Genomic DNA, 55063 nt, shown 5'->3' with positions numbered 1-55063 from the left:
CGATCTCGGGGTCGAGGAAGACGAGGGCCGCGCCCGGGTTGGTGGTGGTGAAGGTGGCGATGCCGACGATCTCGACCTTGAAGGTGCCGGGCTGGGCCATCACGGTGAGCGTGTCGCCGATCTTCACATGCTTCTTTTCGGCGGTGTCCGCGTCGAGGAGGGCCTCGCCGGCGCCGCGCGGGGCGTGGCCGGAGGTCAGCTTCACCGGGCTGCGATCGGTGAGGTACCAGTCACCGGCGATGGTGGGGGCGCCCGTGGTCGGTCCGACCGACTCGTTCTTGCTGTCGACGACCGTGATGTTCTCGACGCCCACGTCGGGGTGGGCCGACGCGACGCCGTCGACCCCGGCCACCTGGCCCGCGAGCGCGGCGGGCAGCGTCTGGACCGCGCCGGTCGGTACGGACGACTTGAGGTCCTGCTTCGGCTCGATCGTCACGTCGGCGGAGGTGGACGCGAACAGCCGGTCGAAGGTGCGGGTGACCGTGTCGGAGAAGATCAGGCTGCCCGCGACGAACGCGACGGACAGCATGACCGCCAGTGCGGACAGCAGCAGCCGCCCCTTGTGCGCGAGGAAGCTCCGCAGCGTCGCCTTGAGCACCGGCTCAGTCCTCCTTGCCGGAGGTCTGCGGGGTTCCTCCGGTGAAGAGGCGCATGCGTTCGAGTACGGCCTCCGCCGTCGGCCGCTCCATCTCGTCCACGATCCGTCCATCCGCGAGGAACAGCACCAGGTCGGAGTGGGCGGCGGCGCCGGGGTCGTGGGTGACCATGACGACCGTCTGGCCGAGGTCGTCGACGGCCTCGCGCAGGAAGCCGAGCACCTCGAGACCCGCGCGCGAGTCGAGGTTGCCGGTCGGCTCGTCGGCGAAGATCAGCTCGGGGCGGGAGGCGAGCGCGCGGGCACACGCCACGCGCTGCTGCTGGCCGCCGGAGAGCTGGGACGGCCGGTGCCCCAGCCGGTCGCGCAGCCCGAGCGTGTCGATGACCTGGTCCAGCCACACCTGATCGGGCTTCTGACCCGCGATGTCCATGGGCAGGGTGATGTTCTCGGCCGCGTTCAGAGTCGGGATGAGGTTGAACGACTGGAACATGAAGCCGATCCGGTCCCGGCGCAGCCGGGTCAGCTCGCGGTCCTTGAGCCCCGTGATCTGGGTGTCGCCGAGCCACACCTCTCCGGCCGAAACGGTGTCGAGCCCCGCCAGGCAGTGCATCATCGTGGACTTCCCCGAACCCGAGGGCCCCATGACCGCGGTGAAGCGGCCGCGCGCGATGTCCACGTCGACCGAGTCCAGGGCGAGCACCGTCGTCTCGCCCGAGCCGTATGCCTTGGTCAGACCGCGGGCGCGAGCCGCGATCCCGTCGGCCGGGGCCCGGTCCGGGGCGTACTCCGCAGCAGGTGTGGACAAGGCTGCCTCCTCGCTTGCGTGGACGTGTCGACTCCCTCGTCCCGGCCGAGGGTAGTGTGACCGGGCCCACACCCGGTATCCCCCCTGGGGCCGAGGCCGTCTCCGCCCCAGGTCGGGCCCCTGATACCGGTGTAAGGGGCATGCTCCACCCGGGGGAGGAGGCTCAGGGACTCCGGTGAGGGGGCTCTTGCCGGTGCTAGCACTCCGGCGCTAGCGTCGAGGTATGGCGAAGACCCAGCTGAACGTACGCGTCGACGAGGGCACCGCCCGCGCGGCCCGCGAACGCGCCCTGGCCCGCGGCATGAGCGTCAACCGCTACATCGAGGAACTGGTCAGACAGGACACCGGCGAGGCGGGCCACACGTTCGTGGAGGCCGCCGCCGACTTCATGAAGCAGTACGAGACCGTCTTCGCCGAGGAGTTCGGTACGGACGGCGAGAGCCCGCGCGAAGGTCGCCGCTGATCCGTTGAGCAATCTCAGGATCGACCTGGCCTGGCTCCTCATGCTCGCCGAACAGAAGACACCTGGAGACCCCCAGGTCACCGACTGGGGAGCCCTCGTCGCCGCCGTCGCACGCCACGAGGCCGACATATTCGACGTCCCTGTCTACGACACTCCGCATGCGCGGGCGGCCGCACTGCTCCAACTCCTGATCCACGTCCCGGCGTTGGAGCGCACCAACGCGCTGTTCGCGTCCGCGGTCGCCTACGGCTACCTCGTCGCCAGCGGCCTCAAGGTCGTCACCTCGCCCGAGCAGGTGCGCGATCTGGCCCGCCTGGTGAAGAGCGGCGCGGCCTCGGTCGACGACATCGCGCGTGAGCTGCGGCAATGGACGCTATGAAGCCCGCGTCTCGCTGACCGCCTCGGGGCGCCACGCCGTGCCCAGCACACAGTACGAGGTGGGCAGGCTGGGCCCCTTCTCCGGTATCGACAGGCTCCGGTAGGGGCCGAGTTCGAACCCGGCGTCGCGCAACGCGGCGACCGGATCCCGGGCCAGGTGGCAGCCGCCGTTCAGGTACGGCCACACCGTACGGTCCAGCGCGCGCTGGGTGAGGGCCATCGCCCGCCCGCCGCCCCTGCCGTGCTCGAAGAACCGCACCTCCCCGCCTCGCCGCAGCACCCGCCGCACCTCGGCGAGGGCCCGCGGCACATCGCGCACGCTGCACAGCACCAGGGAGAGCACGACCGCGTCGAAGGCCTCGCTCTTGACCGGCAGCGCCTCCGCCGCCCCCGGGACGACATCCACGGGAACCTCGCAGCGCAGCGCCGCCTCGACCGCCGACTGCCGCAGCAGACGCTCGGGTTCGATCGCGACGACCTCGGCGACCGTACGCGGATAGCGGGCGAAGTTCAGGCCGTTGCCCGCGCCGATCTCGATCACCCGCCCCGACAGCCCGGCGAGCAACCGGTCGCGTACGCCGCCCATGCCGAACCTGGTCTCGGCGGCGACGCTCACCCGGGCGTAGTAGCGGGCGAACAGTGGATGGTGGACGGGATCCCGAGCCGTCTGGCCGGAGCGGATGAAGGACCGTGCGGACATGGCGACCTCCTGGACAGGACGGGGCCTACGGTGATTGTCCCCCGTAAGGCCCCGCCGCACCCGCGCCTGCGTCCCTCGGCGCCCGGACGCCTACGCGATGAAGTCCCGCACCTGCTCGAGATCGCCGGCCGTCTGGCGCTCAGCCCGCGCACGATCGACCACCATTTGCGGGGCGTCTTCACCCGCCTGGGCATCCGCTCCCGCATCGAACTGGTACGGCTTCTCGGCCCTGTAGTCCCGGCTCGGGCACCAGGGAGCAAGTAACCGGCCGGTAGCTTTCAGGGCTTCGTGGCGGCGGTCTTCTTCGGCCGGCGGGGGACCGTGCTCGACGGGTCGAGACCCGCGCGTAGCCGATGAGCATGTGTGCCGGAATCCACCGGCCGTACCGTTCACCGACGTTGATTTCCGATGCGAGTTGTCGACACTGCCCACCTGCGGGTTCCTGGGTGCGGGGACGCGTGTCGGCAGACGGCAGCGCGCCCGGCGAAGTACTGCGTGCGAGGGGCTCGTTGCGGCCTGCCCAGCCGCGGCTGACAGACTAGGGCCTGTGGATGCGATAACGCGGTTCCGTCTGGCGGTCATGGAGTGGGCAGCCGGCGGTGCGGGGGCTCCAGCAGCCGCCGCGGCCGCACACGAACTGGCTGCCGGCAACGCTTTGCGCACGGCCGTACTCGTGGAAGGGGTCAGCGACCAGGTCGCGCTCGAAGCGCTGGCTGCCCGTCACCGCCGTGCCCTCGGTGCGGAGGGCATCGCCGTCATCCCGCTCGGAGGTGCGACCAACATCGGCAGATTCCTGAATCTGCTGGGCCCTCAGGGGCTCGACATCGGACTGGCGGGCCTGTGTGACGCCGGAGAGGAAGGCCACTTTTCGCGCGCCCTGGAGCGAGCAGGCCTCGGCTGCGACCTCGCTCGCGCCGACATGGAGCCGCTCGGTTTCTACGTGTGCGTCGCCGACCTGGAAGAGGAGCTGATCCGCTCTCTCGGGGCCGCCTCCGTGCAACAGGTCGTCGACGCCCAAGGCGACCTGCGGGCATTCCGTATCTTCCAGAAACAGCCCGCCCAGCGGGAGCGGAACGTCGAGCAGCAGCTGCGGCGCTTCATGGGTACCATCAGCGGCCGGAAGAGCCAGTACGCACGATCGCTCATCGATGACCTGGACCTCACTCAGGTACCACGGCCGCTGGACCGCCTCCTCGCGCATGTATCCGTGAGCTGACCCGCTGTCGCCGGGAACGCTGCACCGCGGTGTCTTCCTGTCGTGCTCCGGCCGCACCCCGTGTTTCCGTGCTGCACAGCTTCGGTGGCGAGAAAATGAGCCGCGCCCCGTGAGGTGAGTCGTCAGCTTCCCGCTGAACGCAGCGAGTACGAGCCGCGACGGCGACGCAAGACAGGCATGGACACCGAGGGTGTGCGGACCGACCGTTGGGGCCGGGCGAGTGGGTGCTCGATCAGGGCGAACCGCTGATCCCGGCAAACGAGTACGCCGAGGTCGCCCGGCAGGCCGCCGGCGGCATGACAGTCGCCAAGACCGCCGACGACTGGAGCGTGAGCGTCGAGCGGGTCGAGCAGATCCTCGACCACACCGGCCCGCCGGAGCCCGACCGGTCGCCGGTCACCACCATCGCGTGGCGGCTGGGGCACCTGCACTCCTGCTTCGCGACCTCTGGCGGGCCCGCTTCACCACTCCCGGGTAGGCCCGGGCGTGCCGCGACGGTGTTCGACGGCGCTCTTCGATCCACATGCCGGCCAGGGAGCCTCCCGCACCCGGAACGCCTCCGCGTCCCACGTCCCGTCCAGCCGTGGCGCCAGCCAACCCGGCGCCATGGAACGGAAGTCGGCGGGAGCGAGCGACCCGGCGCCGGTGGGCAGTGCCCCGAGCAGCGGCGCACCGGCCACGAGCGGCAGATCCGCCAGGTTGCAACGCGACGCCAGATCGGGGGAGTCCGGCCAGCTGCCGATCACCACGCCCAGCAACTCGACCTCGCGTGATTGCAGTTCACGTGCCGTCAGCTCCGTCGTGTTCAGCGTGCCCAGGCCCGCCGAGGCCACCACCAGTACCGGCGCCCGAAGCAGCCGGGCCGCGTCCGCCAGGGTTCCGCCCGCCGCGTCGAACCGCACGAGCAGCCCGCCCGCACCCTCGACCAGCACCAGGTCGTGCTCCGTGGCCAGCTTCTGCGCCGCCTCCGCCACGTCGTGCGGATGCACCGGCGTCCGTCCGGCCCGCCGCGCCGCCGTCGCCGGCGCCAACGGGTCGGGATACCGGGCGAGTTCGGTCGCCGTCACCGCACCGGCCAGCCGCGCCACCTCATCGGCGTCGCCCGGCTCGTCCGGCCGTACGCCCGTCTGCGCGGCCTTCAGCACGGCCACCGAGCGGCCGGCCGCGACCGCCGCGGCGGCGATCGCCGCCGTCGCGACGGTCTTGCCGACCTCCGTGCCCGTGCCCGTGATCACCAGTACCGGCATGTCATCCCTCCCGCGCCGCGGCGCACACCGCGCGCGCGATCCGTGCCACGTCCGCGTCGCCCGTGACGTACGGCGGCATCGTGTAGACAAGGTCGCGGAACGGCCGCAGCCACACGCCCTCGCGCACCGCGGCCCGGGTGGCCGCCGCCATGTCCACCGGGTGGTCGAGCTGGACGACGCCGATGGCGCCGAGGACGCGGACGTCCTTCACCCCGGGCAGCGCGGAAGCCGGCTCCAGCCCCTCCCGCAGCCCCGCCTCGATCCGCTCGACCTCCGCCCGCCAGTCCTGGCCGAGCAGCAGTTCGATCGAGGCGCAGGCCACGGCCGCCGCCAGCGGGTTGCCCATGAACGTGGGACCGTGCGCGAGCACCGGCACCTCGCCCCGCGAGATCCCGTCGGCCACCCGCGCGGTGCACAACGTCGCCGCCATGGTCATATAACCGCCGGTCAGCGCCTTGCCCACGCACATCACATCCGGCGTCACCGCCGCGTGCTCCGCCGCGAACAACGCGCCCGTCCGACCGAAACCGGTCGCGATCTCGTCGAACACCAGCAGCACGTCGTGCGCGTCGCACGCCTCGCGCAGCACCCTCAGATAGGCGGGGGAGTGGAACCGCATCCCACCCGCGCCCTGCACCACCGGCTCGACGACCACCGCGGCCAGTTCGCCCGCGTGCTGCTCGATCGCCGCGCGCAACCGGTCGGCGTAGGCCTCGTCGTACTCCGCCGGCGGCGCGTCCGTGAACACCTGGCGCGGCAGCACCCCGGCCCACAGCTCGTGCATCCCGCCCTCGGGGTCGCACACCGACATCGGCTGCCAGGTGTCGCCGTGGTAGCCGCCGCGCCAGGTCAGCAGCCGTTGTTTCTCGGGGCGGCCCAGCGAACGCCAGTACTGCAGGCACATCTTGACCGCGACCTCGACCGACACCGACCCGGAGTCGGCGAGGAAGACGTGCTCCAGGCCGGCCGGCGTGATGTCGACGAGGAGTTTCGCCAGCCGCACGGCGGGCTCGTGCGTGAGCCCGCCGAACATCACGTGGCTCATGCGCGACAGCTGCTCGTGCGCTGCCTCGTTCAGCACCGGGTGGTTGTAGCCGTGGATCGCGGACCACCAGGACGACATACCGTCCACCAGCTCGCCCGAGCCGTCCGCCAGGGTCAGCCGCACCCCGCTCGCCGACTTCACGACCAGCGGCTCCTGACGGCCCGGCATCGGGCCGTACGGATGCCAGACATGCCGCCGGTCGAGGTCCAGCAGCTCGGGCACGCTCAGAGCAGGCATCGGATCAGGCCTCAGGGCAGGCTTCGGGTCAGGCATTGGGCGCGAGATCAGTACCGGCGCCTCGGCGGCGTACCGCGACGAGGTCCGTACGGGCCTCGTTGACCTGCGGGGCGGAGGCGGAACCGCAGACACTGTCGCCCCCGTGGCAGCCGCCCGCCCGGTGCTCGGGCAGCGTCACCTGGTCGGCGCCCTCCACCTCGAAACCGGCGTCCGCGATCATCTCCAGGTCGGCCTTGCCCGCCTGGCCCTCGCTGGTGAGGTAGTCCCCGAGGAAGATCGAGTTGGCCAGGTGCAGGGCGAGCGGCTGCATCGTACGGAGATGGACCTCGCGGCCGCCCGCGATGCGCACCTCGACGTCCGGGCAGACGAACCGCACCATCGCCAGGATCCGCAGACAGCGCTGCGGGGTGAGGTTCCACTCCTTGGCCAGCGGCGTGCCCTCGAACGGGATCAGGAAGTTCACCGGAACGGAGTCCGGGTCCAGCTCGCGCAGTGAGAAGACCACGTCCACCAGGTCCTCGTCGCTCTCGCCCATGCCGGCGATCAGCCCCGAGCAGGCCGACAGGCCCGCCGCGTGCGCCTTCTGCACGGTGTCGACGCGGTCGGCGTAGGTGTGCGTGGTCGTGATGTCCGCGTACGTCCCCTCGGAGGTGTTGAGGTTGTGGTTGTACGCGTCCGCGCCCGCCTCGCGCAGCCGTTCCGCCTGGCCGTCGGAGAGCAGGCCGAGGCAGGCACACACCTCGACGCCCTCGTTCTGGTCCTTGATCGCCTTGATGGTGTCCGAGACCCGGTCCACGTCCCGGTCGGTCGGACCGCGGCCACTGGCCACCAGACAGACCCGCTTGGCACCCCCGGCGAGACCGGCCGCAGCGGCCTGGGACGCCTCGTCCGGCTTGAGCCAGGTGTACTTCAGGATCCCGGCCTCGGAGCCGAGCCGCTGAGAGCAGTAGGAGCAGTCCTCGGGGCACAGTCCGGACTTCAAGTTGACGAGATAGTTGAGTTTCACCCGTCGGCCGAACCACTGCCGGCGCACCTTGCCGGCCGCGGCCACCACATCGAGCAGATCGTCGTCGGAGGTGGCGAGTACGGCGAGTGCTTCCTCGCGGCTCGGCAGCTCGCGCCGAAGCCCCTTGTCCACCAGCGTGTTCAGCAGGTCCATGAGAGCCGATCCTGTCCTAAGGACGTGCCCCGGGCCAAGGAGAGTTCGTACAACAGAGGCACTTCGTGGTGTGTGGATTGCCACATCCTGGCCCACTGGTCATCCCGCTAGGGTCTGTCCACTGCCTACAAATTCCCCGGAGGATCCATGGCGTTCGGTTGGATCGACGAGCAGGCGGAACTGCGCCGCCACGCCGGGCTCGTACGGACGCTGCGCCCGCGCCCCGCCGACTCGCCGCTCCTCGACCTCGCGAGCAACGACTACCTGGGCCTGGCCCGCCACCCCGAGGTCGCCGAGGGCGCGGCCCGGGCGGCGCGGACCTGGGGCGGCGGCGCGACCGGCTCCCGGCTCGTCACCGGCACCACCGAGCTGCACGCCGAGCTCGAACGGGAGCTGGCCGCCTTCTGCGGCTTCGAGGCGGCCCTGGTCTTCTCCTCCGGCTACGCGGCCAACCTCGCGGCGGTCACCGCGCTGGCCCCGCACGGCTCGCTGATCGTCTCCGACGCGGGCAACCACGCCTCGCTGATCGACGGCTGCCGGCTGGCCCGCGGCACCACACAGGTCGTCGCACACGCCGAACCGGACGCCGTGCGCAAGGCGCTCCAGGCACACGACGGGCCCGCCGTCGCCGTCTCCGACACGGTCTTCTCGGTCGACGGCGACGCCGCCCCGCTGACCGGACTCGCGCGGGCATGCCGGGAGCGCGGCGCCGGGCTGGTCCTCGACGATGCCCACGGCCTTGGCGTGCTGGGCGACGGCGGCCGTGGCGCCCCCCACACGGCGGGGCTCGCGGGCGCCGACGACGTCGTCGTGACGGTCACCCTGTCCAAGTCGCTGGGCAGCCAGGGCGGGGCGGTGCTCGGTCCCGTCCGGGTGATCGACCACCTGGTCAACGCGGCCCGGACGTTCATCTTCGACACGGGCCTCGCCCCCGCGGCGGCGGGCGCGGCCCTGTCGGCCCTGCGGCTGCTGCGCCGCGAGCCGGAGCGGGCGGCGCGGGCCCGCACGGTGGCGGGCGAGCTGCACGCACGCCTGACCGCCGCGGGTCTGGAGGCGGTACGTCCGGACGCCGCGGTCGTCTCCGTGCGGGCGCCGTCCCCGGAGGGGGCCGTGCGGTGGGCGGCCGACTGCCGGGCGGCGGGTGTGGCCGTGGGCTGCTTCCGTCCTCCTTCCGTGCCCGACGGCATCTCCCGGCTGCGACTGACCGCCCGCGCGGACCTCTCCGAGGCCCAGGTCGAACGAGCGGTACGGGTGATCGGCGAGACACGACCATGAGCCGGCGTGACACGACCATGAGTCGGCGTGACACGGCCGTGTGTCGCACGATTCGTCATCGATCAGAGCTGATCACTTCTGATTGGAACTGATCAGGGTGGGCCGGTCATGACCGAAATCAGTGGAAAGCGGTCGTGAATTCCGCCCAGCTCTCGGGGGAGAAGAGCAGCGCGGGTCCGGCCGGGTCCTTGGAGTCACGTACGGCGAGCAGTCCGGCCCATGGCCCTGAGGCCGGCCGGGCCGTCTCCACGCAGTTGTTCGCTCCTGTGCTGTAGCTGCTGCGCAGCCATCGCACATCGTGCAGATGAGTAGTGGAAGGTACGTTCCGAGGCAGTGCAGTCATGGTGCCTCCTTACGCGCCGTCACCTATCCCGGCGATGAAATCCAACGAGTCCTCGGGTGAAAGGGCGTGGATCTGAAGGGTGTTGAAGGCCTCCGAGTAGGCCTGGAGGTCTTCTTTCCGCTCGAGGTAGAGGCTACTCGTCATGTGGTCAAGAACAACCACATCCAGATCAGAAGTGCTCGGAAATGACAAGATAACGAAAGGCCCGGTGATGCCGATGTGCGCCCCCGCGCTGAACGGCAGTACCTGGAGCCGCACTTGGGGCAGGCGCCCCGCATCCACCAGCCGCCGCAGCTGCCGCGCCATCACATCGGGCCCGCCGACCTCCCGCCGTAGCACCGCCTCGTCCAGGACCGCGGTCAACTCCAGCGGCGACTGCGCGCGCAGCACGTCCTGCCTGGCCAGCCGCACCTCCACCAGCGCGTCCAGCCGTTCCTCCTCCAGCCCCTCCACGGCGGCCCGCGTCACCGCACGGGCGTACTCGGGCGTCTGCAACAGCCCCGGGACCACCGACGTCTCCAGCGTGCGCATCGCGCTCGCCTGCGACTCCAGACTGATGAAATCCCGGTAGGTGGGCGGCAGTACACCACGGTACGCGTGCCACCAATGGTCCCGGCCGCCGTCGTGGGAGCCCGCCAGCACCAGCAGCAACTCCCGTAGCTGGGCCTCGGCGACACCGTAGGCGTCCAGGAGTAACCGCACATCGGCCGGTTTCACCCCGCTGGCGCCGGTCTCGATCCGGCTCACCTTCGACTGGTGCCAGCCCACCAGCCGGGCCGCCTCACCACTGGTGAGCCCCGTGCGGGCGCGCAGCGCGCGCAGTTCGGCGCCCAGCTTCCGGCGGCGTACCGCGGGACCGTACTGCATGGGAAACTCCTTACTCCTTCCGAGCCGCCCAAATACGGTCTGCCGTCGCAGAGTTCACCGCTTCGAGCGACAGATATATGCACATCTTGGTGGATCGCCACCGTGACCGACCCGGTAATGGCAGTCTGGCGAAGAAGCACCAGTCCGGGACCGTACTCGAATCCGCTCCTTGTCGGACTGCGGTCCCGCGGGAAGGGACGACGTCGCCATGGCAGACCATCTGGAAGCATCCGTCACTCTGCCGAGCGATCCCGCCTCGGTCTCCGCTGCCCGCACCTTCGTGGCGAGCGCTCTCGCGGAGTGGGGCCTGCCGGCCGACACGGATGCGGCCGACACCATCCGGCTGATCGTCTCCGAACTCGCCACCAATGCCGTACAGCACACTCTGGGGCAGTCGCCCACCTTCACGGTGGACCTCACCCTCGACCGTGACGAGCACCTGCGCATCGGCGTCACCGACAGCCACCCACGCTTCCCCAAACGACTGCCGGCCGCCGTCCAGCAGGACAACGGCCGGGGAATGGTGATCATCCGCTGGCTGACCGCGGAGTGCGGCGGCAGGCTGCGCGTCCGCCCGACCCGCGAGGGGGGCAAGACGGTCTTCATCGAACTCCCGTGGACGGTCCCGGCCGAGCCGGTGCCGACCGCGGGGCAGCAGGATCCTTGAGGACCCGGTCCTGGTTCAGGGGAGCGGTCCCGGCACGGCGGCGACGCGTCAGGACGCCGCCACCGCACCGGGCGGGTCAACTGACCCTGCCGTACCAGACGCTCGTCGTCCAGAGCTTCTGCAGCCTCACCACATCTCCGGTCTTCGGGGCGTGCCAGATCTTTCCCTTCCCGGCATAGATGCCGACGTGGTACACGCTGGAGCCCGAGTGGAAGAACACGAGGTCGCCGGGCTTGCGGCTCCTGGCCGAGATGTGGCGGGTCTTGTTGTACTGCTGGGCCGCCGTGCGGGGCAGCTTCTTGCCCGCCTTCTTGAACGAGTACAGCGTGAGCCCGGAGCAGTCGAACCTGCGCGGCCCCGTGGCGCCGTACTGGTACGGGGAGCCCTTCTTGGAGGCCGCGATCTGGAGCGCCTTCGTCGCGGTTGTGGCGGCCGCCGCCTCGGAGGCGAAGCCCGGGGCCACGATCGAGCCGCCGACGGCGGCAATGGTGAGCGCCGAGGCCGTACCGGCCCGGGCCATCAGCGACGGAACACGATTGAGCGCAGTCATGCGCAACCCTTCGTCAGCCGCCTGTGAAGGATGACCTGTCGGATTCGGGCTGGCGAAGTTGCCCGGCCGCGTTGCGCGGCTTCACCCCAAGGGCTGCTCGGCCCGGCCATGGCTTGGCCGTTCCGGCGAACCCGTCGTGCTTGGGTCCTCCACTCCTGCCGATGCACTTCCGTCGACCGGTCGTCCGGGACAGCGGCAGGACTCGGCGTCCGCCCGGACCGCCCCGCCGCTGTGGCGGGGGCTTGTCGTCAGATTGGGATCTTCACTCACGTGTGTCCGAAAATCCCAACGGAACCGGGAGTTTGTGTTGTTGCTCACCACTCGCCCGTTCGGGTGGACACCCCAATGTTCGATCGACTGTCCAGAGGGCCGACGAGCCCCGGACCAGCACCGGAGCACCTCATCCCACTCCGGAGCCACGCGCGTTGCGCAACCGCGACGGCCCGAGAAAAGGATGCATGTCTACGCCAACAGGGGGTACACCATTTGGTCCGTTTCAACTCCGCCCCGGACGCTCCGCACCCGGGGTCGAACGCCCGGACCGGCTCCGCATGCGTCAACTGTCGGGGCGCGACGGCACGATGACGCGAGCCGTGCGCCGCTCCCCGTCCAGGACGCGCAGCGCCCGCGCGAGAGTGGGCGCGTGCAGTTCGGCCTCGCCCCGCTGGTGCATCAGGGCCAGCGCGTCGCGCAGTGCGGCCGCCTTCCCCACCAGTGCCTGGGCGGCGCGCAGTCCGCGGTACGTGTCCCCGTGATGCGCGGGGTTGATGCGGCCGAGCAGGTCGACCACCTCCAGGTAACGGTCGATCAACTCGCCTTCGGCCCGCGTCAGGGCGGGCAGCGGCGGGAGCTCCGGTGGCAGCATCCGCGGCTCACCTCGCGCCTGGCGTGGTGCGCGAGCCGTTGCGGCCGTCGATGATGCGGTCCACCAGGCCGTACTCCAGCGCGCCCGGCGCGTCCAGGACCTTGTCCCGCTCGATGTCGGCACTCACCTGCTGCGGACTGCGCCCCGTGTGCCGTACCAGCATCTCCTCCAGCAAGGCCCGGGTGCGCGCCAGCTCCTCCGCCTGGATGGCAAGGTCGCCGGCCTGCCCCTCGACCGGTTCGGGCAGCGCCGGCTGACGGATCACCACGCGCGCGCCCGGCAGCGCGTACCGCCTGCCCGGCGCACCCGCGGCCAGCAGCACCGCGGCGGACGATCCGGCCTGACCCATGCAGAACGTCTCCACGTCGCAGCTGACGTACCGCATCGTGTCGTAGATCGCGGTCATGGCGCTGAACGAGCCGCCGGGGGAGTTGATGTACAGCGAGATCTCCCGGTCCGGCTGCTGGTGCTCCAGGTGCATGAACTGTGCGATCACGTCGTTCGCCGAGGCGTCGTCGATCGGGGTCCCCAGGAAGACGATCCGTCCTTCCAGCAGCTTCGAGTACGGATCCAGCGTCCGGTGCCCGAAGCTCGTGCGCTCGGTGAACTCGGGCAGGACGTGGCGGGCGGACGGTCGGATCATGGCGAACCCCTCCTCGCGGCAGAGCTGTCTCTGCAGAGCTGTCTCTGTAAAAAATGTACAGGACGTACATGACGTTATGATGGGGGTATGGCCTACGAGATTCCGGTGACGCAAGCCAGGGCTGAGCTCGCCGACCTGATCAACCGGGTGGTGTACGGCGGTGAGCGCGTCGTCGTGACACGTCACGGCAAGCCCCTCGTCGCCCTCGTCTCCGCCGCCGACCTGGAGCGACTCGACGAGCTGGACAAGCCCGACGAGGAACAGGTGATCAGCGCGGTCTCCGCCGTCCGCGAGGTCGCGTCCGCTCCCCGCGAACGTCAGCGCTTCGGGATCGCGGCGGAGCATAGGGGGACCGGGCCCTCCTGACGTCCCGGCAGGCGGCCGGTCGGGCGACGGGTGCGAGCGACCTCTCGGGGACGGGCTCCTTCCTTCGCCTGCTCCTTCACCGGCTCGGGCCGCATGCGTGGCGCGGAGGTCGCGCGGACGGTCTGCGGGCGTCGATGCGCATGCGGGATCCGCGCGCGGGAGTCTGACGGATCACAGTTCGGATCACAGCTCGGTTAACTTGCCCGAAACCCGCTCCAACTAGCCTGCCGCTCTACGCCACCAGGGACTTTGCCCGGGGGCCGCGGCAACCGGACCCCGCACGGTCCGGAGCGAGGACTGTGAGGTGGGACGTGCAACTGACCCCGCACGAGCAAGAGAGGCTGCTGATCCACGTGGCGGCCGACGTGGCCGAGAAGCGCCGGGCCCGCGGGCTCAAGCTGAACCACCCCGAGGCCGTCGCCCTCATCACGTCGCACATCCTCGAGGGTGCGCGTGACGGCCGTACCGTCGCGGAACTCATGTCCTCCGGACGCAAGCTGCTCACCCGGGACGACGTCATGGAGGGCATCCCCGAGATGATCCACGACGTCCAGGTCGAGGCGACCTTCCCGGACGGCACCAAGCTCGTCACCGTCCACGACCCGATCGTCTGACGGGGAGGCCGCCATGATTCCCGGAGAGATCCTGTTCACGGACGACCCGATCGTCTACAACGAGGGCCGTGAGGTCACCCGGGTGACCGTCCTCAACGCCGCCGACCGGCCCGTCCAGGTCGGCTCCCACTACCACTTCGCCGAGGCCAACCCCGGACTGGAGTTCGATCGCACCGCCGCACGGGGCAAGCGGCTGAATGTCGCCGCCGGCACCGCCGTGCGCTTCGAGCCCGGGATCCCCGTCGACGTCGAACTCGTTCCGCTCACCGGTGCCCGTATCGTGCCCGGTCTGCGCGGGGAGACCGGAGGTGCCCTCGATGCCTGAGATCTCGCGTGCCGCGTACGCCGACCTGTTCGGCCCGACGACCGGCGACCGCATCCGGCTCGCCGACACCGATCTGCTGATCGAGATCGAGGAGGATCGTTCCGGCGGTCCCGGGCTCGCCGGTGACGAGGCCGTCTTCGGCGGTGGCAAGGTCATCCGTGAATCCATGGGCCAGGCGCGTGCTACGCGCGCAGACGGCACCCCGGACACCGTCATCACCGGTGCGGTGATCGTCGACCACTGGGGGATCGTCAAGGCCGACATCGGCATCCGCGACGGGCGGATCACCGGCATCGGCAAGGCGGGCAACCCGGACACCATGGACGGGGTGCACCCGGACCTCGTCATCGGTCCCGAGACCGAGGTGATCGCGGGCAACGGGCGGATCCTCACCGCCGGAGCCGTCGACGCGCACGTCCACTTCATCTGTCCGCAGATCGCCGACGAGGCGCTCTCCGCGGGCATCACCACGCTGGTCGGCGGCGGCACCGGACCGGCCGAGGGCTCCAAGGCGACCACCGTGACGCCCGGGCCCTGGCACCTGGCCCGGATGCTGGAGGCGATGGAGCAGTACCCGCTCAACATCGGCTTCCTCGGCAAGGGCAACACCGTCTCGCACGAGGCGATGCTGTCCCAGATCCGCGGGGGAGCCCTGGGACTGAAGCTGCACGAGGACTGGGGCTCCACCCCGGCCGTCATCGACGCCTCGCTGACCGTCGCCGACCGGACCGGCATCCAGGTCGCGATCCACACGGACACCCTGAACGAGGCCGGCTTCGTGGGCGACACGCTCGCCGCGATCGCCGGGCGCGGGATCCACGCGTACCACACCGAAGGCGCGGGCGGTGGGCACGCGCCGGACATCATGACCGTGGTGTCCGAGCCGCACGTGCTGCCGAGTTCGACGAACCCGACACGGCCGTTCACCGTCAACACCGCCGAGGAACACCTCGACATGCTGATGGTGTGCCACCACCTCAACCCGGCGGTGCCGGAGGACCTGGCGTTCGCCGAGTCCCGGATCCGGCCGTCGACCATCGGGGCGGAGGACATCCTCCACGACCTCGGCGCGATCTCGATCATCTCGTCCGACGCCCAGGCCATGGGGCGCGTCGGCGAGGTCGTCATGCGGACCTGGCAGACGGCCCATGTCATGAAGCGGCGGCGGGGGGCGCTCCCCGGGGACGGGCGGGCGGACAACCGCCGAGTACGTCGCTACGTCGCCAAGTACACGATCAACCCGGCGCTCGCCCAGGGCCTCGCCCGCGAGATCGGGTCCGTGGAGACCGGCAAGCTCGCCGACCTGGTGCTGTGGGAGCCGGCGTTCTTCGGCGTCAAGCCGCACCTCGTGATCAAGGGCGGGCAGATCGCGTACGCGCAGATGGGCGACGCGAACGCCTCGATTCCGACTCCGCAGCCGATCCTCCCGCGTCCGATGTACGGGGCGATCGGGCGGGCGCCCGCGTCCAACTCGTTCAACTTCGTGGCGCCGCTCGCCATCGAGGACGGGCTGCCGGAGCGGCTCCAGCTCGGGAAGCGGTTCGTGGCGATCGAGTCGACGCGCGGGGTGACCAAGGCGGACATGCGCGAGAACGACGCGCGGCCGCGGGTCCAGGTCGATCCCGACAGCTTCGCCGTGCACATCGACGGCGAGCTGGTCGAGGCGACTCCCGCCGCGGAACTGCCCATGGCCCAGCGGTACTTCCTCTTCTGATGTCCAGGGCAGCACTTCTCGTCCTGGCCGACGGCCGCTTCCCCGCCGGAGGGCACGCGCACTCCGGCGGGGCCGAGGCGGCCGTCAAGGCCGGTCGGATCACGGGAGCGGCGAGTCTGGAGGACTTCTGCCGGGGGAGGTTGCACACGGCGGGGCTGGTGTCCGCGGGTCTCGCCGCGGCGGCCGCGCTCGGAGTGGATCCGGTGGAGCTGGACGCGGCGGCGGACGCGCGTACGCCGTCTCCCGCGCTGCGTGTCGCCGCGCGGAAACTGGGCCGGCAGCTGATGCGGGCCGCCCGGGCGACCTGGCCGTCCGCGGAACTCGAGGCCGTGGCACGGGAGTTCCCCAAGGGGGCGCACCAGCCGGTGGTGCTGGGGCTCGTGGCTCGGGCGGCCGGGCTGGGGGCCGTCGATGCCGCGTACTGCGCGGCGTACGAGAGTGTCGGCGGGCCGGCCACGGCGACGGTGCGGCTGCTGAGTCTGGACCCGTTCGATGCCACGGCGGTGCTGGCCCGGCTGGCGCCCGAGCTGGACCGGGTGGCCGACCAGGCCGTCGAGGCGGCTCGGCGTGTGCTCGACGACGGGGCCGACGCGCTGCCCGCGGCGTCGGCTCCGCTGCTGGAGATCGGCGCGGAGGCGCATGCCGCATGGCCTGTACGTCTGTTCGCGTCATAGGAGCCCGCGGCGGAGTCGCCGATGGACGCAGTCGCCCCCCGAGGCAAGCTGAAAAACACACCGCGGAAAGAAAGTAGGAGCCGCCCCATGCACCTCGACCACTCCCACGACGGCCCCTCCGCCGTCAGCGCCGACGCTCATCGTCCGGACGGCCGCCGCCGGGCCCTGCGTATCGGGCTCGGTGGGCCCGTCGGGTCCGGGAAGACCGCCACCGTCGCGGCGCTCTGTCGTGCCCTGCGGGAAGAGCTGTCCCTGGCGGTCGTCACCAATGACATCTACACGCGGGAGGACGCCGAGTTCCTGCTGAGGGAGGCCGTGCTGCCGCCCGAGCGGATCACCGCCGTGGAGACCGGCGCGTGTCCGCACACCGCGATCCGGGACGACATCTCCGCCAACCTCGAGGCGGTGGAGGATCTGGAGGACGAGGTGGGGCCGCTGGACCTGATCCTCGTCGAGTCCGGTGGGGACAACCTCACCGCCACCTTCTCCAAGGGGCTCGTCGACGCGCAGATCTTCGTGATCGATGTCGCCGGGGGTGACGACATCCCGCGAAAGGGCGGCCCGGGCGTGACCACCGCCGACCTGCTCGTCGTCAACAAGACCGACCTCGCGCCGTACGTGGGGTCGGACCTCGGGCGGATGGCGGCCGACGCCAAGGCGCAGCGGGACGAGTTGCCGGTCGTCTTCCAGTCGCTTCGCGGCGAGGACGGGGTGCGGGACGTCGCCGGCTGGGTGCGGGCGCAGCTCGTCGCGTGGACGGCCTGATCGTGAACGGGGTACGGGCCACGGCGCGGATCGTCGCCCGGGACGACGGCCGGGGCGGTACTTCCCTTCCCGTGCTGGAGAGCGACGGGCCGCTCGCGCTGCGCCGGACCCGGGGGAGCGGTTCCGAGGCGCGTGTCATGCTCGTCGGGGCGATGAGCGGGCCGCTGGGAGGTGACCGTTTCGCTGTCCATGCCGAGGTGGAGGACGGGGCCCGGCTGCGGATCGGTTCGGCCGCCGCCACCATCGCGCTGCCGGGGCAGGCCAAGGGCGACGCCCGGTACGACGTACGGCTCGACGTCGCCGACGGCGGCGAACTCCACTGGTTGCCCGAGCAGTTGATCTCGGCCGGTGGCAGCGATCTGCATGTCACCACCCGTGCCGACCTCGCCGGCTCCGCTCGGCTCGTGCTGCGTGAGGAGCAGGTGCTCGGACGGGTCGGTGAGGAACCCGGGCGGCTCACCAGTCGTCTCACCGTCCGGGTCGCCGGGCGGGTCCTGCTCGACCAGGAGCTCGCCTGCGGGCCGGGTGCGCCGGGAGGCTGGGACGGGCCCGCCGTATTGGCGGGGCATCGGGCCGTGGGCCAACTGGTCCTCGTACGGCCGGAGTTCTCGGCCGACCCGGTGGCGGCCCGGGTTCTGGGCGAGGGAGCGACCCTGGTTCCGCTCGCCGGGCCGGGCGCGTTGGTGACCGCGGTCGCCCCGGATGCGCTGTTGCTGCGCAGGGTGCTGGACGAAGCGCTCGCGGCCCTCGGCTGATCATCCGATCAGCGGGACACGATTCTCCGGTTATCGGATTGGCAAAGAAGGTCAACGCCCCCTGTTCTCAGGGACCTCACAGCCGCAAGGATCCCCTTACCTTTCGAACCAGGTAGGGGGAGGGCCCACTTGAGGGACATCAGACCGAGGAAGCGGACGGCCGCGCTCGGATCGGCTGGAGCGCTCGTCGCGGCGACCCTGATAGCCGGCGCCTTCGCGGCGCCCACGGCGAGTGCGGAGAGCCGGCACGGGCAGGACCGTGAAGCCCGCGGCGCGGCGATCGCCGCGGCCAGGGCCGCGAAGGCGGGCATCGACTGGCAGGACTGTCCCGCGGACTGGGGCCTGGAGAAGCCGATCCAGTGCGGCTACGTCACCGTTCCGCTCAACTACGCCAAGCCCGACGGCAAGCAGATCAAGCTCGCCGTCGACCGCATCGGCAGTACCGGGACCAAGAGCGAGCGTCAGGGCGCGCTCATCTACAACCCGGGCGGGCCGGGCGGCTCGGGTCTCCGGTTCCCGCGCCGCGTCACCACCAAGAGCGCCATATGGGTCAACACGGCCAAGGCGTACGACTTCGTGGGCTTCGACCCGCGCGGCGTCGGCCACTCCGCGCCCATCTCCTGCATCGACCCGCAGGAGTACGTCAAGGCGCCCAAGGCCGACCCGGTGCCGGACACCGAGGCCGACAAGCTCGCCCAGCGCAAGCTCGCCGCCGAGTACGCGGACGGCTGCTACGAGCGCAGCGGCGAGATGCTGCCGTACATGACCACGCCGAACACCGCCCGCGACCTGGACGTCATCCGCGCCGCGCTCGGCGAGAAGAAGCTCAACTACCTCGGCGTCTCCTACGGCACCTACCTCGGCGCCGTCTACGGCACGCTGTTCCCGGGCCACATCCGCCGCATGATCGTGGACAGCGTCGTCAACCCGTCGCGCGAGAACATCTGGTACCAGGCCAACCTGGAGCAGGACATCGCCTTCGAGGGCCGCTGGAAGGACTGGGAGGACTGGGTCGCCGCCAACGACGCCACCTTCCACCTCGGCACCACCCGCGACGCCGTTCAGGCGAAGTGGCTGGAGCTGCGCGCGACCGCGAAGAAGAGCCCCCTCGGCGGGGTCGTCGGCCCGGCCGAGCTGATCGGCTTCTTCCAGAGCGCCCCGTACTACGACTCCTCGTGGGTGCCGGTCGCCACCGTGTTCAGCCAGTACGTCGCCGGCGACACCCAGGCGCTCGTCGACGCGGCCGCTCCCGACCTGTCCGACACCGCGGGCAACATCGCCTCGGAGAACGGCAACGCCGTCTACACGGCCGTCGAGTGCGCCGACGCCAAGTGGCCCACCAGCTGGCAGAGGTGGGACCGCGACAACACGCGGCTGAACAAGGACTACCCGTTCATGACGTGGGCCAACGCGTGGATGAACCTGCCCTGCGCCACCTGGCCCGCCAAGCAGCAGACCCCGGTGAACGTCAAGACCGGCAAGGGCCTGCCGCCGGTGCTGATCGTGCAGTCCGAGCGTGACGCGGCCACACCGTACGAAGGCGCCGTCGAACTGCACCAGCGGTTCAAGGGCTCCCGTCTGATCACCGAGAAGGACGCCGGCTCGCACGGTGTGACCGGCCTGGTCAACACCTGCATCAACAGCCGGGTGGACGCCTACCTGCTGACCGGCAAGCTGGACACCGCGGACGTGACCTGCGCGCCGCACGCCACGCCGAAGCCGTAAGCGGCGGTTGTACGAAGGTGAGGGGCGGCGGGGACAACCCGCCGCCCCCTGCTCATGTCCGGGCGTCCAGCCAGGCGTCCTCCGCCGCGTAGTCGAACAACTCGGGGTAGTACCCGGCGAGTCCGGCGAACGCCTCCCGCCAGTCCCGTCCGGCCAGCCGTCGTTCGAGCCACTCGACGGTTTCCGGCAGGCTCTCGGCGTACCTCACCGCCGGCCGGTAGCCCAGCTCTCGCCGGGCGGCCGTCATGTCGCACACGACCGGGAGCACCGCCGACCACGGTGTCCTGCCCACCGACGGGGACGGCGCGGGCCCGTCCACCAGGACCGTCTCCGTCTCCACCCCCATCACCGCGTCGATCGCCGCACCGATCCCGGCGACCGTCGGCGGCTCGGGATCGCAGGCGTTGAGTACCCGGGAACCGGGCCGCGCCGCCGCCAGCCGCACCAGCTCGGCGATGTTGCGGGCGGCGGCCACGTGAAAGAGGCTCTCGCCGCGGAAGGCGAGCACGCGCCGGCGCCGGCCGTCGAGGTTGCGTTTGACGAAGTACAGCTCACGGGGGATGGGGCTGTGCGGCCCGTGGATCGCGCCGGCGCGCAACAGCGTGGCCGGCAACCGGTCCGCTGCCGACAGGAGTTCGGCCTCCAGCGCCGCCTTGCCGGAGGCGTACGTGGCGTCGCCGGGCGCTACGGTCGGCTGGGTCTCCGGGATGGGCACCGGGTACTCGGGGAAGTCGCCCGTGTCGCGCATGGTGTCGAAGCCCTGGCCGTTGCCGTCTTCGTAGACCTCCACGCTGGAGATCACCACCGCCGAGCCGATCCGGTCCGCGCGGGAGGTCAACTGGCGTGCGTGCCGGGCCCCGTAGGCCACGACGTCCACCACCAGGTCGCAGCCGTCGCCGAGCACCGCGGCCAGTGCCTCGTCGTCCTCCCGGTCGAGCCGGACCGACTCGACCTCCTCGGGCCACCTCTCGTCCCGGCCGCCCCCGCGCGAGGCGGCCGTCACCGCCCAGCCGTCCCGGACCAGGGTGTCCACCGTCGGACGCCCGATCTGGCCCGTCGCTCCGATCACCACAGCTCGTCTCATGGGACGACCGTAGGTCCGCAGCGCGTGCCGTTCCAGGAGATCGGCCGACAGCAGAAGGCGCGAGGACCGGCAGAGGACACGAGCACGGGCTCAGCTCAGCGGCATCCGCGGGAACCTGCGCTCCTTCTCGGCCAGTTCGGCCTTGACCACGGCCGCGTACTGGTCGACGTACTCCTGCTCGGACAGCGACAGGATCGCGTACATGAGCTCGTCGGTGACGGCGCGCAGGATCGCCTTCTCGTTCTCCATGCCCGCGTAGCGGGAGAAGTCGAGGGGCTTGCCGAAGCGGATCACCACGGGGTGGATGCGCGGGACGACCCGGCCCGGCGGCTGCGCCTCGAAGGTGCCGATCATCGCGCACGGGATGATCGGCACACCGGCCCTGAGGGCCATCACCGCCACTCCGACCTTGCCCTTGTAGAGCCGCCCGTCGTGCGAGCGGGTGCCCTCCGGGTAGATGCCCAGCAGCTCGCCCTTGCGCAGCACGCCGAGCCCCTCGCGGATCGCGGCCTGTCCCGCGTCCTTGCCGGAACGGTCCACCGGAATCTGCCCGGCGCTGCGGAAGAAGGCCGCGATCAACCGGCCCTTGATGCCCGGTCCGGTGAAGTACTCGGCCTTCGCGAGGAAGGTGATGCGCCGCTTGAGGATCGCGGGCATCAGGAAGTGGTCCGCGAACGAGAGGTGGTTGCCCGCGACGATGGCGGCGCCCGACGCCGGTACGTGCTCGAGGCCTTCGATGCGGGGCCGGAAGAGCACTCTCAGCAGGGGTCCCAGCACCACGTACTTGAGCAGGTAGTAGAACAAGGGGGCGCTCCTCCATCCGGCGGATCGCGATGACCGCCGCGTTCCAGCAGGTCAACCGGGGCGTCGTGGGGTGCAAGTGTAGGTGCAGGCGCAGTCCCGGGGAACCGCTTCCGGCCTTGCCGGCGTGGCCCGTTGACGGACCGTCATCGTGTACTCCGGTCTCCCTTCACAGCCGCACGATGACCAGCGCGGTGTCGTCGGTCGCGCCCCCGGGCGGCAGCAGTTCCAGCAGGACGGCGTCGGCGAGGAACTCGGGGTCCTGCGTGCAGTGGCGGCGGAGGGAGTCGGCGAGGCGGGCCAGGCCGGTGTCGATGTCCTCGCGGCGGCGCTCGACCAGACCATCGGTGTACAGCGCCAGCGTGGCGCCGTCGGTGTACGTGGTGACGGCCTGCGGCCGGGGGACCGGGGCCAGGCGGGCGTCGAGGGGCGGATCGGTCGCCTGGTCGAGGAACTCCACCCGGCCGTCGGCATGGACCAGGACGGGCGGGGGATGCCCGGCGCTGCTGTAGGTGATGGTGCGGTGGTCGAAGTCGATGAACGTCGCGACCACCGTGGCCGACTCGGCGCCGTCGACGACGTGGGCGTAGCGACCCAGGACGTTCAGCGCCTCGGCGGGGCCCGCCGCGACCCGGGAGACCGCGGTGAGTGCGCTGCGCAACTGGCCCATGACACCGGCGGCCGCCAGACCGTGGCCGACCACGTCCCCGACCGAGACGCCGATGCGGTTGCCGCCCACCAGGTCGACCACGTCGTACCAGTCCCCGCACACGTTCAGCGCGCCCACCGCGGGCCGGTAGCGCACGGCGGTCCGGTGGTGTCCCACCTGCCTGCGGGCCGACAGCATCGCCTCCTGGAGGGCGAGCGCCACCTCACGCTCACGGGCGTGGGCCTGGCGCAGCCGCTCGTTGAGTTCCTGCAGTTCGCGGGCGCGCGTGTACAGCTCGGCCTCCAGCACCCGGGTCCGGCCGCCGGGGTTACCGCGGGCCCGGATCAGTTCGGTGACGTCCTCGACGCGGTGCACCAGCAGCACCACCTTTCCGTCGGTGTCGAACACCGGCGCGTTGACCGGGCTCCAGTAGCGCTCCTCCCACTCCCCGGGCCGGTCGGGGCAGGCCACGTCGTATCGCTGCAAGGCCATGGTGTCCCGCTTGCCCGTGGCGATCACGCGGTTGAGCGAGGCCTCGAGGTTGCGCATGCCCGTCGCGGTGGGGTCGTTCGGGTTGTCCGGGAAGACGTCGAAGAGATGGCGGCCGATCATCTGTTCGCGAGTGCGCCCGGCCACCCGCAGGAACTCCTCGTTGGCGTCCGCGTACCTGAGATCGGGCGTGAGCAGCGCGACCATGCCGGGCAGGGCCTGGAACACTCCCGCGTAGTCGATCGCCGTATCGTTCATGGCGCACGCCCCATCTGCCCGCATTTGCGCTATTTTCTCACGCCATGAGATACGCGGGACGCCCTCCGGCACCCGGGTGGTCACACCGGAAGGTCCGTCAGTGACTGCTCGGCCCAGATGATCTTCCCTTCGGGGAGGAAGCGCGTGCCCCACCGCTGGGTGACCTGGGAGACCAGCAGCAGTCCGCGCCCGCCCTCGTCCGTGGTACGCGGATGGCGCAGATGGGGCGCGGTGGCAGCGCCGTCGAAGACCTCGCAGATCAGGGCGCGCTCCCGGATCAGCCGCAGCCGGATCGGACCGGCGGCGTGCCGGATCGCGTTGGTGACCAGCTCACTGACGACCAGTTCCGTGGTGAACGCCAGTTCGTCGAGCTCCCACTCCGACAGCTGCCGGTTCGCCGCCTTGCGGGCGTCGGCGACGACCGCAGGGTCGGCGGGGAGGTCCCAGGCCGCGAACTGACGGGCGTCCAGCCGCCGGGTGCGGGCCATCAGCAGGGCCACGTCGTCGCGCGGGCGGGCCGGGGTCAGCGCGTCGACCAGGGTCCGGCAGCGCAGGTCCAGCGAGGGCGAGGGGCGCTCCAGTGCCTTGCGCAACCGGTCGCGGTCCGCGTCGACGGCCCACCCCTGCGCCCCGCGCGCCAGCAGACCGTCGGTGTGCAGCGCGAGCGTGCTGCCCTCGGCCAGGGTCAGCTCGACCGACTCGAAGGGCGGCCCGCCCACGCCCAACGGCGGCCCCTGCGGAAGCTCCACGAAGGTGATACTCCCGTCGGGCTCGATCACGGCCGGCGCGGGATGGCCGGCGGCTGCCATGAGGCATCGGCCCTCCACCGGGTCGTAGACGACGTACAGGCAGCCGGCGCCGAGGGTCCGGGCGCTGTCGGCCTCTTCGTAGTCCGTTTCGACGCCCTCTTCGTAGACCGACCGCGCGACCAGGTCGTCCAGATGGGCGAGCACCTCCTCGGGCGGCAGGTCCAGCGCCGCGAGGGTCCGTACGGCCGTCCGGAGCCGGCCCATGGCGGCGGCGGCGTGGATGCCGTGCCCAGGAACCTCACCCACCACGAGGGCCACGCGCGCGCCGGACAGCGTGATCAGGTCGTACCAGTCGCCGCCGAGCCCCGTCAGCTCGTCGGCGGGCCGGTAGCAGGCCGCCACCTCCACCGCGTCCTGTTCGGGCAGCCGGTGCGGCAGCAGGGTGCGCTGGAGGACCAGCGCGGCCTCGCGCTCGCGCGTGTAGCGGCGGGCGTTGTCGACGCACACGGCCGCCCGCGACACGATGTCCTCGGCCAGGACCAGGTCGTCCTCGTCGAAGGGTTCCTGGCGGCGCCGGAAGAACGTGGTGATGCCCAGAGTGACGCCCCGCGCGCGCAGCGGCACGATCAGTACGCTGCGCAGCCCCAGCTCCGTGAAGGTGGCCTTTCGGCCGCCCGGTGTGTTCGTCGCCCACTCCCTGGCCAGCGGGTTGAGGCGCTCCTCGCGCCACGACGTGCCCGTGGACAGACAGCGGACCGGGGGCGATCCGGCCAGATAGGCGGCAATGTGCCCGATACCTACGACGGTCTCGGGCACATTGCCGGGCACCGACTGATGCGCAGCCCGCCGAAGCCGCAGCGGATCCGCGTCGCCCAGCGGCCCGGGTGCGATCTCCGCGCCCCGCAGCACCGGCTCCAGCAGGTCCACGGCGACGAAGTCGGCGAACCCCGGTACCACCACGTCGGCCAGCTCCTGCGCGGTGCGCATGATGTCCAGGCTGCGGCCGATGCGCTCGCCGGCCCGGTCCAGCAGCGCCAGGCGCTGCCGCGCCCGGTGCCGCTCGGTCATGTCCACCACCGTGTAGTACACGCCCATCGGGTGGCCGTGCTCGTCGTCGAGCCGGGTGAACGACAGCATGTGCGCGATCTCCCGGTGCGGCGCGGACCGCACGTGGCCGATGTGCTCGTAGCCGAGCACCGATTCGCCGGTCTGAAGCACGTGCCGCATCCGGGCCTCGACGGGCTCGGCGTCGAAGCCCGGCTGGACGTCCGCCAGCCTGAGCCCCAGCCGCCGGTTCGGCGCCCCGCCGCCGAACCGGGCCAGGGCGGCGTTCGACCACACGTAGCGCAGGTCCCTGTCCACGATCGCGATGCCGATCGGCGACCGGTCGACCAGCTGCTCCAGCATGGTGCGGCTCATGTCCCAGCCGGGGGACCCGGCGAGGTCGGACAGCAGCACCAGCAGCCGTGCGGGGCCCGCGCTCTCCTCGGCGGGGGTGATCCGGGCCATGACCCGCACCGGCTGCCCGTCCTTGCGCCGGGCCATGAGCAGCCCTGCCCAGCCGCCGTCCACGCGGCACCGCTCGAGCAGCTCCGGCACCCGCACCGCGTCCTGGGGGGTCAGCAGGTCGGCCAGTTTCCTGCCCACCGCCTCCGACGCCGGGTAGGCCAGCAGCCGCTGCGCGTTGCCGGTCCAGCTCGTCACCACGCCCCGTGCGTCGAGCAGCAGCGGTGCGGCGTCGGCAACGTCGAAGCGCCGGCGAGCGACGTCGTGCTCCTCGTATGCGCCCACGGCCGACCTCTCTGTCGTGACAGTGGTCTACCACCTCTTGACTCAATCTTCACCCTTCGGAGCCGGAGGGCGCCCGCCGCCGTGCGCACACAGCGGCCCGCCCGCCCGAGCCGGGAAGACTCGGACGGGCGGGCCGCCGGAGGCGGCGTCAGGCTGTCCGCGTCGGCACGCTTTCCCGCGCCGCGAGCACCCGTGCGATCTCGGGGTCGGCGCCGGCCGCGCAGCACCGCCGGCAGGGTGTCGCCGACTCCGTCAGGCCGCTTGCGTCAGCACCTTCTCCAGTGCCCCGAAAGCCCCCGCCAGCTCCTCGCCGGTGATCGTCAGTGGCGGTGCCAGGCGGATCGTGGAGCCGTGGGTGTCCTTGACGAGGATGCCCTCGTGCATCAGGCGTTCGCTGATCTCGCGGCCGGTGCCGATGGCGGGGTCGATGTCGACGCCCGCCCACAGCCCGCGGGCGCGGAAGCCGACCACGCCCTTGCCGACCAGCCCGGTCAGACCGTCGCGCAGGACCGTGCCCAGCTCGGCGGCGCGGCGCTGGAAGTCGCCCGACTCCAGCAGCTCCACGACGGCCGTGCCGACCGCGGCGGCCAGCGGGTTGCCGCCGAACGTCGAACCGTGTTCGCCCGGCCGCAGCACGCCCAGGACCTCCCGGCGGGCCACCACCGCCGACACCGGCACGATGCCGCCGCCCAGCGCCTTGCCCAGGAGCAGAACGTCCGGGAGGACCCCCTCGTGCTCGACGGCGAGGGTGCGGCCGGTGCGGCCCAGGCCCGACTGGATCTCGTCCGCGATGAACAGGCAGTTCTCCCGGCTGGTCAGGGCGCGGACGCCGGCCAGGTAGCCGTCGTCCGGGACGACGACGCCCGCCTCGCCCTGGATCGGCTCGAGCAGCACCGCGGCCGTCGTCTCGTCGACCGCCGCCTCCAGCGCCGCGAGGTCGTTGTACGGCACCACCCGGAACCCGGGCGTGAAGGGCCCGAAGCCGCCGCGGGCCGTCTCGTCCGTGGAGAAGCTGACGATGGTCGTCGTACGGCCGTGGAAGTTGTCCGCCGCGACCACGATCGTGGCCTGGTCGGCGGGCACGCCCTTCACCTCGTACGCCCACTTGCGGGCCACCTTGATGCCGCTCTCGACCGCCTCCGCGCCCGTGTTCATGGGCAGCACCATGTCCAGGCCGGTCAGCGCCGCGAGCCGCTCGGCGAACTCGGCGAGCCGGTCGTTGTGGAACGCGCGCGAGGTGAGAGTCAGCTGGTCGAGTTGGCGGTGGGCCGCTTCGATCAGCGCCGGGTGGCGGTGGCCGAAGTTGAGCGCCGAGTAGCCGGCCAGCATGTCGAGGTACCGACGGCCCTCGACGTCCTCCACCCAGGTGCCCTCGGCACGGGCGACGACCACGGGCAGCGGATGGTAGTTGTGCGCGAGGACGGGCTTCTCCGCGCGGATCAGTTCGGCGGAGGTGCGGCTTTCCGGAAGCGTGCGTGCGGGTGCGGTCATCAGCGGATCTCCTGGGTGCAGCACTTGATGCCACCGCCGGCCTTGTGGAACTCGGACAGGTCGACGGGGACGGGGACGTAGCCGTGGTCGTCGAGCCGGGCGGCCAGCGCCTCGGCCTGCGGCGCGATGAAGACGTGGCGACCGTCGGACACGGAGTTCAGACCCCATGCCATCGCGTCCTCGCGGGTCGCCAGGACGGCGTCCGGGTACAGCCGCGCGAGCACCTCGCGGCTGCCGGGCGAGAACGCCTCCGGGTAGTACACGATGTTGTCCTCGCCGAGGACGAACAGCGCCGTGTCCAGGTGGTAGAAGTACGGGTCCACCAGCGTCAGGCTGATCACCGGGTGGCCGAAGAACTCCTGCACCTCGCGGTGCGCCTCCCGGGTCGTACGGAATCCGGTGCCGGCCAGGACGTACCGGCCCGTCCAGACCAGATCGCCCTCGCCCTCACAGACGGACTCGGGCCGGTGGACGTCGAAGCCCGCCGTCTTGAACCACGTGTCGTAGTGGACGGACTCGGGGCGCCGCTCGGGCGCGTGGAAGAGGGAGCCGAAGACGCGGCCGTCGACGACGACCGCCGAGTTCGCGGCGAAGACCATGTCCGGGAGACCCGCGACCGGCTCCACCGCGTCGACGGTGTGGCCGTGGGCCCGGTAGGCGCGGATCAGCGCCTGCCACTGCTCCTGGGCCAGATCGACGTCGACATGGGTGTCGGGTTGCATCCAGGGATTGATCGCGTACTGCACGGCGAAGTGTCTGGGTTCGCAGACGAGAAAGCGCCGGGAGCGCGGCACACGGCTGTCGGGCACAGAGGGGTCCCTCCGTTTCCTGCGGTGTCGACTGAGGGTTGACACCAAGGTAGGAAATGACGGAGCCGGACAACAAGGAACGAAGACTGCGTGTTCACGCAGCATCGCTGCGTCTTCAGGCCCGTCACCGCACGTCTGATGCGCCCCGCACGGTCTCCTCCGGCGCGGGCTGGCTCGCACCCGCCTCCGGGCTTTCCGGGAGGAGGTGGGACAACACCATCACACTGATCGTCTTCCGGATGAACGGCTCGACGCGGATGCGCTCCAGCACCTCCTCGAAGTGCTCCACGTCCCTGGCCCGCACATGCAGCAGCGCGTCCGCACCGCCGGTCACCGTCATCGCCGCCGTGATCTCCGGATGGTTGCGCACGACCTCCGCGAGCCGCCGCGGCGGGGCCGCGCCCTCGCAGTACACCTCGACGTACGCCTCCGTGCGCCAGCCCAGCGCCGACGGCTGCACCGTGGCCGTGAACCCGGTGATCACCCCCGTGTCGCGCAGCCGGTCAACGCGGCGCTTCACCGCCGTCGAGGACAGGCCGATCGCCGCGCCGATCTCGGCGAAACTCGTCCTGGCGTTCGCCATCAGAGCGGTGAGGATCTTCCGGTCGAGCTCGTCGAACGGCGTGGGCCTGCTGTTCATGTCGGCACTGTATCCAGCGCGAACGTCCACGCAGGGCACATGTCCAGGCGTACGGATTGCTCCTACACTCCACGTTCATGCTGCGCGCCCTCGCCGTCGACGACGAACGCCCCTCGCTCGAGGAACTGCTCTATCTGCTGAACGCGGATCCCAGGATCGGCACCGTGGAGGGCGCCGGTGACGCGACCGAGGCGCTGCGCCGCATCAACCGCGCCCTGGAGTCAGGCCCGCACGGCCCCGAAGCGATCGACGTCGTCTTCCTCGACATCCACATGCCCGGCCTCGACGGACTCGACCTGGCCCGGCTGCTGACCGGCTTCGCCCGGCCCCCGCTGGTCGTGTTCGTCACCGCCCACGAGGACTTCGCCGTCCAGGCCTTCGACCTCAAGGCCGTCGACTACGTGCTCAAACCGGTCCGCAAGGAACGCCTGGCCGAGGCGGTCCGCCGCGTCGTCGAACTCCGCGCCGCCGAACCGCGCGGCAGCGCAGCGCGGATACCCGTGCACGAACCCGACCCCGACCACATACCCGTCGAGCTCGGCGGCGTGACCCGCTTCGTCGCCGTCGACGACATCACCCACGTCGAGGCCCACGGTGACTACGCCCGCCTGCACACCGGCCGCGGCAGCCACCTCGTGCGCATCCCGCTGTCCACCCTCGAGGAACGCTGGCGTTCGCGCGGCTTCGTCCGCATCCACCGTCGCCACCTCGTCGCCCTGCGCCACATCGGCGAACTCCGCCTGGACGCGGGTACGGTGAGCGTCCGGGTCGGCGCCGAGGAGCTCCAGGTCAGCCGCCGCCACGCACGCGAACTGCGGGACCTGCTGATGCGCCGGACGACGAGCTAGGGAGGACCTCATGCCCCAGGACCCCGCCGAGCGCCGCGTCGTCGTCACCGGCCCGCCCCGCCGCACCCTCCCCCACGCCCGGCTTCGCTCGCGCGGGCGGTACCCGCATGCCTCCGGCTACTATCGCCCCCGCACCGAGATCGACGAGCAGACCACTCTCGGCCACACCTACGTCCGCTCCCTGATGCGCACCCAACTGCGCGCCGCCCTCGCCGTGTTCGCGGTCCTCGTCCTGCTCGTCGGCCCGCTGCCGCTGCTCTTCGCGGCCATGCCGGACGCCCGGCGCCTCGAATGGGCGGTCCTCGGCTTCTGCCTGTACGCGCCGCTCGTCCTGCTGGCCCGCTGGTACGTGCGCCGGGCGGAACGCAACGAACGGGACTTCGTGCTCCTCGTAGAGGACCGCTGACCGCCGTGAACTCCAGCTACGCCGTCCCCGCTGTCGCCCTCGTCGTCGTCGCGACCGTCCTCGTCGGCGCCTTCGGCCTGCGCATCTCCCGCACGACCTCCGACTTCTACGTCGCCTCCCGCACCGTCGGCCCCCGCCTCAACGCGGCCGCCATCAGCGGCGAATACCTCTCCGCGGCCTCCTTCCTCGGCATCGCGGGACTGGTGCTCGTCCAGGGCCCCGACATGCTCTGGTATCCCGTCGGCTACACGGCCGGCTACCTGGTCCTCCTCCTCTTCGTCGCCGCCCCGCTGCGGCGCTCCGGCGCCTACACCCTCCCCGACTTCGCCGAGGCACGGCTCGCCTCCCAGGCCGTGCGACGGCTCGCGGGCGCCTTCGTCGTCGGCGTCGGCTGGCTGTACCTGCTGCCCCAACTCCAAGGTGCCGGGCTGACGTTGACGGTGCTGACCGGGGCGCCCGACCTGCTCGGCGGAGTGATCGTGGCGGTCGTGGTGGTCGCCACCGTCGCCGCCGGCGGCATGCGCAGCATCACCTTCGTGCAGGCCTTCCAGTACTGGCTGAAGCTCACCGCCCTCCTCGTCCCGGCCCTGTTCCTGGTCCTCGCCTGGCAGGGCGACGGAGCACCCTCGCACGCCTTCGAGGAACCGGCCGCCTTCCGCGAACAGCGGTCCGTCCGCGTCGACTCCACCCTCGACCTGAAGCTGGACCGGCCGCTCACCGTGACCGTCAGCGGCACGGTCGACGGACGCCGGCACGACCAAGCACCGCTGACCCTCCCGGCCGGCACCCACCGCGTCCAGCAGGGCACCCGCCTGACCTTCGCCCAGGGCACCCAGGTACCCACGGCCCACCGCGGCAGCAGCGGCGGCATGTCGACCTCGCTGGCCGCGGGCCGCGAGGAACGCCCGCTGTACGCCACGTACGGACTGATCCTCGCCACCTTCCTCGGCACCATGGGACTGCCGCACGTCGTCGTCCGCTTCTACACCAGCCCGCACGGAGTCGCCGCCCGCCGCACGACGGTGGCGGTGCTCGCCCTGATCGGCGCCTTCTACCTCCTACCGCCGGTCTACGGCGCACTGGGCCGCCTGTACGCCCCCGAACTCACCCTCACCGGCGACGCGGACGCCGCCGTCCTGCTGCTGCCCGGCCGGATGATCGGCGGCCTCGGCGGCGACCTGCTCGGCGCGCTGATCGCCGGGGGAGCCTTCGCCGCGTTCCTGTCCACGGCGTCGGGGCTGACCATGGCCGTGGCCGGCGTGCTCACCCAGGACGTCCTCCCGACGCGCGGGGTACGGCACTTCAGGCTCGGCACGGTGCTCGCCATGGCCGTACCGCTCGCGGCGAGCGTCCTGGTCGGCGGCCTGCCCGTCGCCGACGCGGTCGGGCTCGCCTTCGCCGTGTCCGCGTCGTCGTTCTGCCCGCTGCTCGTCCTCGGCATCTGGTGGCGGCGGCTGACCCCGCCCGGCGCGGCGGCCGGGATGCTGGTGGGCGGCGGATCGGCGTTCGTGGCCGTCGCCGCGACCATGGCGGGCTTCCCGGGCACGGGCGGACTGCACGCCCTGCTCGCCTGGCCCGCCCTGTGGTCGGTGCCACTGGGCTTCCTCACCATGGTGCTGGTGTCCCTGGCGACCCCGGGCCGGGTGCCGGCCGGGACGGCGGCGATCCTGGCGCGGTTCCACCTGCCGGAGGAACTCCGCACGGAGGAACTGCGGGCGGAGGCGAAGGCGTGAGCGGATTCCTGGCGGGCCTGTGCGTGGCCGTACTGCCGCTGCTGGCCGCGGGTTTCTGGCTGGGGCGACGCACGGCACGCCCGGAGAGCCAGGGCGGCCTCGGCACCCCCGTCGAGCACGCCACCTTCCAGACCCTGCACACCGCCTCCCTCGCCGCACCCCCGCTCCGGGAGGGTCTCACCGAGGAGACGGCCCGCAGATCGGCGCGCACCCTGCGTTCGCTGCTCGGCACGGACGCGCTGTGCCTCACCGACGACAAGGACGTCCTCGTCTGGGACGGGGTGGGCGGCCACCACCGTGCCGAGGTCATGGAGCGGCTGGCCGGCCCGCTGGAGACCGGCCGCGGCGAGGCGTTCCGACTGGACTGCGACGCGCCCGACTGCCCGGTGCGCTGGGCCGTCGTCGCCCCGCTCACCGTCGACGACCGGGTGCACGGCGCGCTCGTCGCCTGCGCGCCCCGCGAGTCGGCGGTCCTGGTCCGGGCGGCCGGCGAGGTCGCCCGCTGGGTCTCCGTGCAGCTGGAGCTGGCCGACCTCGACCAGTCCCGCACCCGCCTGATCGAGGCCGAGATCAAGGCCCTGCGCGCCCAGATCTCTCCGCACTTCATCTTCAACTCGCTCGCGGTGATCGCCTCGTTCGTGCGCACCGACCCCGAGCGGGCCCGCGAACTGCTGCTGGAGTTCGCCGACTTCACTCGTTACTCGTTTCGCAGGCACGGCGACTTCACCACCCTCGCCGACGAACTCCACGCCATCGACCACTACTTGGCGCTGGTACGGGCCCGCTTCGGTGACCGGCTCTCCGTCACCCTCCAGATAGCCCCCGAGGTCCTGCCGGTCACCCTGCCCTTCCTCTGTCTCCAGCCCCTCGTCGAGAATGCCGTCAAGCACGGACTGGAGGGCAAGGCCGGCACGTGCCGCATCCAGATCACCGCACAGGACGCGGGCGCCGAGGCCCTGGTGGTCATCGAGGACGACGGCGCCGGCATGGACCCTGGTCTGCTGCGCCGCATCCTCGCCGGCGAGGTCAGCCCGTCCGGCGGCATCGGGCTGTCGAACGTCGACGACCGGCTCCGGCAGGTGTACGGCGACGACTACGGGCTCGTCATCGAGACAGCAGTGGGCGCGGGCATGAAGATCACCGCCCGGCTGCCGAAATACCAGCCGGGCGTGCACTCGGCGGGCCGGCTCACCGAGGTGTGACCGCTGTGGCCGCACCCGGCGGGCCGGCCGCCGAGGCGTGCCGCTCAGGTGCTGCGGGTGACGATCATGCCCAGGGTGAGCAGGCCCAGCACGACCCAGCCGAACCACAGCCAGCCGTTGCTGCCGAGCGCCACCGTGTAGGCCGTCACCATGACGAGTCCGCCGAGGGTGAGCACCCCCATCGTTCTCGTGGAACCGTCCGTAGAACCGGGCATCGCGACACCCTCCTCAGGACACCCTCCTCAGGGTGCGTCCCCCTCCATGGTGCCCCCGTTCTGCTTCCGCACGGTGCACACGACGGCATGCGTTTTCGATTTCCATGGCCCGGCGCCGGTCCAGGAGCCGGCCTCGTACACCGACGGGTCGAAACCGTAGTCGCCCGGCGGCACGTCCCGCGCGCACGCCGCGTCGGACTCGGTCCGGGCTTCGGTGAGCGTGACGTCGGCCGGCAGACGGGTGAAACCGACGACCATCTCGTCGTGCGGCCCGGAGCAGGACACCAGCCGGGCGTCCCGGTTGGAGCGGGTGTCGAGACAGTCCCGCTTCTGCATGTTCGAGGTGTCGGTGAAGGCCGAGCCGAGCTTGCGGTGGCCGGCCAGCGGCCCGTACACCGGCCCGTGCGCGCCCAGCACGAGACAGGCCGTGCGCCGCCCGGCGGCCTCGAACCCGGCCCCCGTCGGCACGACCGCGTACCCGCGCACGTCCGCGAGCCGCTCGCGGACCTCCCGGGTCCGCTCCTCGCACCGGGCCGGTCCCAGCCTGCGGGCCTCGTCCGCGGAGGTGGCCGCGACGAACGCCATCACCTGCCCGTCGGGCGCCTTGTCCCGGCAGCTGGGGTCCAGGGCGAGGCGGGGCGTGCCCGCGAAGGGGGTGCCGGGCCAGTCGGCCAGCACGCAGTCGCCGTCCCGCAGCGGCTCGGCGAGCCCGACCGTGTCGCCGTACGGCGCCGCCTTCCGGCCGGTTGTCCCGGGTGCGGGGGCGAGGGCGTACCAGACGCCGGCCAGGGCGAGGACCAGCCCTAGGAGCCCGGCGACGACGGCGTGCCGGACGGGGCGGCGGGTGGGCGGGGGTGGGGGCGGCGCCACGGGTACCGGCGACTCCTGCGCACCGCTCCAGTGCGGCTGCGAGCCCAGGTCGGTCTGGGTGCGGGCATACGCGTCCGCCTGCGGCGTGACGATCCGCGACAGCGCGGCCTCTGCCTCCGCCGCCGTCATCCGCCGAGCCGGGTCCTTCTCGAGGAACGCCCGCAGTACGGGACCCAGCGCGCCCGCGCGCACGGGCGGCCCCGGCTCCTCCATGACCACGGCGGTGACCTCGGCGAGGTGCGACTCGCGCTCGAAGGGACCGTGCCCCTCGACCGTGTGGTAGAGCGTGCAGCCCAGCGAGAACAGGTCGGCGGCCGAGGTGGGCGGCCCGCCGGTCGCCCGCTCGGGCGCCAGATAACCGGCCGTGCCCACGAGCACCGACGCCAGCGTGTACCGCGTCTCCCCGGTGTCGGGCTGTACGGAGATGCCGTAGTCGGTGAGCAGGACCCGGCCGTACGGGGATCCGCCGCGGTCGGGCGCCAGCAGGATGTTCGCCGGTTTCACGTCCCGGTGCATGATGCCCAGCTCGTGCCCGGCGGTCAGCGCGTCCAGCACGGCCAGCCCGATGCGCGCGCACTCGGCCGGGGCGAGCGGCCCGCGCCGGTCCACCAGCTCCCGCAGGTCGACGGCGTCCGCCACGTACTCCATGACGATCCACGGCAGCCCCTCGTGCTCCAGGGCGTCGTGCACGGTCACCACGTGCGGATGCCCGCGCAGACCCGCCGCGTGCCGGGCCTCGGCCCGCGCCCGGGCGACCCGGGCCTCCCGCTCGTCGGCCTCGGCCGGGTCGCGGAAGACGATCTCCTTGAGCGCGACCTCGCAGGCCAGTCTCCGGTCGTGGGCGAGCCACACATGGCCCATGCCGCCGCTGCCGAGTCGGTTCAGCAGCAGATAGCGGCCGGCGATGACCCGGCCCACTCCCGACGTCGGTGATCCTGAAGGCATCCGGTGACTCCCGGTTTCTGCGGGGGCGCTACGGCTACGTGGTCGCGGTGGGGGACGTGCTCGCGGGCTCGGTCGTGACCGGGGTGGTGGTGGCCGGCTCGGTCGTGACCGGGGCCGGGGCGCTGGTGGCGGGTGCGCTGCTGGTGGCGGGCGCGCTGCTCGGCTCCGGCGGCGGTGGCGGCGGGCTCGGCGGGGGCGAGCTGCTGACCTCCGGGGCGGAACTGGTGGCAGGCGGCGCGGAGCTGGTGGCAGGCGGCGCGGAGCTCGTCGCGGCGGGCGGCGTCGAGGCGGCCGGCGGGCTCGACGAGGGTGCCCCGGACGATCCGGAGGGCCCGGCGGACGAGGGCGGCGGTGCCGACGTCGACGGCGACTGCCCCGGCGAGGCCGGCTGCGACGACGCCGGATCCGGGGGAGGGGTCGTGGGGACAGGCGCAGAGGTGGCCGGAGTGGTCGCCCCACCGCTCGTCCCACCCGCCACGCTGAGCGTGACGTACGTACCGAACCGCAGCTCGGTCCCCGCCGGCGGGTCCGACGCCATGACCTCCGCGTCGTCCGGCGGCAGCCCCGGTCCGTCGTACGCGGCGGCCAGCCCCCGGTCGGTCAGCCGCCGGCTCGCCTGCCCGAAGGTCGTCCCGGCCAGGTTCGGCACCGCGCGCCGCTCCCGCGTGTCGAACGTGGAGTCGTCCTTGCCCGTCGTGCCGACCGGCCGTTCGATGCCCCGGTCGGGCTCGCCCACGTCCACGAGCGCGAGCTGCTCCAGGGGCCGGGCCGCGGGGCGCACGGCGACCACGGAGGAACGGTCGTATCCCCGCCACTTCTTGTTCCCGTCCTCGAACTTGACGGAAATCCGGCTCGTGTCACCCTCGAAGGGACGCAGCGGATTTCCGCATGAGCACTTGACGGCGGGAAGTCCCTGCTCGTCGACGAGAATCGCGATTCCGGCCTGGAGCAGAGAGTTGAAGGGGACGGCCTTTTCTTTCTTGTAGTCGTGGTTCCGTACGAGAGTGTCGTGACGCAGCAGAACGGGTGTGAGCCGGTCGAGATAGTCCGGAATCCGGTCGGTGGTGATACCCAGCGCACTGGCCCACGCCCGGGCTTTCGGGTGGTTCGCGGGATCGGTGAGGAAGCGCCTCAGTTTCTCGACGTCACATATCGTCGGCTGCCGCGTGCCCCCGTACAGCCCGGGAGCGTCCCCCTGCTGCAAGCTGCCGGGCGCGGACTGCGAGCGGATGTCCGCGTCGTGGCCCAGCCCGCTGCCCTCGTCGAAGAACGGTGCGAGCGAGGGCACACCCGCGGCGACCGCCTTCACTGCGAACAAGGGTGCGCCCCGATCGCACCCGGTCAACACCAGAGCGAACAACAGGAGGACGATCATCCGTCGAATCGCCCATTTCCCGGTCATTAGCATGAACGCGCGAATTGTCATCACCGCTCCCCCCGGCGGTTCCCCCAATGCGCTTCATGCTACTGAATGAGAGGGCCTTTCCAAGGTTTTCAGCGTCCCCGTGCGTTCAGTGAGGCCAAATAGGCGTTGTATGCCTCAAGTTCCTTGTCCCCGTCGCGGTCCGCGGCCCGGTCCGAGCGCTTGGCCTGCCGCTGCTCGGAGCCGTACCACTGGAACAGCAGCGCGATCAGCACCAGTACGGAGGGGACCTCGCTGAACGCCCAGGCGATGCCCCCGGCCGCGTTCTGGTCGGAGAGCGCGTCGATGCCGAGGGAGGCCGGCGGATTCTTGAAGCTCTCGACCATCGGCGTCGACGCCATCATCAGCGCGATACCGAAGAACGCGTGGAACGGCATGCCCGCGAACAGCTCCAGCATCCGCATCAGATAGCCGGGCCGGTGCGGCCCGGGATCCACGCCGATGATCGGCCAGAAGAACACCACACCGACGGCGAGGAAGTGCACCATCATCGCGAGGTGCCCCGCCTTGGAGCCCATCAGGAAGTCGAACAGCGGAGAGAAGTACAGGGCGTACAGGCTCGCGATGAACAGCGGGATCGTGAAAGCCGGATGCGTGATGATCCGCATGTAGCGGCTGTGCAGCAGTGCCAGCAGCAGTTCGCGCGGCCCCTTGCGGCCCCTGCCCGCGACCGGCAGGGCGCGCAGCGCCAGGGTGACCGGGGCGCCCAGCAGGATCAGGATCGGCGACAGCATGCTGATCACCATGTGCTGCACCATGTGCACGCTGAACATGACCATTCCGTAGTCGTTCAGCTTGGTGCACATCACCGCCATGATGGTCAGCACGCCGACGACGTACGAGATGGTCCGGCCGACCGACCACGCGTCACCGCGCCGCCGCAGCCGGACGACACCCCAGCCGTACAGGGCCAGTCCCAGCAGGCAGGCGACGAGAAAAAAGGGGTCCGCGGACCACTGAAGACCTCGTCCCAGCGTGAACGGCGGCAGATCCATGGTCATGCCGTGCCCGCTGTGATCCATCCGCCGGCTCCTGGTTCGTGGGGGTTGTGCGCTGTCTGTCCACAGCTGTCTGTCCGCACCCAGATTAGAACCGCCCCCGGCCGCTGCTGCGACCGGGGGCGGCTGAAGCTCACAGGTGCCTTACAGGACACACTCCGCCTCGGCGTACCGCTCCTGCGGAACGGTCTTCAGCGTCTCCACCGCCTCCGCCAGCGACACCGTCACGATGTCCGTGCCGCGCAGCGCGGTCATCCTGCCGAACTCGCCGCGGTGCACGGCCTCCACGGCGTGCCAGCCGAAGCGGGTGGCCAGCACGCGGTCGTACGCGGTCGGCGTGCCACCGCGCTGGACGTGCCCGAGTATGACCGGCCGGGCCTCCTTGCCGAGGCGCTCCTCCAGCTCGACGGAGAGCTGGCGGGCGATACCGGCGAAGCGCTCGTGGCCGTAGACGTCCTTGCCGCCCTCGTCGAAGTCCATCGAGCCCGCCCTCGGCTTGGCGCCCTCCGCGGCCACGACGATCGCGAACCGCTTGCCCGCCTCGAAGCGCTCGCCGACCCGCCGCGCCAACTCGTCGATGTCGAACGGGCGCTCCGGTACGACGATGGCGTGGGCACCGGCCGCCATGCCGGAGTGCAGCGCGATCCAGCCGGTGTGGCGGCCCATGACCTCCACGATCAGCACGCGCTGGTGGGACTCGGCGGTGGTCTTCAGCCGGTCCAGGGCCTCGGTCGCGACACCGACGGCCGTGTCGAAGCCGAAGGTGACGTCGGTGACCGCGATGTCGTTGTCGATGGTCTTGGGCACGCCGACGATGGGCAGACCGTTGTCCGACAGCAGACGGGCCGCCTTCAGCGTGCCCTCACCGCCGATCGGGATGATCGCGTCGAGACCGAGCTCCTCGACATGCCCCTTGGCCCGCTCCACGCCGTCCCGCAGATGCTCGGGCCGGACCCGGGAGGAGCCGAGGATGGTGCCACCGCGGGCCAGGATGCCGCCCACCGCGTCGAGGTCGAGCTTGACGTAGTCGCACTCCAGGAGGCCCTTCCAGCCATCCCGGAAGCCGATGACCTCGTCGCCGTGGTCGGCGACGGCACGGTGCACGACGGACCGGATGACGGCGTTCAGGCCGGGGCAGTCGCCGCCGGACGTGAGGACACCAATGCGCATAGCCCGAACAACCTTCTCCACGTGGGCCGGGGACCGGACCACGCTGTCCGGCTCGAACCCCGCCACCCTAGCGTCAGGAGGGGGCGGGGCCGAAGCGTGCGTCCGCCTGCTGGACGGGCCCGCTCACCTGTGCGGACGGGTCGTCAGACGGGCTGCCGCAGGGACGTTCACGCAGGCTGCTGCGCGGCCGTGATCCGTTCGTTGCGCAGCGCCTCGTACCAGCGGTCGTCGGTCGGCGGCAGCGCGTTCACGTCGAGCGCCAGCTTCAGCAGCAGGTCCGCGATCAGCGGGTTGCGGGCGAGCACAGGCCCGTGCATGTACGTGCCGAAGACGGTGTCGTTGTACGCGCCCTCCGTGCCGTCTCCCGTGCCGTTGCCCCTGCCGAGCCGTACCTGGGCGAGGGGGCGGGCGGTGGGGCCGAGCTGGGTGACGCCCTGGTGGTTCTCGAAGCCGGTCAGCGGGGGCAGCCCCAGGCGCGGGTCGATGTCCGCGAGCACGTCGCCGACGCACCGCTCGCCGGTACCGCGCACCGTGGTCACGTCCAGCAGGCCGAGACCCGGCTCACGCTGTCCCAGGTCGTTGATGAACTCGTGGCCGAGGATCTGGTAGCCGGCGCACACCGAGAACACGATCGCGCCGTTCTCCACGGCCCGGTACAGGTGCCCGTCGCGGCGCAGCCGCTCGGCCGCGAGCCGCTGTGGCCGGTCCTCGCCGCCGCCGATCAGGTAGATGTCGCCGGAGGTGGGGATCGGCTGGTCGCTGCGCACGTCCAGCCGGGCCACGTCGAGGCCGCGCTGCCGGGCCCGGCGCTCCACGACGAGGACGTTGCCCTGGTCGCCGTACGTGCTGAGCAGGTCCGGGTAGACCCAGACGACCCGCAGTTGGTTGTCGCTCATGAGATGACCGTCCTTGGTGGTCAGTTGCCGACGCGGCGGCGCAGGTCCTGGAACGCGGTGTAGTTCGCGATGACCTCGATCCGTCCCGGCGGGGCCATCTGCACGGCCTGATCGACGCTCTCGCACACCTGGAAGTGCTGGTTCGCGACCTCCAGACGCACCGCGAGGTCCAGCTTCCGGTCGCCGATCACGAAGATCGGGTGGCCGGTCAGCCGCGTGTAGTCGACGTCCCACAGCCAGGAGGTGTCGGTGCCGTCGGCGCCGCGCGCGTTCACGGACAGGATCACCGGGGTCGGTGGCGGGTCGATCAGGGAGAACGTCTCGAGCCAGCCGGCCGGGTTCTTCGCCAGCAGCAGCCGCAGGTCGCGCTGCATGAACTGCACGACGTCGTAGCGCCCGGCGACGGCCTGCACCTGATACATCCGCTCGAGCGCCACCTGCGGCGGCACTCCGAAGACGGCGGCGACCGCGGCCGAGGAGGCGGCGTTGGCCTTGTTCGCGCGGCCCGGCAGCTGGAGGTGGATCGGCCAGGCCGAGCCGTGCGGGTCGAGGACGTGGTCGCCGGACAGCGCCCAGCTCGGCGACGGCCGGCGGAAGCCGCACTCGCGGCAGAACCAGTCGTCGCCGGGGCGCTGCATCACGCCGCCGCAGGACGGGCAGGACCAGGCGTCGTCCTTCCACATCTGCCCGGCTGCGACCCAGATCACATTGGCGGAGGACGACGCGGCCCACACGACCAGCGGGTCGTCCGCGTTGGCGACGACGACGGCCTTGGAACCGGCCAGGCCCTCACGCCAGTTCTCGGCGAGCATGCGGGTCTCGGCCGCGCGGTCGAGCTGGTCGCGGGAGAGGTTGAGCAGCGCGATGCACTTCGGGTCGGTGTCCCGGGCCACGCCCGCGAGGTACTTCTCGTCCACCTCGATCACGCCGTACCGGGCCTCCGAGCCGCCCGAGAGCGCCGAGGTGATGCCGGCCGGCATGTTGGCGCCGAGGGCGTTGGAGACGACCGGGCCCGCGGCGCGCAGGGCCTCCGCGATCAGCCGGGTGGTGGTGGTCTTGCCGTTGGTCGCCGAGACCAGGACGACGTCCAGGTTCTGGGCGAGCCGGGCGAGGAGGTCGGGGTCGAGCTTGAGCGCCACCCGGCCGCCGATCACCGAACCGCTGCCGCGCCCCGCGGCGCGCGATGCCGCCGCGACCGCCTTGCCCGCGGTCACGGCGAGCTTGGCCCGCGGCGTGAGCGGGTCCGAGTTGCCTGCCATCAGTTCTCGATCCTCCTTGCGTACGCGCCGCGCCTGAGCCATCCGGCAACGTGGTGTGGACCTCAGCCTATCGAGATCCATTCGCACTCCCGCACCATGGCACCGCCTCGGCGCCCACGCGACATCCGCGTGGCTGTCAGGACCGTACCCTTGCCGCCATGCGACACGGCTCGATCCCGGGCGCCCGCGGGCGCGTCCGGCCCCTCACCCTGCTCGGCGACCCGGTGCTCCACGGCCCCTGCGCGGAGGTCACCGACTTCGGCCCCGAACTGGCACGGCTCGTGGAGGACTTGTTCGCCACGATGTACGCGGCACAGGGGGTGGGCCTCGCCGCGAACCAGGTCGGCGAGCCGCTGCGGGTGTTCGTGTACGACTGCCCGGACGACGATGATGTCCGTCATCTCGGACATGTGGTGAATCCCCGGCTGGTCGAGGCCGACGGGTTGGTGCTGCGCGGACCGGAGGGCTGCCTGTCCCTGCCGGGACTGGAAGCGGGCACGGAGCGCTACGACCACGCCGTCGTCGAGGGGTTCACGATGACCGGGGAGCCGGTCACCGTGCACGGCACCGGGTTCTTCGCACGGTGCTTGCAGCACGAGTGCGACCACCTGGAGGGAAAGGTGTACGCGGACCGCGTAACCGGCTGGCGCCACCGCCGCCTGATGCGACAGGTCGCGCGAGCTTCGTGGCGCGGATGAGCTGAGCGCTCCGCCGGAAGCGCGGTGACGAACCCGCGGGCCGGTGGGGGCTGGTCGCGCCCACGCGGCGGAGCCGCATGTCGACACAGCCCCGCGCTCCTTACGGGGCGCGATACCGCACCGGGCTTCGTCAAGGCTGCCTAGAACCCCGGCCCGCCCATTCTGTCCCCCGCCGCGGCCAGGCGACCCCACAACAGGTCGGCGAGGCTGCGCACCAGCTCCGCGCGGGAACACGGCCGTTCGCCCAGCCACCAGTCACCCGCCGCATGCATCATGCCGACGATCCCGTGCCCCCAGACCCGCGCCAGCTGCTGGCTGCCCGGCCCCAGATCCACGCGCTCCTCGATGACCTGGGCCAGCTCCTCGCCCATCCGGCGCAGCAATGGCGCGCTGTGTTTGCCCACGTCGAAGCCCTGGTCGCCGGCCTGGCCGCCCTCCGCCGGATGCATCAGGAACCGGTACACCTGAGGGCGCGCCTCGATCGCCGCGAGGTAGGTGTCCAACGTGGACTCGACCCGCTCGCGCCGCTCGGCCGGCGCGTCCAGCGCGGCCCGCAGGGAGGCGAGCAGGGCGTCCGTGTGACGCTGGGCCAGGGCGGCGTACAGTCCCCCCTTGTCGCCGAAGTGGCGGTAGAGGATCGGCTTGGTGATGCCGGCCTCCGCGGCGATGGCGTTCATCGAGGCCTGCGGGCCGTCACGGAGCACCACTCTGTCGGCGGCCTCCAGCAGCTCGCGCCGTCGGCGGTCGGCGGTCCGCTGCTGATCGGTCCGCTGTGTGGTGTCCATGAGCTCTCCCCACCCGTGCTGGTTCGGTGACGCCTGGGCAAACTAACACTCAACGCCCTCCTGACATCGAACGGGCTGCCGACAGGTCATCAGGAGTTGACTTTTCCTACCCGTCGGTAACAGACTCGCGTTACCGCAAGTAACATGCACGTGCGCCACCGCTGGAGGGGACATGGCCGAGTTCACCATGGAGCTCAACGACGAACAGAAGGAGGTCCGGGACTGGCTGCACGGTTTCGCCGCCGACGTGATCCGCCCTGCGGCCGCCGAATGGGACGAGCGTGAGGAGACTCCCTGGCCGGTCATCCAGGAGGCCGCCAAGGTCGGCATCTACTCCCTCGACTTCTACGCCCAGCAGTACTTCGACCCCACCGGTCTCGGCATCCCCATGGCCATGGAGGAGCTGTTCTGGGGCGACGCGGGCATCGCCCTGTCGATCGTGGGCACGGGCCTCGCCGCCGTGGGTGTCCTCGCCAACGGCACCGAGGAGCAGATCGGCACCTGGATCCCCCAGATGTACGGCGACGCCAATGATGTCAAGGTCGCCGCCTTCTGCTCCTCCGAGCCCGACGCCGGTTCCGACGTGGCCTCCATGCGTACGCGTGCCGTGTACGACGAGGCCAAGGACGAGTGGGTGATCAACGGCACGAAGACCTGGGCGACCAACGGCGGCATCGCCAACGTCCACGTGGTCGTCGCCGTGGTCGACGCGGAGCTCGGCTCCAAGGGCCACGCGTCCTTCATCGTCCCGCCGAACACGCCGGGCCTGTCCCAGGGCCAGAAGTTCAAGAAGCACGGCATCCGCGCCTCGCACACCGCCGAGGTCGTCCTGGAGAACGTGCGCGTTCCGGGCTCCTGCCTCCTCGGCGGCAAGGAGAAGCTGGACGAGCGCCTCGCGCGTGCGCGTGAGCGGGCCAAGACGGGCGGCGAGCGAGTCAAGAACGCCGCGATGGCCACGTTCGAAGCGTCGCGCCCGGCCGTGGGCGCGATGGCGGTGGGTACCGCCAGGGCCGCGTACGAGGTCGCCCTCGACTACGCCAGGACCCGTGAGCAGTTCGGCCGGCCGATCATCGACAACCAGGGGGTGGCCTTCCAGCTCGCGGACATGCGCACGCAGATCGATGCGGCCCGTCTGCTGGTGTGGCGTGCCTCCTGGATGGCGATCAACGGCAAGCCGTTCACGGCGGCCGAGGGGTCGATGTCGAAGCTGTTCGCGAGTGAGACGGCAAAGAAGGTGACGGGTCAGGCCATCCAGATCCTGGGTGGGAATGGCTACACCCGGGAGTATCCGGTCGAGCGGATGCACCGGGATGCAGCCATTTACACGATCTTTGAGGGGACGAGCGAGATCCAGCGGCTGGTGATCGCTCGCACGTTGTCGGGGATGTCGATTCGGTAGCGTCGCGGTCTGCGGGGAGCGTGTCCTGGGGCAACCGCACTCACCCGTGCTTCAGAGGTGTGAGTTGCTCGATGTCGTACCGTTTCCGCAGCGCCTCGATCGCCTCGTGGTCCGGCGAACCTCCGCTGTTCAGGATCTCCAGCAACTCATCGAAGTACCGCTCGTGATCGGGCGGCGGTGACGACTGGAAGAACATCTTCGCGGGCGTCTCCGCCGGGTTCGCGAACGCGTGCGGGCAACCGGGCGGTACGACGATGACGGTGCCCGGTGTCGCCCGCACCACCCGGTTGCCCGAACTCGACTCCCACTTCTGCCAGTTGTCGGGGGTCCGGATGCGGGGCTCGAAGGCGAGCACGTCCAGCTCGCCTTCGAGCACGTAGAACAACTCCTCGCTGCGCGTGTGCACATGTGCGCCGACGTCGAAGCCCGGTGGCACGACCACCTCGAAGGTGGAGGACGTGCGCGAGTGTGTGCCGGTCACCTTGAACGTGACGTGCTGGGCGGGTGACTGGACGATCCGGCCGTGGCCGGGCGGCACCAGCAGTCCCTCGGTCGTCGTCATCAGCGGCTCACCATGTGACGGGCAGGGCCTCGGGCCCGCGGATCAACGCGCCCTTTCTGAAGGACACCTCTTCCGGCGGCACGGCCAGCTTCAGCCCCGGTACCCGGTCGAGCAGCGCGTCGACGAGCAGCTCCGACTCCAGGCGGGCCAGCATTCCGCCGGGGCAGTAGTGCGGGCCGAAGCCGAACGCGAGGTGTGGGTTCGGGTCGCGGGAGAAGTCGATCGTCTCGGGGTACGGGAAGACCTCCGGGTCGCGGTTGGCGGCCAGGTAGGACATGTAGACCGCGTCACCGGCACGGATGCGTACACCCCCGATCGCCAGGTCCTCCTTCGCGATCCGGGCCAGGCCGACCGCGTTGCGGTGCGGGATGTAGCGGAGGAGTTCGTCGATGGCCTGGGGGCGGATCTTCGGTTCGGCGCGCAGCTGTTCGGCCAGGTTCGGGCGGGTCAGCAGGATGTAGAACATCTGTCCGCTGTTGTTGGTGACCGCCTCGCCGCCGATCTGGAGCAGGACCGCGAGTCCCACGGCCTCCTCCAGCGTGATCTCGCCGCGGCCCACGGCGGCGCCGAGCAGCGAGGTCACGTCCTCGGCCGTGCTGCCCTCCCGCAGGCCGATGAGATCGGCGAAGTAGGCCCCCATCTCGTCCTTGGCCTTCTCGCTGACGTTCGCTCCGTGCGAGGAGGACAGGATCAGCTGGGTCCAGGTGTGCATGCGGTGCCGGTCGGCCGCCGGGACGCCCATCAGCTCGCAGATGACCGCGATGGGGAAGGGGCTGAGCACCGTCGCGGTGAGGTCCGCGGGCGGGCCGTCCTGGAGGAGTTCGTCGACCAGTTCGTCGAGCATGCGGCGCGACTTCTCGCGGACCCGTTCGACACCCTTCGCCGTGAAGGCGGCGGCCACCGACCGGCGCAGCCGGGTGTGATCCGGCGGGTCCAGGAAGCCGACCGCGCCGCGGCCCGGGATGAAGTGCGGGGCCAGTCTGGTGACCGACTGGTCCATGACCGCCTCGCGGCTGAATCGGGGGTCGTTGGCCACCATGCGCACGTCGTCGTGCCGGGTGACCAGCCACGCCCAGCCCTCGCCGTTGGGCAGCTGGATGCGGGTGACGGGACCCTCACGCATCAGCTCGGTCAGGACCGGGTCGAAGTCGACGCCGGTCAGTTCGAGCGCCGGCCAGTGCCGGATCGGGGGCAGGGTCTCTGTGATCGTCTCTTCGGTCATGATGTCTCTTCGTCCTCGCGGTGCCAGCGGCCCAGGGCCATCTCGGCGGTGATGCCGGGACCGAACCCGGCGAGCAGTCCACGCGCCTGGTGCTCGGCACCGCCCTCCTCGAACAGCCGGCGCAGCGCGTCCAGGACGACGGCGCTGGCGATGTTGCCGTACTCGGTGAGGGTGGACCGGCTGAATCGGAAGGCGTGCGGGTCGACCTGCAGGAACTTGCTGAGGTCGTCGAGTATTCGGGGACCGCCCGCGTGGACGATGTAGAAGTCCAGGTCGGAGGCGTCCCAGCCGTGCATGCCCGCGAGGTCCTGCAACGCCGGGGCGAGCGGCTCCATGGTGGCGGGCACCCGCTTGTCCAGCAGGAAGTGGAAGCCGGTGGCCCGGACGTCGTACATGATCCACTCTTCGGTCTTGGGGATCAGGTACGAGCCGTTGCGCTCCAGCTTGATGCCGGTGCCGCCGCTGCCGCGGACCACGGCCGCGGCGATGCCGTCGCCGAACAGGCCATTGGACAGCAGCGATCCGACGCCCAGGTCGGTGGGCTGGTAGCACAGCGAGGAGAACTCGCAGGCCACGATCAGCGCGTTGGCGTCGGGGTACGCCGTACAGAAGTCGTGGGCCCGGTTGATCGCGGCGCCGCCCGCCGCACACCCCAGCTGGGCGATGGGGATCTGCCGGGTGGTGCTGTCGAAGGCCATCTCGTTGATCAGCCACGCCGTGAGCGAGGGCATCATGAAGCCCGTGCACGAGACGTAGATGATCACGTCGATGTCGGTGGTGAGCAGCTCCGCCTCGTCGAGCGCCCGCTGGATGACCGCGGGGACCCGGGCCTTCGACTCGGCCTGATAGAGCTTGTTGCGGTCCTCGAACCCCGGGTGCTTCAGGGTCTCCTCGATCGGCTGCACGATGTGCCGGGTGCGCACACCCGTGTTCTCGATCAGCCGGAGGGCCAGGGGCAGCTGGGGATGGTCCTCGTGGTGGGAGCGCGCCAGCTCGAGCGTCTCCTCCATCGTGATCACGTGCTCCGGAACCGACACCGAGGGTTTGCACAAAGTCGCCATGACCGTGCCTGCTTTCGCCGTCCGGAGGGCCTTCGCAGGCCCCCCGGTCAGAAGGTGGTTCACCCCGGAGGGTGGTCCAACCACCCTCACCCGACAGGGCGAAGAACTCGCGCCGGACTACTCCAAATCGGGGACCCCGTGCCAGGGTCGGACAGGACGCCGCACACCCGGACGAGGGAGAACGCAATGGCCCGTACAGCCAGGAAACTGCTGGAGACGGCCAGTGCGCGGCTCGCCCCTGACTCCCGTGCCAACCGCCTGGTGCCCCGGATCGCACAGGGCGCGGCGGGCCTTGGGACGCTCGCCGCGCTCGCCCTGGAGCAGCGCTGGGTGATCGCCGCGGACCGCCGTTCGTTCCTGCATCTGGCGGAACGCTCGGTGTCCGAGCCGGAAGCCGCCGCCTACTTCGGGGCCCTCGCCGAAGGGGAGGCCCTGGCGGCCGAGCGGCTGGGTGCGTTCGCGGCCGCCTGCGGCGTGGACGAGGAGCGAGCGCAGGGACATGAGCCGCTGCCCGGCTGCCAGGCCTACCCCGCGTACGTCGCCTGGCTCGCCCTGGGCGGTGCACCGGCCGACGTGGTCCTCGTGCTGACCGCCAACTTCTCGGCGTGGGGAGGCTACTGCGCGACGATCGGCGAGGCCCTGCGCCGCCGTTACGGCTTCACCGACGAGGCCTGCGGCTTCTTCGACTTCTTCGCCGGACCCGCGCCCGAACTGGCGGAGCAGGCGACGGCCGCCGTGCAGGCGGGTCTGGACGGCGGCCGGCTGGACGAGGCCCGCGCACACCGCCACGGGCGTCTGCTGCAGAGCTACGAGGCCATGTTCTGGGACACGTTGGCGCAGCTGGAGCCGAGCCAGGACCGGTCCTAGTTCCAGCTAGCCGGTCTGCCCGCTGCTGTGCGCGATGCACGCCACGTCGATCCGGTCGGCCAGTTTGGCCAGCTCGATGGTCAGGGCCGCGACCGTGTCCTCGTCCAGCCCCTCCTGCCCGGCCTCCACCAGATGCAGCCATCGGCCGCCCACGGTGCGCAGCAGTTTGCTGACGTCGGCGGCCGTCACCTGCAACGTGCCGCGGTCGTCGACGATCAGAGGCAGGGTCACTTCGCGGTTCACAAAGGGGATCGTAGCCGCGGAAGGCTCACGCTCCGTGCCATACGGTGGTGATGTTGCAGAACTCGCGGATTCCGTGCCCGGACAGCTCACGCCCGTACCCGGACCGCTTCACCCCGCCGAACGGGAACGCCGGATGGGAAGCCGTCATCCCGTTCACGAACACGCTGCCCGCCTCCAGATCCCGTGCGAACCGGTCGACCTCGGCGTCGTCCCGCGTCCAGACGTTCGAACTCAGCCCGAACGGAGAGTCGTTCGCGATCAGCACCGCCTCGTCCAGGTCGTGCGCGCGGTACAGCGTGGCGACCGGCCCGAAGGCCTCCTCGCGGTGGATGCGCATCTCGCGGGTGATGCCGGCTAGGACGGTCGGCGGGTAGTACCAGCCCGGCCCGTCGGGCCGCTCGCCGCCGCACAGCACGGCGGCCCCGCTGCGCCTGGCGTCGTCGACCAGTTCCTCCAGATCGGCCCTGCCCTGCTCGCTCGACAGCGGCCCGACCTCGGTGTCCTCCTCCAGCGGGTCACCGACCTTCAGCGCCTTCATGCCCTCCGTGAAGCGCTCGGCGAAGTCGTCGTAGACGTCCGTGTGGACGATGAACCGCTTCGCGGCGATGCACGACTGCCCGTTGTTCTGCACTCGCGCGGTCACCGCGACCTGCGCGGCCCGGTCGAGGTCGGCGGACGGCATCACCACGTACGGGTCGCTGCCGCCCAGCTCCAGCACCGTCTTCTTGACCATGTCCCCGCAGGTCGCCGCGACCGCCCGGCCGGCCGGCTCGCTGCCGGTGAGGGTGGCCGCCTTCACGCGCTCGTCGCGCAGGATCTCGTCGACCGCGCCGGAGCCGATGAGCAGGGTCTGGAAACAGCCCTCGGTGAAGCCCGCGCGGTGGAAGAGGTCCTCCAGGTAGAGGGCGGTCTGCGGGACGTTCGAGGCGTGCTTGAGCAGGCCCACGTTGCCCGCCATCAGCGCGGGCGCCGCGAAGCGGATCACCTGCCACAGCGGGAAGTTCCACGGCATCACCGCGAGCACCGGGCCCAGCGGCCGATAGCGGACGTGGACGCGGGAGGCGCCGGAGTCCGCCACGTCGGAGGCGGCAGGCTCCTCGTCGGCGAGCAGCTCCTCGGCGTGCTCGGCGTACCAGCGCATCGCCCTGGCGCACTTGGCGGCCTCCGCGCGCGCCTGCTTGACCGGCTTGCCCATCTCGGTGGTCATGACGCGGGCGATGTCCTGCTGGTCCTCCTCCAGGAGGTCGGCGGACCTGAGGAGCAGGCGGGCGCGATCGACGAATGTGCTCATCCGGTACGTGCGGAAGGTGGCCTCGGCGAGCTGGAGCCGGCGTTCGAGCTCTTCCTCGCCCATGGCCTCGTACGTCTTGAGCGTCTCACCGTTCGCCGGGTTCACCGTTGCGATGGGCATGACCGACCTCCCTGGGAGCGCTGTGCTTCGACCTTCCCGCGCGGCGGTGGGGACCGCAACGCGTACGGGTCCGCTCAGGTCGAGTGCTCCGCCAAGCGGTCGAGAAACGCGGCCTGCGCCTTGACGATCACGTCCCTGGCCCGGTCGAGCCCGTACCACTCCACTCGGTCCAGCTCGGGGAACTCCTGGAGCTGCCCCGACCGCGGCGGCCACTCCATCCGGAAGGTGCCCGGATCGATCGTCGCCGGGTCGAGGTCGGCCTCGATCGCCCAGGCCGTGACGATCTTGCCGTTGGTCTGCCGGACCTCGCCGAGGTCGATCGCCTCGCCGTCGGGCGGCGGCAGCCCGAGCTCCTCCTGGAACTCGCGCCGGGCGGCCTCCCAGGCGGGTTCGCCGGGCTCGTACTCGCCCTTGGGGACGGTCCACGCCCCGGCGTCCTTCTTGGCGAAGAACGGGCCGCCCATATGGCCCAACAACACCTCCAGGCCATGGTCGGTCTGCCGGAACAACAGCAGGCCCGCGCTCCGTTTCTCGCGCGAGGCGCTCACGGCTTCACCTCCGGGTGCGCGGCGAGCAGCGTCTCCACGGTGTCCGCTTCCTCCGGGCGCTTGTCCTGGCGGTAGCGGACCACGCGGGCGAAGCGGAGGGTGACGCCGGCCGGGTAGCGGGTGGACTTCTGGAGGCCGTCGTAGGCGATCTCGACGACGAGTTCGGGGCGTACGGTCACCACCCAGCCGTCGTCCTCCACGGCCAGCTCCTGGAGGCGTTCGGTCTGCCAGGTGAGCATCGCGTCGGTCATGCCCTTGAAGGTCTTGCCGAGCATGGCGAAGCCGCCGTCGGCGGTGCGGGCGCCCAGGTGCAGGTTGGACAGCTTGCCGGTGCGCCGGCCGTGGCCCCGTTCGACGGCCAGCACCACCAGGTCGAGGGTGTGCACGGGCTTGACCTTCAGCCAGGACGCGCCGCGCCGGCCTGCGCTGTAGGGGGCGTCGAGGGCCTTGGCCATGACGCCCTCGTGGCCGCGCCGCAGGGTTTCGGCGAGGAAGTCCTCCGCTTCCTGGACGTCCTGCGGCCCGGACACCAGCGTGCGCCGCACCCGCATCGGCTCGGGTACCAGCCGGGCCAGTTCCGCGTGCCGCTCGGCGAACGGCAGATCGAGCAGGTCCCGGCCGTCGACGGACAGCGCGTCGAAGAAGACGGGGGAGACGGGCACCGCTTCGGCGGCCGTGACGACGTCCACCCGTGAGCCGACGCGCCCGGCGGTCTCCTGGAAGGACCGCGGCCGCCCTGCCGCGTCGAAGGCGATCACCTCGCCGTCCAGGATGAACCGCTCGCCCGCCAGCCCCAGCGCGGCCGCCGTCACCTCGGGCAGGCGGTCGGTGATGTCATCGAGGGTACGGGTGTGGACGCGTACGGTGTCGCCGTCCCGGTGCACCTGGACACGGATGCCGTCCAGTTTCTCCTCCACCGCGCAGGCGCCCAGCTTGCCGACCGCCTCGGCCACCGAGGACGCGGTGTGCGCGAGCATCGGCAGGACCGGGCGCCCGACGGTGAGGCGGAACCGGTCCAGGGCCGCGGTCCCGTCCGCGAGCAGCGCCTGCGCCACCGACTGGAGCGAACCGGCCAGCATCACGGCCCGCCGTACGTCCGCCGCCGGCGCCCCGGTCGCCTCGGCCAGGCCCTCGACCGCGACCGCGTCCAGGGCGCCCTGCCGTACCTCGCCGGAGATCAGGCCGAGCAGGAACCGCTGCTCGTCCTCGGTGGCCGCACCCATCAACTCTCCGACCAGCCGGGTCCGTTCGGCCTGCGAGCCGGGCCCGGACACCTTGCCGAGCTCCGTGAGCCGGGCGTCCACCTCGCGCACGGTCAGGGAGGCGCCGGCGGCCGGCGGGACCGGGCGGCTGAGCACCTTCCAGCCGACGCCGAGCCGGCCCTGCGGCAGGCGGCCGGCCAGGTACGGGATGACGATCGGCACGTCGTCCGCGTCGGCGTCCCGGAACAACGCGGCGAGCAACGCGATCTTCCGGGACCGCGCCGAGGTGGCGGCGACCTCCTGGGAAACCTGGGCGAGCCGGCTCAGCAGCATGCAGCCATGGTGCACCGGGAGCGGCCAGACCGGCCTGTCTTTCGGATCCGGCCGGCGGCAGGGAACGGCGCTTTGCAGCCGAGCTGACCCGAAAGGCAGGCCTCACACCTGGCCGGCCGCGTCGAGATCGGCGAACAGCAGCTCGCCGTTGATCGCCGCCCCTGCCCGATAGCCGCGGCTCGCCGCGTTCACGACCTGCTCCGCGAAACCGGACGCGTTCCCCGCCGCCCACAGGCCCGGGACGGTCGTCAGACCTCGCTCGTCGATCACCGGATACGCACCGAAGGGCGTCTCGCGCAGCTCGGCGCCCAGCCGGTCCAGCAGCCCGTTCTGCGGGACGGCACGCGGCGCCACGAACAGCACCTCACGGTGGTATGCCGTCCCGTCCGCGAGCCTGACCCCGGTGAGCCGGTCGTCCTCGACCACCAGTGCGGCCACCTCGCCCGGCACCACGGCGACCCCGGCCGCCGCCAGCCTGCGCAGATCGTCGGCGGACAGTTCCTCCTCGGCGACCGTGTGCAGGAAGAGGGTCACGTCCTTGGACCACTGGGACACCATCAGCGCCTGGTGCACGCTCATCGGGGTACCGGCGAGCACCCCGAAGGCCTGGTCGCGCACCTCCCAGCCGTGGCAGTACGGGCAGTGCAGCACATCGCGTCCGTAGCGTTCGGCGACGCCCGCGACCGCCGGGAGCTCGTCCTTCAGACCGGTGGCTACGACCAGCTGCCGGGCGTGGACCGTCCGCCCCCCTGCGAGCGTCACGTCGAACTCGCCGCCCGCGTCCCGGGCCGCGTCCACCGCCCGGTCGCGGACGAGTTCGACGCCGTACCGTGCGATCTCCTCGCGGCCGACGGCGAGGAACTCCGCGGGCGCCATGCCGTCCCGGGACAGATAGCCCTGCATGTGCGCGGCCGGGGCGTTGCGCGGCTCGCCCGCGTCGACGACCAGCGTGTGGCGCCTGGCCCGGCCCAGAACGAGGGCCGCGGACAGTCCGGCCGCGCCACCCCCGACGACGATCACTTCGTACTTCTCGGTCACGGTGACCACCTCCACGGAGACGGTCGCCCGGGCGTCGCAGGATTGACAAACGGCATTGCCGATTCTGCAATAAGGGCATGAGTACCGACGACGTTCTCGCGGATGTGGGCCCCAGACTGCGGCGGATCCGCAAGGAGCGGGAGGTGACCCTCGCCGCACTGTCCGAGGCGACTGGCATCTCGGTGAGCACCCTCTCGCGGCTGGAGTCCGGCCTGCGCAAACCCAGCCTCGAACTGCTGCTGCCGATCGCGCAGGCCCACCAGGTGCCGCTGGACGAACTGGTCGGGGCGCCACCCGTGGGCGATCCGCGGGTGCGGTCGAAGCCGATCGTGCGGCACGGACGCACCCACTGGCCGCTGACCCGGCAGCCCGGCGGACTCCAGGCGTTCAAGGTGCTGGAACCGCAGCGCAGGCTCGACCCGGATCCCCGCACACACGAGGGCTACGAGTGGTTGTACGTGCTGTCCGGGCGGTTGCGGCTCGTGCTGGGGGAGCACGACGTGGTGCTCGCGGCGGGGGAGGCGGCCGAGTTCGACACCCGGGTTCCGCACTGGTTCGGGTCGACGGGGGAGGGGCCGGTGGAGTTCCTCAGCCTGTTCGGGCCGCAGGGGGAGCGGATGCATGTACGGGCGAGGCCCTCGCGGTCGTGACCCGGCTCGCGCGCCTGCGATCCAGCTGGCCCGCCCGTGACGCACGCGACTGTTCCCTGATCGGCAAGCGACCGCTTAGTATGTGAGCGACCCCGGTCAGACGACGCAGTCCCGTGGAGGCTCCGCATGCAGGCATGGCAGGTGCACGAGAACGGCGAGCCGAGTGAGGTGATGCGGCTCGAGGAAGTCGAGCGGCCCACGCCCGGCGACGGCCAGATCCTGCTGAAGGTGCGTGCCGCGAACATCAACTTCCCGGACGCGCTGCTGTGCCGCGGCCACTACCAGGTCCGGCCGCCGCTGCCCTTCACGCCGGGCGTGGAGATCTGCGGCGAGACCGAGGACGGGCGGCGGGTGATCGCGAACCCGGCACTCCCTTACGGCGGTTTCGCCGAGTACGCCGTCGCCGATGCCGCCGCCGTCCTGCCCGCACCCGAGTCGCTGGACGACGCCGAGGCCGCCGCGCTGCACATCGGCTACCAGACGGGCTGGTTCGGCCTGCACCGGCGGGCCCGACTGGAGGCCGGCGAGACGCTGCTCGTCCACGCTGCCGCAGGCGGGGTCGGCAGCGCGGCCGTGCAGCTCGGGAAGGCGGCCGGCGCGACGGTCATCGGCGTCGTCGGCGGGGCGGACAAGGCCGCCGTCGCCCGCGAGCTGGGCTGTGACGTCGTCGTCGACCGGCGCGCCGAGGACGTCGTCGCCGCCGTCAAGGAGGCCACCGGCGGCCGGGGCGCAGACGTGATCTACGACCCGGTGGGCGGCGAGGCCTACACCCAGTCCACCAAGGTCGTCGCCTTCGAGGGCCGGATCGTGGTCGTCGGCTTCGCGAGCGGCACGATCCCCAGCCCCGCGCTGAACCACGCCCTCGTGAAGAACTACGCGATCCTCGGCCTGCACTGGGGCCTGTACAACACCAAGAACCCGAAGCTGATCCAGCACTGCCACGAACAGCTCACCGAGCTGACCGCCCGGGGCGCGATCAGGCCGCTGGTGAGCGAGCGCGTGCCGCTGAGCGGGGCCGCGGCCGCCGTCCAGCGGGTCGCCGACGGTGTCACCACCGGCCGGGTCGCCGTGGTGCCCGCGCTGAAGAACGGAGCCACCGCATGACCGACGCAGCAGAACTGCGCCGTCTCACACAGGAGTTGCTGGTCACGCATCCTCCTGCCACGACCGACCGCCTGGACTTCCTGAAGGCCCGCTTCGACGCGGGACTGGCCTGGGTGCACTTCCCGGTGGGCCTGGGCGGTCTCGATGTCTCTCGCTCCCTCCAGGCCGTCGTGGACGCCGAGCTGGAGGCCGCGGGCGCTCCCGACAACGACCCGCGGCGCATCGGCATCGGCCTCGGGATGGCCGCCCCGACGATCCTGCGTTACGGAACGGACGAGCAGAAGCAGCGCTTCCTGCGGCCGCTGTGGGTGGGCGAGGAGGTCTGGTGCCAGCTCTTCAGCGAGCCCGGCGCCGGGTCCGACCTGGCCGCGCTCGGTACCCGGGCGGTCCGTGAGGGCGACCACTGGGTGGTCAACGGGCAGAAAGTGTGGACGTCCAGCGCCCACCTCGCCCGCTGGGCCATCCTCATCGCCCGCACCGACCCGGACGTGCCCAAGCACGCGGGCATCACCTACTTCCTGTGCGACATGACCGACCCGGGCGTCGAGGTCCGCCCGCTGCGGCAGATCACCGGCGAGGCCGAGTTCAACGAGGTCTTCCTCACCGATGTCCGCATCCCCGACTCCCGCCGCCTCGGCGAGGTCGGTGACGGCTGGCGGGTCGCGCAGACCACGCTCAACAACGAACGCGTCGCCATCGGCGGCATGCGACTGCCCCGCGAGGGCGGCATGATCGGCCCGGTCTCCAAGACCTGGCGCGAACGCCCCGAACTGCGCACCCACGACCTGCACCAGCGGCTGCTGAAGCTCTGGGTCGAGGCCGAGGTCACCCGCCTCACCGGCGAGCGACTGCGCCAGCAGCTCGTCGCGGGCCAGCCCGGCCCCGAGGGCGCGGGCATGAAGCTCGCGTTCGCCCGCCTCAACCAGGAGATCAGCGGCCTGGAGGTCGAACTCCGCGGCGAGGAAGGCCTGTTGTACGACGACTGGACCATGCGCCGCCCCGAGCTGGTGGACTTCACCGGCCGCGACGCCGGCTACCGCTACCTCCGCTCCAAGGGCAACAGCATCGAGGGCGGGACCAGCGAGGTCCTGCTGAACATCGTCGCCGAGCGCGTCCTGGGACTGCCGTCCGAGCCGCGCACCGACAAGGACGTTGCATGGAAGGACCTCGCTCGATGACCGACCTGCTGTACTCGGAGGAGGAAGAGGCGCTTCGGTC

Annotated in this window: 58 protein-coding genes, 2 pseudogenes and 1 riboswitch (2 of these 61 cut by a window edge); of the genes and pseudogenes, 26 read left to right on the top strand and 34 right to left on the bottom strand. The window is 71.3% G+C overall.

What is annotated here, in order from left to right; genetic code table 11:
* Together ABT114_RS30385 and ABT114_RS30380 are read right to left on the bottom strand one after the other, a co-directional pair.
* Positions 1–598 carry the 5' portion of an ABC transporter permease gene (locus tag ABT114_RS30385; RefSeq protein WP_351146078.1) on the bottom strand. It extends 1970 nt beyond the left edge of the window, so the window shows 598 of its 2568 coding nt (coding positions 1–598); the start codon lies at positions 596–598; its stop codon lies off the left edge, out of view.
* A 4-nt stretch (positions 599–602) separates the two neighbouring features.
* Positions 603–1403 carry an ABC transporter ATP-binding protein gene (locus ABT114_RS30380; protein ID WP_351146076.1) on the bottom strand — a complete coding sequence of 267 codons (801 nt, stop codon included), beginning with the start codon at positions 1401–1403 and terminating at the stop codon, positions 603–605.
* Between the two features lie 223 nt (positions 1404–1626).
* On the opposite strand from ABT114_RS30380, the gene ABT114_RS30375 reads away from it, so the two are divergent.
* Together ABT114_RS30375 and ABT114_RS30370 are read left to right on the top strand one after the other, a co-directional pair.
* Complete coding sequence (locus ABT114_RS30375; RefSeq protein ID WP_351146075.1) at positions 1627–1866, top strand: toxin-antitoxin system HicB family antitoxin; 240 nt, start codon at positions 1627–1629, stop codon at positions 1864–1866.
* Positions 1867–1870: 4 nt separating this feature from the next.
* Positions 1871–2245, top strand: a complete 375-nt coding sequence (locus tag ABT114_RS30370; protein ID WP_351146074.1) for a fic family toxin-antitoxin system, toxin component — start codon at positions 1871–1873, stop codon at positions 2243–2245.
* Here the strand turns inward: ABT114_RS30370 and ABT114_RS30365 are convergent.
* Complete coding sequence (locus ABT114_RS30365) at positions 2240–2944, bottom strand: class I SAM-dependent methyltransferase (RefSeq protein ID WP_351146073.1); 705 nt, start codon at positions 2942–2944, stop codon at positions 2240–2242. The genes ABT114_RS30370 and ABT114_RS30365 overlap by 6 nt on opposite strands.
* 117 nt (positions 2945–3061) lie before the next feature.
* On the opposite strand from ABT114_RS30365, the pseudogene ABT114_RS30360 reads away from it, so the two are divergent.
* From ABT114_RS30360 to ABT114_RS30350, 3 genes and pseudogenes are all read left to right on the top strand, one after another.
* A pseudogene (locus ABT114_RS30360) lies at positions 3062–3208 on the top strand (LuxR C-terminal-related transcriptional regulator); the annotation flags it as partial.
* Positions 3209–3491: 283 nt separating this feature from the next.
* A complete protein-coding gene (locus ABT114_RS30355; protein ID WP_351146072.1) occupies positions 3492–4160 on the top strand; it encodes a TOPRIM nucleotidyl transferase/hydrolase domain-containing protein in 669 nt (222 codons plus the stop codon).
* 200 nt (positions 4161–4360) lie between these two features.
* A pseudogene (locus ABT114_RS30350) lies at positions 4361–4603 on the top strand (DinB family protein); the annotation flags it as partial.
* Between the two features lie 18 nt (positions 4604–4621).
* Here ABT114_RS30350 and bioD read toward each other — a convergent pair.
* From bioD to bioB, 3 genes are read right to left on the bottom strand one after another with little or no spacing between them, the layout of a single operon-like run.
* Entirely contained in the window at positions 4622–5407 is a 786-nt protein-coding gene (gene bioD / locus ABT114_RS30345) for a dethiobiotin synthase (protein ID WP_351146071.1), read from the bottom strand.
* Between the two features lies 1 nt (position 5408).
* Complete coding sequence (locus ABT114_RS30340; protein ID WP_351146070.1) at positions 5409–6689, bottom strand: adenosylmethionine--8-amino-7-oxononanoate transaminase; 1281 nt, start codon at positions 6687–6689, stop codon at positions 5409–5411.
* A 28-nt stretch (positions 6690–6717) separates the two neighbouring features.
* Positions 6718–7848, bottom strand: a complete 1131-nt coding sequence (gene bioB / locus ABT114_RS30335) for a biotin synthase BioB (RefSeq protein WP_351146069.1) — start codon at positions 7846–7848, stop codon at positions 6718–6720.
* A gap of 147 nt (positions 7849–7995) precedes the next feature.
* On the opposite strand from bioB, the gene ABT114_RS30330 reads away from it, so the two are divergent.
* On the top strand, positions 7996–9123 hold the full coding sequence (locus tag ABT114_RS30330; RefSeq protein ID WP_351146068.1) for an 8-amino-7-oxononanoate synthase: 1128 nt from the start codon (positions 7996–7998) through the stop codon (positions 9121–9123).
* A gap of 118 nt (positions 9124–9241) precedes the next feature.
* Here the strand turns inward: ABT114_RS30330 and ABT114_RS30325 are convergent, their stop codons facing one another.
* Together ABT114_RS30325 and ABT114_RS30320 are read right to left on the bottom strand one after the other, a co-directional pair.
* Positions 9242–9466, bottom strand: coding sequence for a DUF397 domain-containing protein (locus ABT114_RS30325; protein ID WP_351146067.1), 225 nt, complete (start codon positions 9464–9466; stop codon positions 9242–9244).
* 9 nt (positions 9467–9475) lie between these two features.
* A complete protein-coding gene (locus ABT114_RS30320; RefSeq protein WP_351146066.1) occupies positions 9476–10333 on the bottom strand; it encodes a helix-turn-helix domain-containing protein in 858 nt (285 codons plus the stop codon).
* Positions 10334–10541: 208 nt separating this feature from the next.
* On the opposite strand from ABT114_RS30320, the gene ABT114_RS30315 reads away from it, so the two are divergent.
* Positions 10542–11000 carry an ATP-binding protein gene (locus ABT114_RS30315; RefSeq protein ID WP_351146065.1) on the top strand — a complete coding sequence of 153 codons (459 nt, stop codon included), beginning with the start codon at positions 10542–10544 and terminating at the stop codon, positions 10998–11000.
* Between the two features lie 76 nt (positions 11001–11076).
* Here ABT114_RS30315 and ABT114_RS30310 read toward each other — a convergent pair whose 3' ends face one another.
* The 3 genes from ABT114_RS30310 to ABT114_RS30300 form a co-directional block, all read right to left on the bottom strand.
* Positions 11077–11550: a C40 family peptidase gene (locus ABT114_RS30310; RefSeq protein WP_351146064.1), complete on the bottom strand. Its 474-nt coding sequence runs from the start codon at positions 11548–11550 to the stop codon at positions 11077–11079.
* Positions 11551–11553: 3 nt separating this feature from the next.
* A riboswitch (cyclic di-AMP (ydaO/yuaA leader) is annotated at positions 11554–11726 on the bottom strand.
* Between the two features lie 380 nt (positions 11727–12106).
* Positions 12107–12415 (bottom strand): hypothetical protein, encoded by a 309-nt coding sequence (locus ABT114_RS30305; protein ID WP_351146063.1) that lies wholly within the window; start codon positions 12413–12415, stop codon positions 12107–12109.
* Positions 12416–12422: 7 nt separating this feature from the next.
* A complete protein-coding gene (locus tag ABT114_RS30300; RefSeq protein WP_351146062.1) occupies positions 12423–13058 on the bottom strand; it encodes an ATP-dependent Clp protease proteolytic subunit in 636 nt (211 codons plus the stop codon).
* 87 nt (positions 13059–13145) lie between these two features.
* Here ABT114_RS30300 and ABT114_RS30295 point away from each other — a divergent pair, with 87 nt between their 5' ends.
* From ABT114_RS30295 to ABT114_RS30260, 8 genes are all read left to right on the top strand, one after another.
* Complete coding sequence (locus ABT114_RS30295; RefSeq protein WP_351146061.1) at positions 13146–13424, top strand: type II toxin-antitoxin system Phd/YefM family antitoxin; 279 nt, start codon at positions 13146–13148, stop codon at positions 13422–13424.
* A 311-nt stretch (positions 13425–13735) separates the two neighbouring features.
* Positions 13736–14038 carry an urease subunit gamma gene (locus ABT114_RS30290; RefSeq protein ID WP_010988499.1) on the top strand — a complete coding sequence of 101 codons (303 nt, stop codon included), beginning with the start codon at positions 13736–13738 and terminating at the stop codon, positions 14036–14038.
* Positions 14039–14051: 13 nt separating this feature from the next.
* Positions 14052–14363 carry an urease subunit beta gene (locus ABT114_RS30285; RefSeq protein ID WP_351146060.1) on the top strand — a complete coding sequence of 104 codons (312 nt, stop codon included), beginning with the start codon at positions 14052–14054 and terminating at the stop codon, positions 14361–14363.
* Positions 14356–16077: an urease subunit alpha gene (locus ABT114_RS30280; RefSeq protein ID WP_351146059.1), complete on the top strand. Its 1722-nt coding sequence runs from the start codon at positions 14356–14358 to the stop codon at positions 16075–16077. The genes ABT114_RS30285 and ABT114_RS30280 overlap by 8 nt, the downstream gene beginning before the upstream one ends.
* A complete protein-coding gene (locus ABT114_RS30275; RefSeq protein WP_351146058.1) occupies positions 16077–16751 on the top strand; it encodes an urease accessory protein UreF in 675 nt (224 codons plus the stop codon). Before ABT114_RS30280 ends, ABT114_RS30275 begins: the two co-directional genes overlap by 1 nt.
* Before the next feature lie 87 nt (positions 16752–16838).
* Positions 16839–17516, top strand: a complete 678-nt coding sequence (gene ureG / locus ABT114_RS30270; RefSeq protein ID WP_351146057.1) for an urease accessory protein UreG — start codon at positions 16839–16841, stop codon at positions 17514–17516.
* Positions 17513–18271 (top strand): urease accessory protein UreD, encoded by a 759-nt coding sequence (locus tag ABT114_RS30265; RefSeq protein WP_502988420.1) that lies wholly within the window; start codon positions 17513–17515, stop codon positions 18269–18271. Before ureG ends, ABT114_RS30265 begins: the two co-directional genes overlap by 4 nt.
* A 129-nt stretch (positions 18272–18400) precedes the next feature.
* Positions 18401–19996, top strand: a complete 1596-nt coding sequence (locus ABT114_RS30260; protein WP_351146055.1) for an alpha/beta hydrolase — start codon at positions 18401–18403, stop codon at positions 19994–19996.
* Between the two features lie 52 nt (positions 19997–20048).
* On the opposite strand, the gene ABT114_RS30255 is transcribed toward ABT114_RS30260, so the two are convergent.
* The 7 genes from ABT114_RS30255 to ABT114_RS30225 all read right to left on the bottom strand — a co-directional run bounded on the left by ABT114_RS30255 (position 20049) and on the right by ABT114_RS30225 (position 28757).
* Positions 20049–21080, bottom strand: coding sequence for an NAD-dependent epimerase/dehydratase family protein (locus ABT114_RS30255; RefSeq protein WP_351146054.1), 1032 nt, complete (start codon positions 21078–21080; stop codon positions 20049–20051).
* Between the two features lie 90 nt (positions 21081–21170).
* Positions 21171–21884, bottom strand: a complete 714-nt coding sequence (locus tag ABT114_RS30250; protein WP_351146053.1) for a lysophospholipid acyltransferase family protein — start codon at positions 21882–21884, stop codon at positions 21171–21173.
* Positions 21885–22050: 166 nt separating this feature from the next.
* Positions 22051–23277 carry a PP2C family protein-serine/threonine phosphatase gene (locus ABT114_RS30245; protein ID WP_351146052.1) on the bottom strand — a complete coding sequence of 409 codons (1227 nt, stop codon included), beginning with the start codon at positions 23275–23277 and terminating at the stop codon, positions 22051–22053.
* A gap of 80 nt (positions 23278–23357) precedes the next feature.
* Positions 23358–25817 carry a SpoIIE family protein phosphatase gene (locus ABT114_RS30240; protein ID WP_351146051.1) on the bottom strand — a complete coding sequence of 820 codons (2460 nt, stop codon included), beginning with the start codon at positions 25815–25817 and terminating at the stop codon, positions 23358–23360.
* Between the two features lie 252 nt (positions 25818–26069).
* Positions 26070–27308 (bottom strand): ornithine--oxo-acid transaminase, encoded by a 1239-nt coding sequence (rocD, locus tag ABT114_RS30235; protein ID WP_351146050.1) that lies wholly within the window; start codon positions 27306–27308, stop codon positions 26070–26072.
* Positions 27308–28117, bottom strand: a complete 810-nt coding sequence (gene ddaH / locus ABT114_RS30230; protein WP_351146049.1) for a dimethylargininase — start codon at positions 28115–28117, stop codon at positions 27308–27310. The genes rocD and ddaH overlap by 1 nt, the downstream gene beginning before the upstream one ends.
* A 124-nt stretch (positions 28118–28241) precedes the next feature.
* The gene (locus ABT114_RS30225) at positions 28242–28757 is read right to left on the bottom strand and encodes an Lrp/AsnC family transcriptional regulator (RefSeq protein ID WP_351146048.1); all 516 of its coding nucleotides are present in this window, start codon (positions 28755–28757) and stop codon (positions 28242–28244) included.
* Between the two features lie 77 nt (positions 28758–28834).
* Here ABT114_RS30225 and ABT114_RS30220 point away from each other — a divergent pair, with 77 nt between their 5' ends.
* Genes ABT114_RS30220 through ABT114_RS30205 form a run of 4 tightly spaced genes read left to right on the top strand, consistent with a single transcriptional unit; the run spans position 28835 to position 32946 of the window.
* Complete coding sequence (locus ABT114_RS30220; protein ID WP_351146047.1) at positions 28835–29605, top strand: LytR/AlgR family response regulator transcription factor; 771 nt, start codon at positions 28835–28837, stop codon at positions 29603–29605.
* Positions 29606–29615: 10 nt separating this feature from the next.
* A complete protein-coding gene (locus tag ABT114_RS30215; protein ID WP_351146046.1) occupies positions 29616–30011 on the top strand; it encodes a hypothetical protein in 396 nt (131 codons plus the stop codon).
* 5 nt (positions 30012–30016) lie between these two features.
* Positions 30017–31744: a sodium/solute symporter gene (locus ABT114_RS30210; protein ID WP_351146045.1), complete on the top strand. Its 1728-nt coding sequence runs from the start codon at positions 30017–30019 to the stop codon at positions 31742–31744.
* The gene (locus ABT114_RS30205) at positions 31741–32946 is read left to right on the top strand and encodes a sensor histidine kinase (RefSeq protein WP_351146044.1); all 1206 of its coding nucleotides are present in this window, start codon (positions 31741–31743) and stop codon (positions 32944–32946) included. Before ABT114_RS30210 ends, ABT114_RS30205 begins: the two co-directional genes overlap by 4 nt.
* Positions 32947–32990: 44 nt before the next feature.
* On the opposite strand, the gene ABT114_RS30200 is transcribed toward ABT114_RS30205, so the two are convergent.
* The 7 genes from ABT114_RS30200 to ABT114_RS30170 form a co-directional block, all read right to left on the bottom strand.
* The gene (locus ABT114_RS30200; protein WP_351146043.1) at positions 32991–33161 is read right to left on the bottom strand and encodes a hypothetical protein; all 171 of its coding nucleotides are present in this window, start codon (positions 33159–33161) and stop codon (positions 32991–32993) included.
* A gap of 27 nt (positions 33162–33188) precedes the next feature.
* Positions 33189–34976 carry a serine/threonine-protein kinase gene (locus ABT114_RS30195; RefSeq protein WP_351146042.1) on the bottom strand — a complete coding sequence of 596 codons (1788 nt, stop codon included), beginning with the start codon at positions 34974–34976 and terminating at the stop codon, positions 33189–33191.
* 34 nt (positions 34977–35010) lie between these two features.
* A complete protein-coding gene (locus ABT114_RS30190; protein ID WP_351146128.1) occupies positions 35011–36285 on the bottom strand; it encodes a DUF6777 domain-containing protein in 1275 nt (424 codons plus the stop codon).
* A gap of 185 nt (positions 36286–36470) precedes the next feature.
* The gene (locus ABT114_RS30185; protein ID WP_351146041.1) at positions 36471–37421 is read right to left on the bottom strand and encodes a cytochrome c oxidase assembly protein; all 951 of its coding nucleotides are present in this window, start codon (positions 37419–37421) and stop codon (positions 36471–36473) included.
* A 120-nt stretch (positions 37422–37541) separates the two neighbouring features.
* Complete coding sequence (locus ABT114_RS30180) at positions 37542–38567, bottom strand: 6-phosphofructokinase (protein WP_351146040.1); 1026 nt, start codon at positions 38565–38567, stop codon at positions 37542–37544.
* A 167-nt stretch (positions 38568–38734) separates the two neighbouring features.
* The gene (locus tag ABT114_RS30175; protein ID WP_351146039.1) at positions 38735–39463 is read right to left on the bottom strand and encodes a type 1 glutamine amidotransferase; all 729 of its coding nucleotides are present in this window, start codon (positions 39461–39463) and stop codon (positions 38735–38737) included.
* A gap of 20 nt (positions 39464–39483) precedes the next feature.
* Positions 39484–40722, bottom strand: a complete 1239-nt coding sequence (locus ABT114_RS30170; RefSeq protein WP_351146038.1) for a MurT ligase domain-containing protein — start codon at positions 40720–40722, stop codon at positions 39484–39486.
* Positions 40723–40880: 158 nt separating this feature from the next.
* On the opposite strand from ABT114_RS30170, the gene def reads away from it, so the two are divergent.
* Positions 40881–41420, top strand: coding sequence for a peptide deformylase (def, locus tag ABT114_RS30165; RefSeq protein ID WP_351146037.1), 540 nt, complete (start codon positions 40881–40883; stop codon positions 41418–41420).
* A gap of 140 nt (positions 41421–41560) precedes the next feature.
* Here the strand turns inward: def and ABT114_RS30160 are convergent, their stop codons facing one another.
* Positions 41561–42205: a TetR/AcrR family transcriptional regulator gene (locus ABT114_RS30160; RefSeq protein ID WP_351146036.1), complete on the bottom strand. Its 645-nt coding sequence runs from the start codon at positions 42203–42205 to the stop codon at positions 41561–41563.
* A gap of 172 nt (positions 42206–42377) precedes the next feature.
* On the opposite strand from ABT114_RS30160, the gene ABT114_RS30155 reads away from it, so the two are divergent.
* Positions 42378–43604: an acyl-CoA dehydrogenase family protein gene (locus ABT114_RS30155; protein WP_351146035.1), complete on the top strand. Its 1227-nt coding sequence runs from the start codon at positions 42378–42380 to the stop codon at positions 43602–43604.
* A gap of 40 nt (positions 43605–43644) precedes the next feature.
* Here ABT114_RS30155 and ABT114_RS30150 read toward each other — a convergent pair whose 3' ends face one another.
* Genes ABT114_RS30150 through ABT114_RS30140 form a run of 3 tightly spaced genes read right to left on the bottom strand, consistent with a single transcriptional unit; the run spans position 43645 to position 46500 of the window.
* Positions 43645–44166: a cupin domain-containing protein gene (locus ABT114_RS30150; RefSeq protein ID WP_351146034.1), complete on the bottom strand. Its 522-nt coding sequence runs from the start codon at positions 44164–44166 to the stop codon at positions 43645–43647.
* A gap of 7 nt (positions 44167–44173) precedes the next feature.
* Positions 44174–45388 carry a cytochrome P450 gene (locus ABT114_RS30145; RefSeq protein WP_351146033.1) on the bottom strand — a complete coding sequence of 405 codons (1215 nt, stop codon included), beginning with the start codon at positions 45386–45388 and terminating at the stop codon, positions 44174–44176.
* Positions 45385–46500, bottom strand: coding sequence for a type III polyketide synthase (locus ABT114_RS30140; RefSeq protein WP_351146127.1), 1116 nt, complete (start codon positions 46498–46500; stop codon positions 45385–45387). Before ABT114_RS30140 ends, ABT114_RS30145 begins: the two co-directional genes overlap by 4 nt.
* Before the next feature lie 135 nt (positions 46501–46635).
* Here ABT114_RS30140 and ABT114_RS30135 point away from each other — a divergent pair, with 135 nt between their 5' ends.
* On the top strand, positions 46636–47316 hold the full coding sequence (locus ABT114_RS30135) for a TenA family protein (RefSeq protein WP_351146032.1): 681 nt from the start codon (positions 46636–46638) through the stop codon (positions 47314–47316).
* A 6-nt stretch (positions 47317–47322) separates the two neighbouring features.
* Here ABT114_RS30135 and ABT114_RS30130 read toward each other — a convergent pair whose 3' ends face one another.
* From ABT114_RS30130 to ABT114_RS30110, 5 genes are all read right to left on the bottom strand, one after another.
* On the bottom strand, positions 47323–47559 hold the full coding sequence (locus tag ABT114_RS30130; RefSeq protein ID WP_351146031.1) for a DUF6213 family protein: 237 nt from the start codon (positions 47557–47559) through the stop codon (positions 47323–47325).
* A 25-nt stretch (positions 47560–47584) separates the two neighbouring features.
* Entirely contained in the window at positions 47585–48970 is a 1386-nt protein-coding gene (locus ABT114_RS30125) for an NADP-dependent succinic semialdehyde dehydrogenase (RefSeq protein ID WP_351146030.1), read from the bottom strand.
* 74 nt (positions 48971–49044) lie between these two features.
* Positions 49045–49518, bottom strand: coding sequence for an NUDIX hydrolase (locus ABT114_RS30120; RefSeq protein ID WP_351146029.1), 474 nt, complete (start codon positions 49516–49518; stop codon positions 49045–49047).
* Complete coding sequence (locus ABT114_RS30115; protein ID WP_351146028.1) at positions 49515–51053, bottom strand: ATP-dependent DNA ligase; 1539 nt, start codon at positions 51051–51053, stop codon at positions 49515–49517. The genes ABT114_RS30120 and ABT114_RS30115 overlap by 4 nt, the downstream gene beginning before the upstream one ends.
* 102 nt (positions 51054–51155) lie before the next feature.
* Positions 51156–52100: an NAD(P)/FAD-dependent oxidoreductase gene (locus ABT114_RS30110; protein WP_351146027.1), complete on the bottom strand. Its 945-nt coding sequence runs from the start codon at positions 52098–52100 to the stop codon at positions 51156–51158.
* A 68-nt stretch (positions 52101–52168) separates the two neighbouring features.
* Between ABT114_RS30110 and ABT114_RS30105 the strand changes: the two genes are divergently transcribed.
* The 4 genes from ABT114_RS30105 to ABT114_RS30090 form a co-directional block, all read left to right on the top strand.
* Positions 52169–52741 (top strand): helix-turn-helix domain-containing protein, encoded by a 573-nt coding sequence (locus tag ABT114_RS30105; protein WP_351146026.1) that lies wholly within the window; start codon positions 52169–52171, stop codon positions 52739–52741.
* A 126-nt stretch (positions 52742–52867) separates the two neighbouring features.
* Positions 52868–53845, top strand: a complete 978-nt coding sequence (locus ABT114_RS30100) for an NADPH:quinone oxidoreductase family protein (protein ID WP_351146025.1) — start codon at positions 52868–52870, stop codon at positions 53843–53845.
* Positions 53842–55023 carry an acyl-CoA dehydrogenase family protein gene (locus ABT114_RS30095; RefSeq protein ID WP_351146024.1) on the top strand — a complete coding sequence of 394 codons (1182 nt, stop codon included), beginning with the start codon at positions 53842–53844 and terminating at the stop codon, positions 55021–55023. The genes ABT114_RS30100 and ABT114_RS30095 overlap by 4 nt, the downstream gene beginning before the upstream one ends.
* Positions 55020–55063: the beginning of an acyl-CoA dehydrogenase family protein gene (locus ABT114_RS30090; RefSeq protein WP_351146023.1), read on the top strand. The gene runs 1030 nt beyond the window's last position; only the first 44 of its 1074 coding nucleotides appear in the window; the start codon lies at positions 55020–55022; its stop codon lies off the right edge, out of view. The genes ABT114_RS30095 and ABT114_RS30090 overlap by 4 nt, the downstream gene beginning before the upstream one ends.

Source organism: Streptomyces sp. NPDC002088, assembly GCF_040296605.1.
Lineage (GTDB): Bacteria > Actinomycetota > Actinomycetes > Streptomycetales > Streptomycetaceae > Streptomyces.
This window is presented reverse-complemented; position numbering and strand designations above follow the sequence as displayed.

Excerpts from the sequence above, each read along its gene's own strand:
- ABT114_RS30375 (WP_351146075.1), top strand. The coding sequence starts at position 1,627 with ATGGCGAAGACCCAGCTGAACGTACGCGTCGACGAGGGCACCGCCCGC.
- ABT114_RS30365 (WP_351146073.1), bottom strand. The coding sequence starts at position 2,944 with ATGTCCGCACGGTCCTTCATCCGCTCCGGCCAGACGGCTCGGGATCCC.
- bioD (WP_351146071.1), bottom strand. The coding sequence starts at position 5,407 with ATGCCGGTACTGGTGATCACGGGCACGGGCACGGAGGTCGGCAAGACC.
- ABT114_RS30340 (WP_351146070.1), bottom strand. The coding sequence starts at position 6,689 with ATGCCTGCTCTGAGCGTGCCCGAGCTGCTGGACCTCGACCGGCGGCAT.
- bioB (WP_351146069.1), bottom strand. The coding sequence starts at position 7,848 with ATGGACCTGCTGAACACGCTGGTGGACAAGGGGCTTCGGCGCGAGCTG.
- ABT114_RS30330 (WP_351146068.1), top strand. The coding sequence starts at position 7,996 with ATGGCGTTCGGTTGGATCGACGAGCAGGCGGAACTGCGCCGCCACGCC.
- ABT114_RS30325 (WP_351146067.1), bottom strand. The coding sequence starts at position 9,466 with ATGACTGCACTGCCTCGGAACGTACCTTCCACTACTCATCTGCACGAT.
- ABT114_RS30320 (WP_351146066.1), bottom strand. The coding sequence starts at position 10,333 with ATGCAGTACGGTCCCGCGGTACGCCGCCGGAAGCTGGGCGCCGAACTG.
- ABT114_RS30315 (WP_351146065.1), top strand. The coding sequence starts at position 10,542 with ATGGCAGACCATCTGGAAGCATCCGTCACTCTGCCGAGCGATCCCGCC.
- ABT114_RS30310 (WP_351146064.1), bottom strand. The coding sequence starts at position 11,550 with ATGACTGCGCTCAATCGTGTTCCGTCGCTGATGGCCCGGGCCGGTACG.
- ABT114_RS30305 (WP_351146063.1), bottom strand. The coding sequence starts at position 12,415 with ATGCTGCCACCGGAGCTCCCGCCGCTGCCCGCCCTGACGCGGGCCGAA.
- ABT114_RS30300 (WP_351146062.1), bottom strand. The coding sequence starts at position 13,058 with ATGATCCGACCGTCCGCCCGCCACGTCCTGCCCGAGTTCACCGAGCGC.
- ABT114_RS30295 (WP_351146061.1), top strand. The coding sequence starts at position 13,146 with ATGGCCTACGAGATTCCGGTGACGCAAGCCAGGGCTGAGCTCGCCGAC.
- ABT114_RS30285 (WP_351146060.1), top strand. The coding sequence starts at position 14,052 with ATGATTCCCGGAGAGATCCTGTTCACGGACGACCCGATCGTCTACAAC.
- ABT114_RS30280 (WP_351146059.1), top strand. The coding sequence starts at position 14,356 with ATGCCTGAGATCTCGCGTGCCGCGTACGCCGACCTGTTCGGCCCGACG.
- ABT114_RS30275 (WP_351146058.1), top strand. The coding sequence starts at position 16,077 with ATGTCCAGGGCAGCACTTCTCGTCCTGGCCGACGGCCGCTTCCCCGCC.
- ureG (WP_351146057.1), top strand. The coding sequence starts at position 16,839 with ATGCACCTCGACCACTCCCACGACGGCCCCTCCGCCGTCAGCGCCGAC.
- ABT114_RS30255 (WP_351146054.1), bottom strand. The coding sequence starts at position 21,080 with ATGAGACGAGCTGTGGTGATCGGAGCGACGGGCCAGATCGGGCGTCCG.
- ABT114_RS30245 (WP_351146052.1), bottom strand. The coding sequence starts at position 23,277 with ATGAACGATACGGCGATCGACTACGCGGGAGTGTTCCAGGCCCTGCCC.
- rocD (WP_351146050.1), bottom strand. The coding sequence starts at position 27,308 with ATGACCGCACCCGCACGCACGCTTCCGGAAAGCCGCACCTCCGCCGAA.
- ABT114_RS30225 (WP_351146048.1), bottom strand. The coding sequence starts at position 28,757 with ATGAACAGCAGGCCCACGCCGTTCGACGAGCTCGACCGGAAGATCCTC.
- ABT114_RS30220 (WP_351146047.1), top strand. The coding sequence starts at position 28,835 with ATGCTGCGCGCCCTCGCCGTCGACGACGAACGCCCCTCGCTCGAGGAA.
- ABT114_RS30215 (WP_351146046.1), top strand. The coding sequence starts at position 29,616 with ATGCCCCAGGACCCCGCCGAGCGCCGCGTCGTCGTCACCGGCCCGCCC.
- ABT114_RS30200 (WP_351146043.1), bottom strand. The coding sequence starts at position 33,161 with ATGCCCGGTTCTACGGACGGTTCCACGAGAACGATGGGGGTGCTCACC.
- ABT114_RS30195 (WP_351146042.1), bottom strand. The coding sequence starts at position 34,976 with ATGCCTTCAGGATCACCGACGTCGGGAGTGGGCCGGGTCATCGCCGGC.
- ABT114_RS30185 (WP_351146041.1), bottom strand. The coding sequence starts at position 37,421 with ATGGATCACAGCGGGCACGGCATGACCATGGATCTGCCGCCGTTCACG.
- ABT114_RS30180 (WP_351146040.1), bottom strand. The coding sequence starts at position 38,567 with ATGCGCATTGGTGTCCTCACGTCCGGCGGCGACTGCCCCGGCCTGAAC.
- ABT114_RS30175 (WP_351146039.1), bottom strand. The coding sequence starts at position 39,463 with ATGAGCGACAACCAACTGCGGGTCGTCTGGGTCTACCCGGACCTGCTC.
- ABT114_RS30170 (WP_351146038.1), bottom strand. The coding sequence starts at position 40,722 with ATGGCAGGCAACTCGGACCCGCTCACGCCGCGGGCCAAGCTCGCCGTG.
- def (WP_351146037.1), top strand. The coding sequence starts at position 40,881 with ATGCGACACGGCTCGATCCCGGGCGCCCGCGGGCGCGTCCGGCCCCTC.
- ABT114_RS30160 (WP_351146036.1), bottom strand. The coding sequence starts at position 42,205 with ATGGACACCACACAGCGGACCGATCAGCAGCGGACCGCCGACCGCCGA.
- ABT114_RS30155 (WP_351146035.1), top strand. The coding sequence starts at position 42,378 with ATGGCCGAGTTCACCATGGAGCTCAACGACGAACAGAAGGAGGTCCGG.
- ABT114_RS30150 (WP_351146034.1), bottom strand. The coding sequence starts at position 44,166 with ATGACGACGACCGAGGGACTGCTGGTGCCGCCCGGCCACGGCCGGATC.
- ABT114_RS30145 (WP_351146033.1), bottom strand. The coding sequence starts at position 45,388 with ATGACCGAAGAGACGATCACAGAGACCCTGCCCCCGATCCGGCACTGG.
- ABT114_RS30135 (WP_351146032.1), top strand. The coding sequence starts at position 46,636 with ATGGCCCGTACAGCCAGGAAACTGCTGGAGACGGCCAGTGCGCGGCTC.
- ABT114_RS30125 (WP_351146030.1), bottom strand. The coding sequence starts at position 48,970 with ATGCCCATCGCAACGGTGAACCCGGCGAACGGTGAGACGCTCAAGACG.
- ABT114_RS30115 (WP_351146028.1), bottom strand. The coding sequence starts at position 51,053 with ATGCTGCTGAGCCGGCTCGCCCAGGTTTCCCAGGAGGTCGCCGCCACC.
- ABT114_RS30105 (WP_351146026.1), top strand. The coding sequence starts at position 52,169 with ATGAGTACCGACGACGTTCTCGCGGATGTGGGCCCCAGACTGCGGCGG.
- ABT114_RS30100 (WP_351146025.1), top strand. The coding sequence starts at position 52,868 with ATGCAGGCATGGCAGGTGCACGAGAACGGCGAGCCGAGTGAGGTGATG.
- ABT114_RS30095 (WP_351146024.1), top strand. The coding sequence starts at position 53,842 with ATGACCGACGCAGCAGAACTGCGCCGTCTCACACAGGAGTTGCTGGTC.